We start from the raw sequence: 57671 nt of genomic DNA, 5'->3' as shown, positions 1-57671 counted from the left end.
TCGTGGCACTGTGACGGAGCAGATACTCGATGCCGGCGTCGCCTGACCTTGGCGTATGCCGGTGGTAGGCGGCCACCCCGGTAGGGTGGTCCGGTCAGATTCGGCGAGCAACCACGCAAGGACGAAATGCAGACACACGAGATCCGGAAGCGATTCCTGGACCACTTCGTGAAGGCGGGTCACACCGAGGTGCCGAGCGCCTCGGTGATCCTCGACGACCCCAACTTGCTCTTCGTCAACGCCGGCATGGTCCAGTTCGTCCCGTTCTTCTTGGGCCAGCGGACGCCGCCATACAACACGGCCACCAGCGTCCAGAAATGCATCCGCACGCCGGACATCGACGAGGTGGGCATCACCACCCGGCACAACACCTTCTTCCAAATGGCCGGGAACTTCTCCTTCGGCGACTACTTCAAGCGCGAGGCGATCCGACTCGCTTGGACGCTGCTGACCAACCCGGTGTCCGAGGGCGGATACGGCTTCGACCCGGAAAAACTTTGGGCCACGGTCTATCTCGATGACGACGAGGCCATCGCGCTCTGGCAAGAAGAGGCAGGGCTGCCGCTGGATCGGATCCAGCGCCGCGGCATGGCCGACAACTACTGGTCCATGGGCATCCCTGGACCCTGCGGGCCGTGCTCGGAGATCTACTACGACCGCGGCCCCGGATATGGCATCGAGGGTGGCCCGGAGGCCAACGAGGACCGCTACATCGAGATCTGGAATCTCGTGTTCATGCAGAACGAGCGGGGCGAAGGCACCTCGAAGGAAGACTTCGAGATCCTGGGTCCGCTGCCGCGTAAGAACATCGACACCGGCATGGGTGTCGAGCGCATCGCGTGCCTGCTGCAGGACGTCGACAACGTCTACGAAACCGATCTGGTGCGTCCGGTCATCGAGTGTGTCGCGGCGGTCGCCCCGCGCGGCTACGGCCAGGGCAGTCACGAGGACGATGTGCGCTACCGGGTCATCGCCGACCACAGCCGCACCGCCGCGATCATCATCGGCGACGGGGTCAGCCCCGGCAACGATGGCCGCGGATACGTGCTGCGTCGCTTGCTGCGCCGAATCGTGCGCTCCACCAAGCTTCTTGGTGTCGAGCAGCCCATGATGGGCGAAATCATGGTGGTTGTTCGTGACGCCATGGGTCCGTCGTACCCGGAACTGGTCACCGATTTCGAAAGGATCAGCCGCATCGCGGTGGCCGAAGAGGTCGCGTTCAACCGCACCCTGGTCTCCGGTTCGAAGCTCTTCGAAGATGCCGCCGAGAAGACGAAAATGGCTGGAAAAGACAGCCTTTCGGGTGTTGATGCCTTTGCCTTGCACGACACCTACGGCTTCCCGATTGAGCTCACCCTCGAAATGGCCGCCGAGGCGGGGCTTTCGGTGGACGAGAACGGCTTCCGGGATCTGATGAACGAGCAGCGGCAGCGGGCCAAGGCCGACGCCGCCGCCCGCAAGCACGCCCACGCCGACCTGTCGGTGTACCGCGAGCTCGTCGACGCCGGACCCACCGAGTTCACCGGTTTCGACGAAATGGATTCCCAAGCAACCATTTTGGGCATCTTCGTGGACGGGGCACGGGTTCCGGTCGCCGCGGCGGGTGTCGAGGCCGAGATCGTACTGGACCGCACCCCGCTCTACGCGGAATCGGGCGGCCAGATCGCAGACATTGGATCCATTCGCGGTGACGGGGCCAATGCGACATCGCAGGCCAAGGTTGCCGATGTCCAGAAGATCGCCAAAACCCTTTTCGTGCACAAGGTCACGGTGGAATCGGGCGAGTTCGTCGAGGGCGACCAGGTGGTGGCCTCGGTGGATCCGCGCTGGCGTCACGGCGCCACCCAAGGACATTCGGGTACGCACCTGGTGCACGCGGCGCTGCGACAGGTGCTGGGGCCCAACGCTGTTCAGGCCGGATCGCTGAACCGTCCCGGATACCTGCGTTTTGACTTCAGCTGGCAGGGTGCGCTGTCGGACCAGCAGCGCCAGGAGGTCGAGGACGTCGCCAACAAGGCGGTCGAGGCCAACTACACCGTCAATACCTCGGTCACCGATCTGGACAAGGCCAAGTCCATGGGTGCGATGGCGCTGTTCGGCGAGAACTATGGCGATCGGGTACGCGTCGTCGAGATCGGCGGACCGTTCTCCTTGGAACTATGCGGCGGCACCCATGTGGCGCACTCCTCGCAGATCGGTCCCGTGACGCTGTTGGGTGAGTCTTCGGTGGGCTCCGGGGTTCGCCGTGTCGAGGCCTACGTTGGGCTGGACGCGTTCCGCTACCTGTCCAAGGAACGCGCGCTGATGGCGGCGCTCTCGTCAAACCTGAAGGTGCCCTCCGAGGAGGTTCCCGGCCGGGTCGCCAACATCGTTGAGCGCCTCAAGGCGGCCGAAAAGGAGTTGGAACAAACGCGTTTGGCCTCGGTGAAGGCATCCATCGCCACCCTGGTCGACAACGCCGAGCGGATCGGCGCCGCGACGGTTGTTGCGCACCGGCTGCCCGATGGCACCGGTGCGGGGGACCTGCGCAGCCTGATCGGAGACATCCGCGGCCGTTTGGGCAGCGATCCGGCCGTCGTCGCGTTGATTGCCGCCGGTGACGGCTCGGTGCCCTTCGTGGTGTCGGTCAACCAGGCCGCCCAGGACGCAGGACTGCGTGCCAACGACTTGGTGGGCGCGATCGGGGCAGTAGTGGACGGGCGCGGCGGTGGCAAGCCAGATATGGCGCAGGGATCGGGTAAGAATCCCGCCGGAATCGACGCGGCGCTGCAGGCGCTGCGTGAACAGATCCGCCAGGCCTGAACCGAGTGCCTGAATCCGTGGATGACCCGCTTGCGGGAAGACCGACAACCCCAGCTCCCACCCCGGATCGTCCTGGCCCCGACGACCCGGGCCGAGGCCGTCGTCTCGGCGTGGACGTAGGCACCGTCAGAATTGGAGTCGCGGCGAGTGACCCCGACGGAATTCTCGCCACCCCGGTCGAGACCGTTGCGCGGGATACCAAGGAAAACAGTGATTTTCGCCGCATCACCGAACTGGTCGACGAGCTGAGCGTGGTTGAGGTTGTGGTCGGCCTGCCGCGCAACTTGCGCGAGGGCACCGGGGCGTCGGCACGGGACGCGGCAGGGTTCGCACGCGAGCTGGCCGAACGGATTGCGCCGGTGCCGGTGCGCTTAGTAGACGAGCGTTTCACTACCACTACCGCCCAGCGCTCCCTGCGTGAGGCAGGAGTACGGTCTCGTCAGCAGCGCGGCATCATCGACCAGGCGGCGGCGGTCGCCATTCTGCAGGATTGGCTCGAGCAGCGACGCCGGTACAGCGATCGGCCAGCAGATAGCAGTGAGGGGAACGCGCGTTGAGGGACCGCGAGGACTGGGCGGACCACGACGACGACTGGGCAGACGGCCGCCGGGCCGCGCCGGTCGCGGTTGGCCCACGGCCCCAGATGACGCGGCGTGAGCGTGCCCGGCAGCGAGCCCAGGCCCGGCGCCGGCGCAACGCGGGACTTGCCGGACTGGCGCTGGTCGTCATCATCACGGTCGCAGCCGTCGTCGGCGGAGCCAAGTTGTGGGACAGCTTGTTCGGCGCGGACGCGCCCACCACGGACTACTCGGGAGCCGGGCTCAAGGACTTTGTGTTCGAGGTACACCCCGGCGACACCACCAAGGTCATCGGGCAGCGCCTGAAAGAAGAGGGTGTGGTGGCCACCCCGAGTGCGTTCACCGACGCCGCGCAGGGCAATGCGGCCATCGCCGCCATCCAGCCCGGCTTCTACAAGCTGCGCACCAAGATTCCCGGGAAGGACGCCGTCGCACGTCTGGCCGAGCAGGAGAGCCGGGTGGGTCTGTTGGTAATCCCGGAGGGACGACAGCTTGACGACGTTGCAGCGGTGGGCAATGGCGCGGTCACCGAGGGCATCTTCACCCTCATCGCGCGTGCCTCGTGTGTGGACCTCGACGGGGACAAACACTGTGTGGCTGCCTCCGATTTGCGACAGGCCGCCACCACGGCGTCGCAGTCGGAGCTGGCCGTGCCCGAGTGGGCGTCCAACGGAGTCAACGCCGTGCGGGACGATCACCGTCGTATCGAAGGACTGATCGCCGCCGGTCGCTGGGACTTCAATCCGATGGCCGAACCCGAGCAGATTCTGGCCTCGCTGATCCGCGAGAGCGACGCGCAGTACCGGCAGCTGGGGCTGTTGGACGCCGACGCGGCAGGGCTATCGCCCTACGAGGTGGTGGTGGTGGCATCACTGCTGCAGCGAGAGGCGAAGCCACGCGATTTCGCGAAGGTGGCCCGTGTGGTCTACAACCGGCTTGCGGTGCACCAAAAGTTGGAATTCGACTCCACGGTGAACTATCCGTTGGATCGTCAGGAAATTGCGACCACCGACGACGATCGCGGACGCAAGACGCTCTGGAACACCTATGTGTCGCAGGGGCTTCCGGCCACTCCGATCTGCTCGCCCAGCCCGGAGGCGCTTCGGGCGGCCGAGCATCCAGAGCCGGGGGACTGGCTGTACTTCGTCACCATCGACGCGGAGGGCACCACCTTGTTCACCGCCGACTACAACGAGCATCTGGCCAACATCGAGCTAGCCAAGAAGAACGGCATCCTGGACAGTGCGCGATGAGCCTCTTGGGCGAAGAGCGTGAACGCGGCTGACGTGCGTCGAGCCGCGGTGCTGGGATCGCCCATCGGGCATTCTCGGTCTCCCGACCTGCACCTGGCGGCCTACCGCGCGCTCGGCCTGACCGGCTGGACCTACGAGCGGATCGAATGCACCGCCGAGCAGCTGCCCGGTGTGGTCGGCGGCGCGGGACCGGACTGGGTGGGTTTCTCGGTGACCATGCCCGGAAAGTTCGCAGCCCTGGAGGTCGCGTCGAGCGCCACCGACCGGGCCCGGTCGATCGGCGCCGCCAACACGCTGGTGCGTACCGATGACGGTTGGCGCGCCGACAACACCGACGTCGACGGGGTCTCCGGGGCCCTGGGCGCCGCCGGGATCGATCCTGCGGGACAACCCGCGGTCATCGTGGGCGCCGGGGGCACCGCGCGGCCCGCGATCGTGGCACTGGCCGCCATGGGCGTGCAGTCCCTGACCGTGATCGCCCGTGATGCGGGCCGGGCGCGGGGTGCCCTTGAGCTCGCCGAGCGAGCAGGTCTGCCTGCCCAGGTAATGGGCTTCGATGATGCTCACCTGGCTGCTGTGTGTGAGGCGTCCGCAGTGTTGGTGAGCACCGTGCCCACAGAGGCGGCAACGCCCTTCGTCTCGGCCTTAGCGACAGCGCCCGCGATTCTCGATGTGATCTATCACCCCTGGCCGACGGCTCTTGCCCGCGCGGCAGCCGACCGCCGAGCCATCGTGGTCGGTGGGCTCGAGATGCTGCTGAATCAGGCATTTACGCAGGTGGAGCTGTTTACCGGTCAGCCCGCGCCGCGCGAGGCGATGGCCACCGCCCTGCACCGAGCGTGAAGCTGTTGCGGTAAATCGGGCGAAATCGCGCAATAACTTCACTCTCGGCGATTCCATCTCACCTGCAGCGATGAAATTTCTGGGACATTCGGTCCCATCAGCCCTTGCATGGGATGAAGAGTCCCATTAAATTGGAGGTACCTGAGGAGGAAGCAATGCCGCTATTCACCGTTCCCAAGTCGAGTGCTTTTGACGACGAGTACTTGATGACGCTCCGCACTCTCTCGGAAGGGTCGGTGCGCCTGCACTTCGACCCGTTCGAGGACATCGACTGGAATGCTCCGGACTATCAGATCGACCGCAATGACCCCCGTTGGGTGCTGGACCCCCAGCTCGACACCCTCGGCGGAACTGCGTGGTACCAGAACCAGCCGCTGGAGCGTCAGATCGAGATCGGGCGCTGGCGCCAGGCCAACGCCATCAAGGTCGGGCTCGCCTTCGAGAGCATCCTGATCCGCGGCATGATGCAGTACCTCATGAAGCTGCCGAACGGCTCGCCGGAGTTCCGTTACTGCCTCCATGAGATGACCGAAGAGTGCAACCACATCCAGATGTTCCAGGAGCTCGTCAACCGCATCGGTGACGACGTACCCGGCATGCGCAAGTGGTTCCGCCGCGTCTCGCCGATGATCGGCGTGCTGGGCGGTTGGGCCCATGTGGTTCTCTTCATCGGCATCCTCGGTGGCGAGGAGCCGATCGATCACTACCAGAAGTCGTTGATCCGCAACGACGTCCAATTGCCCCCCGCGGTCAAGCGCGTCATGCAGATCCACGTCGCCGAAGAAGCCCGGCACATTTCCTTCGCGGGCGAGTTCCTGCGGGTGCACGTGCCGCTGCTGAGCAAGCGTAAGAAGGCCATCTGCACCGTCCTGTTCCCGCTCGCCATGCGCTGGCTGGCAGGGGAGATCATGACCCCGCCGAAGTCGTTCGCGGCCGAATTCGACATCCCGCGTGAGGTTTTCAAGGAAGCCTTCTGGCGCGGCGAGCACGCCCGACAGACGTTGTCCGGCTACTTCGGTGACATGCGCAAGCTCACCGAGGACATCGGCATGCGGCCGTGGTGGGTGCGCCCGCTGTGGAAGCTGCTGCACATCGACGGCCGGCCGTCGCGGTACCGCAGCGAGCCCGACCGTTCGCACACGGGCACACCGCTAGCGGTTGGCGCCTGACAGTTCCGCGATCGCGGCCATCAGCTCGGTCTGCGGGTCCAGGGATACGCCCAACGAACGAGCGGCCCCGTCCAGCACGTACCAGACGTAATTCGCGAGATCGTCGACGATCTCGGTGCGGCTGCGCACGGGTTCGGTATCGCGCAGCCATCGGGAGAGCGTGCCCTCGACCATCGTCACCACCGCGTAGGTGACAGATTCGAAGGGGCTGTAGTCGATTCCGAGTAGTTCGGTGATCGGTATAAGGACGCCCCGGACGCGTTGTTCCATACGGACCTTCACGGTGCTGACGGCATCGACGGCCGGATCCTCGTCGGTTGTACCGGAACCCATGAATTTGTACCGATGCGGGTAGTCGGTCATCCAATCCAGCACCGCCCGAATGGTTCTGGCGGCAATGTCGTTGATGGAACCCCTGGTGACGTCGAGCTGCGATGAGATCGTCGTATCGAAGTCCTCCATCAGATACGAGCGGATCCGGCGATCCAGGTCTTCACGTCCCTCGAACTGCCGATACACCACGGACTTGGCCAGCCCGGCTCGCTTGGCAATTAACTGCACGGGAATCTCGGTGCCGGGCGGCGTCTCGTCGAGCAGCGCGACGGCGGACTCCACGATGCGGATCTGCCGGGCCGAGTTATGCCGTTCCCAGCGCGCCTCATGACCAGTCAGTGAGCGCTCTCGGGCATTGGTATCTGGCACCCGGCGATTCTATCGAGCCGTTTCCGGCTTGGACGCCACACAGAAGATCCGGCGGAATCCGAATGGTGTCACCGCGCCAGAGGCCGGGTAGGCCTGATGCAGCAGCGCGGCGTATTCCTGCTCGAACTCGGCGAATTCGTCGGCGGAGAGCGCCGAGATCACCGGTCGTAGACCGGTGCCATGCACCCAACGCAGCACAGGATCGTCACCGGCGAGCAGGTGCACGTACGTCGTTTCCCAGGCATCCGGAACAAGGCCGGCGGAAATCGCCAGGCGCGCATAATCTTCAGCTGAGTCCGTGCTCTCGGTACCGCGCAGCACGCCGCCCAGCCGTGACGCCCACCGCGGGGATTCGGCGACCTGACGCATCAACGTGTGTGACGGCGCGCCGAAGTTTCCCGGCACCTGGAAGGCCAGCCATCCGCCGGGATTGAGCTGCTGTGCCCATGTGGCGATCAGCTCGCGGTGCTGCGGAAGCCATTGCAGTGCGGCGTTTGTGAACATCACGTCCACTCCGTCTGCCCGGAAGTCCGCGATATCGCCTTGCTCGAGACGAAGATTGGCCGGCAGGTTCTCCGGGGCAGTGGCGAGCAGCTCGGCGGACGAATCGAGTCCGAGCACCGAGGCGTTCGGCCACCGGCGCGCCAATTCGGCGGTCAAGATTCCACTGGCGCAACCCAAGTCGACAACGGTTCGTGGCGCGGGCGCCGGGATGCGGGAGAGCAGCTCAAAAAACGGGCGACTGCGCTCATCACCGAATCGGCTGTACTCCTGTGGGCTCCACACGGTTCTGTTCGTCGTCACTCCACCGAATGTAGCCGCGCGGCGCTACATTCCCCACATGAATTACGGGGTGGGGGCCGCGGTGCTGTGCTGGATGGCGGCATTGTCGTATTTCGACATCAGGTATCGCCGATTGCCGAATTGGCTGACCCTGGCGGCCGCGGTGGTGGTTGTCGTGGTGGCGGTGGTCGGTCGCGATCTGCCAATGGCGGAGGGCGCGATGGCGCTGACCGCGCTGTATCTGATCGCACACCTAATCTCGCCACAGGCGATGGGGGCGGGGGATGTCAAGCTGGCTTTCGGTCTCGGCGGGCTGTCCGGGGCGTTCGGATTGGACGCGTGGTTTATCGCGGCAATCGGTGCGCCGCTGCTGACCGGCCTGGTCGGGCTGGTGGTCATGGCCTTCGGGCGCCGAGGGACATCGGTGCCACACGGGCCGTCGATGTGCCTGGCCACGGCGGTCGCGGTGGGGTTGTCCACGGCATCGTCGTTCTGACCGATTGCCGTTGCGCGAAGCGGCATTTTATGGCCCCCGTCGCGGGCAGATAGCGTCGGATTCATGGAGTGGAATTTTCGGTCGGCTGAAGAACTCGCGGTGGCGTTGCGTGCCGGTGAGGTGACATCGGTGGAACTGACTGACGAGGCGATTGCCTGTATCGAGCGGGACGACAAGGCGATCAACGCGATCTGCGTGCCGGACTTCGAGAATGCTCGCATTGCAGCAATTCGTGCCGACGAAGCGCGGGCCCGCGGCGAGGACCGGCCGCTGCTCGGAATTCCCGTGACGGTCAAGGAGTCCTTCAACATCGCCGGGCTGCCCACGACCTGGGGCATGCCGTTGCACAGGAACTACGTGCCGGCGGACGATGCGATACAGGTGTCACGGGTCAAGGCCGCCGGCGCCGTCGTGCTCGGCAAGACCAACGTGCCCCTCATGTTGCAGGATCTGCAGAGCTTCAACGAGATTTACGGCACCACCAACAACCCGTGGGATCACAGCAGAACGCCCGGCGGATCCTCCGGTGGTTCGGCCGCCGCCCTGGCGTCGGGATTCGGCGCGTTGTCCCTCGGCTCAGATATCGCGGGTTCGCTGCGCACGCCCGCACATTTCTGCGGTATCTATGCGCACAAGCCGACACTCGGACTGGTGGCGAACCGCGGCATGGTCCCGCCGCCCGCACCCGCATTGCCTGTCGATCGCGACCTTGCTGTCGCCGGTCCGATGGCGCGCACAGCCCGCGACCTTGCGCTCCTGCTGGATGTGATGGCAGGACCGGACCCGCTGACACTCGGTGTCGGGTACGACCTGGCGCTGCCGCGACCGCGCCACGAGCGGCTCGGGGACTTCCGCGTGCTGATCCTCGATGAGCATCCCCTCGTTCCGACGGGGTCCGCCGTGCGCGCTGCGGTGAGCCGAGTCGCCGACGCCCTCGTGGCCAGCGGTGCCCGCGTCGAGCGTCGCAGTCCGCTGCTGCCCGACCTGTCCGAGGCCGCGACGCTTTACGTCGAACTATTGACGTCGAGTCTTGCCGCAGGCTTTCCCGCGCAGAGGTACGAGCAGCTGCGGACTGACGCCGCCGAATTGAACTCAGCCGAATTAAACCCGGACGACCATGGTTTCGACGCGGCCTGGTTGCGCGGCCCAGTGTTCAGCCATCGGGACTGGATCGAGGCGAACAACCGTCGTGAATTGCACCGTCATGGCTGGCGGCGGCTCTTCGCCGAGTTCGATGTCGTGGTATCTCCGATCACGCCGACTCCGGCGTTCCCACATGACCATGTACCCAATCTCGGGGAACGATGCATCGATATCGACGGCCTCGACTACCCGTTCGCCAACCAGCTCGTCTGGGCAGGTCTGGCGACAATGCCTGGACTGCCTGCTACCGCCATACCAGTGGGCAGATCGCCCGAGGGCCTGCCAGTGGGAGTGCAGCTCATCGGTCCGATGTTTGAGGACCGGACTCCGCTACGGCTGGCAGAACTGCTTGAGCAGAAGATCGGCGGCTTCGAGCCGCCGTTGCAGGGCGCGAGGACAGCCATCTGACAGAGAAGGGTCCACTGTCCCGATCGATGTGGAGGACCCACCTGCCCTCATGGGACAATGACACACGTGTTGCGCTGGATCACGGCAGGTGAGTCGCATGGACGCGCGTTAATCGCGGTCTTGGAAGGCATGGTCGCCGGTGTCGAACTGACATCGGAGGACATCGGCAGGCAGTTGGCGCGTCGTCGCCTGGGCTACGGCCGCGGTGCCCGCATGGCCTTCGAGGCCGATCAGGTCACCATGCTGGGAGGAGTCCGGCACGGTTTGACCCTGGGCGGCCCGGTGGCCATCGAGATCGGCAACACCGAATGGCCCAAGTGGGAGACGGTGATGTCCCCGGATCCCGTCGACCCGGCCGAACTGGAGAACATCGCGCGCAATGCGCCGCTGACCCGGCCGCGGCCCGGCCACGCCGACTACGCCGGAATGCTCAAGTACGGATTCGATGATGCGCGCCCGGTACTCGAACGGGCCAGCGCTCGCGAAACCGCCGCCCGCGTCGCCGTCGGCACAATCGCGAAGGCATTCCTCAAGCAGGCGCTGGGCGTCGACGTCATCTCCCACGTCATCTCGATCGGCGACTCCGAGCCGTACGACGGGCCCGTTCCCGGCGCGGCGGACCTGGCCGCTATCGACGGCAGCCCGGTGCGGGCCTACGCGGAGTCCGCGGAGTCTTCCATGATCGGCGAGATCGAGGCCGCCAAGAAGGACGGCGACACCCTCGGTGGCGTGGTGGAAGTTGTGATTGCCGGCCTCCCGGTCGGCCTGGGCTCGTTCGTCAGCGGCCAGGACCGTCTGGACAGCCAGCTTGCCGCCGCCATCATGGGCATTCAGGCCATGAAGGGCGTCGAGATCGGCGACGGTTTCACCACCGCGCGCCGCCGCGGCAGCGCAGCCCACGACGAGATCTACCCCGGCCCGGATGGCATCTTGCGTTCCACCAATCGTGCCGGTGGTCTAGAGGGCGGCATGACCAATGGTCAGCCGCTGCGGGTGCGGGCGGCCATGAAGCCCATCTCCACCGTCCCGAGGGCGCTGGCGACCGTAGACATGTCTACCGGGGACGAGGCCGTCGCCATTCATCAGCGCTCCGATGTGTGCGCGGTCCCGGCGGCCGGCGTGGTCGCCGAGGCGATGGTTGCGCTGGTAGTGGCGCGCGCAGCGCTGGAAAAGTTCGGCGGCGATTCCCTCTCTGAAACGAAGACCAACGTTGGCGCGTACCTGGATGCGGTGGCGCAGCGGGAGCCACGAAGAGCGGCTAACACAGCGGGATGAGCCCCAAAGCCGTCCTCGTTGGGCTGCCTGGATCGGGTAAGTCCACCATCGGCCGTCGGTTGGCTAAGGCGTTGGACGTCAACGTCTACGACACCGATGCCGGCATCGAGACCGAGGCCGGGCGCAGCATCGCCGACATCTTCGCCACCGACGGCGAGCCGGAGTTCCGGCGTATCGAGGAATCGGTGATTCGGCAGGCACTGGATCAACACGACGGGGTGGTTTCGCTAGGCGGCGGCGCCGTGCTCACCCCGGGAGTTCGGGAAGCTCTTTCCGGACACACTGTCGTGTACCTGGAAATCAGTGCCGGGGAAGGGATCAGGCGCACCAGTGGCAGCGTGGTGCGTCCTCTGCTGGCCGGGCCGGACCGTGCCGAGAAGTATCACGCACTCATATCGCAGCGGGTGCCGCTGTATCGGGAGGTCGCCACCATCACGGTGAACACCGATCGTCGAAATCCGGGTGCGGTGGTGCGGATGATCGTCTCCCGCATGGAAGGCCCGGGGGACCCCGACCGATCGACTTCATCAAGGCGACGACGCCCTCGGCGGCGGCCCCGGTCTCGACGGCGTGCGTCGAGCGCCAATACCGCGACCCAAACATCAACCGACACTTCCGGAACCGCGACTAAGGAAAGAGCCGACAATGACTAGCCCCGAGCCGACGACGATTACCGTCGAGGTGAACCCGCCCTACCCGGTCATCGTCGGGACTGGCCTACTCGGGGAGCTGGTCGATGCGCTCAAGGGTAGTGACAAGGTGGCGATTCTGCATCAGCCCACCCTGGCCGTCACCGCCGAGGAGATCAGAAAAACTTTGGCCGACAACGGAATTGATGCGCACCGCGTGGAAATTCCGGACGCCGAGGACGGTAAGGACCTGGCCGTGCTGGGCTTCATCTGGGAGGTGCTGGGCCGCATAGGGATCGGGCGCAAGGACGCCGTTGTAAGCCTCGGGGGAGGGGCCGCCACCGATACCGCGGGCTTCGCGGCAGCCACCTGGCTGCGCGGGATCAAGGTGGTGCACGTGCCCACCACGCTGCTCGCCATGGTCGATGCCGCCGTTGGCGGGAAGACGGGTATCAACACCGAGGCTGGAAAGAACCTTGTCGGCGCCTTTCACCAGCCGGGGGCGGTGCTGGTGGACCTGGCGACCCTCGATTCGTTGCCGCGCAATGAGATCGTCGCCGGCATGGCAGAGGTAGTGAAGGCCGGATTCATCGCCGACCCCGTCATCCTTGAGCTCATCGAGGCCGATCCGCAGGCCGCGATCGATCCGTCCAAGCCGGTGCTGCGCGAGCTCGTCGAACGTTCCATCGCCGTGAAGGCCAAGGTGGTGGCGGCCGATGAGAAGGAGGCCGAGCTGCGCGAGATCCTCAACTACGGCCACACCCTGGGCCACGCCATCGAAAGGCGTGAACGGTACCGGTGGCGCCACGGCGCCGCGGTGTCGGTCGGTTTGGTGTTCGCCGCCGAATTAGGGCGTCTGGCAGGACGTTTGGACGACGAGACCGCCGATCGACACGCGCGAGTGTTGTCCGCGCTCGGGCTGCCTATCCACTATGACGCCGACGCGCTGGGACAGCTCGTCGAGAGTATGCAGGGCGATAAGAAGACCCGTTCGGGCATACTACGTTTCGTGGTGCTCGATGGGTTGGCCAAACCGGGGCGTCTGGAAGGCCCCGATCCGTCGCTGTTGGCCGCTGCGTATTCCGTGGTGGCGGCGCCAAGTCGGGGTGAAGGAGTAATGCTGTGACGATTCAGGTGCTCAACGGCCCCAACCTGGGTCGCCTCGGCAAGCGAGAGGCCGCCGTCTACGGCAGCGTCACTCACGAGGAGCTGGTCTCGCTCATCGAGGCCGAGGCAGCCTCATTGGGGGCGGATGTTCAGGTGCGTCAAACCGACAGCGAGGCTGAGCTGCTCGGCTGGATTCACGATGCTGCCGACGCCAAGGATCCGGTGATCCTCAACGCCGGCGCGTTCACCCACACCTCGGTGGCGTTGCGGGACGCGTGTGCCGAGCTGACCGCCGGGCTGATCGAGGTGCACATCTCGAATGTGTATGCACGCGAAGAGTTCCGGCACAAGTCCTACCTAAGTGCGCTGGCCACCGGAGTGATCGTCGGACTTGGCGTGCAGGGGTATCTGCTGGCCTTGCGTTACGTGGTCGGTGCCGTCGCCGGCTCGTCGTAGCTTTCGAATCGCGATGGCGCGTCCGGCCGCGAGAGCGAGCGTCGACGGGATGAAGAGCACAATCGCCAAAGTGAAAAGCGCCCACAAGATTTGGACGATCGGTCCGCTCATCTGGGTATGGAGATTGTAGGTGTAGATCAGCCAGGCCAGACCACCGCCGAACACGCCGGCCACGATTGTGCTTAGGCCCCATTGCGCTACGAGGTGGTGTTGTTGCCGGTGCGGGTCGGCATATCCGTCCGCGAAGCCCCATCCGATGCCCGCAAGAACGCAGGCGAAGAAAGTGATGGTGATGAGATCGCTCTGGTTATTGAAGTGGACGTCATACGACGACAACATGTCGAAGACAGTCAGGAGCGCGGTCCATGCCCCGAAGACTATTCCGCGCAGGAACCAGGCCACGGGCTATTTAACCGCTTCTTCTTCCTGAACCGCCTGGAACACATCAGTTTCCGGGCCATCTGATTCTCGCAGCGCGGCGTGCGCCTTCTCCTTGCGGTCCACCAGGAGCCGGCCGACAAAGACGCCGAACATGGCAGGTGCGAACACCAGCAGTGCGATGAATGCCGCGGTGGTGGTGAGCTCGGCCAGGATGCTTGCGGCATAGATTCCGTCGTTGAACAGGCTGATCAACCACACCACCAGGCCACTGACCACCCCGGCGAAGATGCCGGCCACCAACCACCACATGGCGAGGTCGTCCCTACGGTCCGGGTCGGGATTGCGCCGCGCGTCGCTGCGACCGTCGGTGAGGGCCCATCCGATTACTGCAGAGATGAACACGATCACCAGCACCACATTGATGGCGGTGACGTGGTTCTCCCACACGCTGATGGCCAGTCCCTGCACCACGCGGATCAGCACCATGAGGATGGCGAAGACGGCGCCGCGGGAGAGCCATTGCGTGGTCATAGAACGTGTTCCAGCTTCGGGCATGGACCCAGCGTATCGCGGTAGCGTCGATACCTGTGAAGAGTGATGAGCAGCTTGCGCGGAGAACCTCGGGTGCGGCCCACGTCCACATCGACCGCAGGGAACGCCTCCGCGAGGGGCTGCGCGTGGACGGGATAGATGCGCTTTTGGTCACCGATCTGATCAATATTCGCTACTTGACGGGTTTCACCGGGTCGGCCGCCGCGCTGTGGGTGGCCGCCGATGATGATCGCGCGGGCGAGGACGCCACCGTGCTGTGTACCGACGGCCGGTACCGCACCCAGGCCGCCGAGCAGGTGCCCGATCTGCGGGCACTGATCGACCGCAAGTACGGCGCGGCCTTGTTCGCGGGGGCTGGCGCGGGGCGGGCGGGGTTCGAAAGTCATGTGGTAACCGTCGACGGTTACGACAAGCTGGCCCAGGCGGCCGGTGATGTTGAGCTCGTGCGGGCACCGAACCGCGTGGAGAAGTTGCGCGAGGTCAAGGACGACAGCGAGTTATTTCTGCTCGAAAAGGCTTGTGCGGCAGCAGATACCGCATTGTCTGCGTTGATCGATACCGGCGGAATCCGGCCCGGGCGCACCGAGCGCGAGGTGGCGCGCGACCTGGAGAACCTCATGTGCGAGCACGGGGCCGACGGCCCCTCCTTCGAAACGATCGTCGCCGCCGGCGCGTCGTCGGCGATTCCGCACCACCGGCCCACCGACGCCGTGTTGACCGACGGCGACTTCGTCAAGATCGACTTCGGCGCGCTGGTCGGCGGGTACCACTCGGACATGACGCGGACGCTGGTGCTGGGCTCGGTCGCCGCATGGCAGCAGGAGATCTACGACCTGGTGCTGGCCGCGCAGGCGGCAGGCCGGAAGGCGCTGACACCCGGGGCGTCGCTGCAGGGCGTGGACGCGGCGGCCCGTGATGTCATTGCCGCTGCCGGATACGGCGAGAACTTCGGCCACGGCCTCGGGCACGGGGTTGGATTGCAGATCCACGAAGCACCGGGCATCGGCGCGACGGCCACCGGTACACTGCTTGCTGGCTCGGCGGTGACAGTCGAGCCAGGGGTCTACCTGCCTGACCGGGGCGGAGTCCGGATAGAGGACACGCTCGTGGTGCGGCCCGACAGGCCGGAGCTGTTGACCCGGTTCCCCAAGGAACTCACCGTCATTAACTGAGTAGTTACACAAGGAGACAGACGACTGTGGCTTCAACCGCCGACTTCAAGAACGGCCTGGTGCTCAACATCGATGGTCAGCTGTGGCAGATCACGGAGTTTCAGCACGTGAAGCCCGGTAAGGGACCGGCGTTCGTGCGCACCAAGATCAAGAATGTGCTGTCGGGCAAGGTCATCGACAAGACCTTCAACGCTGGGGTGAAGGTGGAAACCGCGACCGTCGATCGTCGCGACAACACCTACCTGTACCGCGATGGCGACTCGTTCGTCTTCATGGACAGTCAAGACTTCGAACAGCACCACCTGTCTCCGGAGCTGGTGGGGGGCGCGTCCGACTACCTGCTGGAGGGCATGATCGTCCAGGTCGCGTTCAACGAGGGCGCCGCGCTGTACATCGAACTCCCGGTGACCGTTGAGCTTGAGGTCACCCACACCGATCCCGGGCTGCAGGGTGACCGCTCAAGCGCCGGCACCAAGCCGGCCACGATGGAGACCGGCGCCGAGATCCAGGTTCCGCTGTTCATCAACACCGGCGATCGCCTCAAGGTCGATTCGCGTGACGGCAGCTACCTCGGCCGTGTGAATGGCTGATTCGGCTCGAGCGTCCAAGGGGGGGCGCCGCAAGGCCCGCAAGCGGGCCGTGGACCTGCTGTTCGAAGCCGAGGCGCGGGATATGACCGCCGCGGTCGTCGCCGACGAACGGCGCGCGCTGGCCCAGTCGAAGCCAGACGTGGAACCGTTGAATCCGTACACGGTGACGGTCGCGCACGGCGTGACCGAGCATGCCGCCCATATCGACGAGCTGATCTCGTCGCACCTACAGGGATGGACGCTGGCCAGGCTGCCCGCTGTGGACCGCGCCATCATGCGGGTCGCGGTGTGGGAGCTACTGCATGCCGAGGATGTACCCGAGGTGGTGGCCGTCGACGAGGCCGTCGAACTGGCCAAACAGCTCTCGACTGATGACTCGCCGGCATTCGTGAACGGAGTATTGGGTCAGCTCATGCTGGTGACTCCGCACATCCGCGGTACCTCGGCGCCCAGCTCCACGGAGTAGTTCAACCGATCCGGATCTCGAAGATTGGGATGACCCTGTCGGTCAAGGTCTCGTACTCGGCGAAGCCGGGGGCCCGCTGCTTGACGATCTCGAAGACGCGGTCTCGTTCGGCGCGGGGGAGTTCGACGGCAACGGCGCTCGCTTTCGGGTTGGCACCGATTTCCACCTCGACACTGGGGTTGGCCCGCACGTTTGCGACCCACGCCGGGTTCTGCGGTCGTCCTGCTGCGGATCCGACGATGTAGGCCCTGCCGTCGATATCGAAGTACGCCAAAGGATTCACGCGCTCTGCGCCCGACTTGGCTCCGGTGCTCGTCAGCAGCATCAGCGGAAACCCTTCGAACTGGCCGCCCACTTTGCCGCTATTGGCGCGGAACTCGGCGATATTGCTCTCGTTGAAGGACTGCTCCGTGCCCGATGATTCGGTCATCTTGTCTCGATTCTCTGGGGGACGTGTCGAGCCTAGTGAACGTCCATGAATCGTGGCAGAGCAACATGAACGACAAGAGGCTCAGTATCGTGGATGCAGCCCCAGATGCGGTATTGGCAGCGATCTGTCAGGATTAGCTGCATGGGAGCATGGGGTGCGGGCCCATTCGATAACGATGACGCGGCCGACTTCTTGGGAGATCTCAGGGAGAGCGACGATATTGAGTTGGAACTGGCCCGATGCTTACGAATGGCGACTGGCGCGTATGTGGAAGCTCCGGAAGGTTCGTGCGCGATTGCGGCGGCTGCGATAATTGCCCTCACCTGTTCGGATGCCGTGGATCACAGGGTGCGGGAGTGGTCGGACGTGGTAGCGGATATCGCCATTAAGCAAACACAGGCGCCAGCACTCGCGCGACTGGCATCTGCGGCGATCATGCGGGTGACCGCGGCGGACAGCGAGCTGGCCGCCCTGTGGGAGGACGGTGACGCGACCGAGTGGCGGGCTATCGCCTCCGGGGTGGAGTCTTCTCTGCGAGGCGTCGGGACGCAGAACTATCAAGATTGGGCCCCGTACCCCGGGCTGGCCGAAGCGGCGGCGATTGCCTTGCGTGATCCCGATGCGGCTCTCGACGAATTGAGGGCTGTGGTCAATCTGGCGGATGTTCGCGTCTTCACCCTTGATCGTGAACCCGGTGAAAATCCAGAGCGGCTCTGGCAGCAGGTGGCCCTGATCGAGGGGCGCCGGCTCATCCTGTGGCAGGGAGAAGACGAAACCGGACGATTCGATTCTGTGGAGTTCACTTCGACGATTCACGTCATCCCATTGTCGGCTGTCACGGAATACAAACTGCGGACCACATATCAGCGTGTGGGCGGCGTGCGTTCGCTGTTGTCTGTCGATTTTTGGCTCTTCACCGCGACGTCGGCAAAATCGCGTGCCGTCTCGATCTCTGAGACGAAATACGAGGTCGCCGAGTTCTACTTCGGCAAGTCGATAGTCGATGGCGGACTGGCACAGATGGAACGGCTGTTGCAGTTTGGTCGGGCGGTGGCACAACATGCATGACGATTGGGCGTCGCTCACACGTTTGGACAGCGCGATCGAGGCATTCACATCGCATTCCGCGGTGGCTCTGACGCAACTGGGACAGGTTGTCGACTTCGAACGGGTCAGCGCATTTGTGATGAGTCGGGGTATCGGCAGTATTCATGCGGGTCGCGATATGTACTGGTATGAAATCGTTTTAATCGAGGGCGATCGACTGATTCTCTGGCACGGTAAGGACGGTCACTGCCCGGGCTATGGGGGGAATGATTCGCACCCGCGATTGGTGGCAACGTTGCGCACCATCGCCCTGTCGGAGATCAGTGACCAGTCCTTGGTCACCGAGTACGACTTAGATGCCGACGGTGCCACGACACTGGCCGCGGTTGATCTGACGGTCGGGCTCTCGGCGACGTATCGCACCGTGAAGACCTCGTTGGAGGAATATCGGCACACTATTGACTATCTTCGGTTCGCCAAGGAATCGAGTCATGGTGTGGCGCAGATGAATCAGGTGATCGAATTCGCTCAGGCGTTATCCAGGGAGGCCCGCTGACATCCTGGGGGTATGGCCGAGAACCTGCAGGATATGTTCGAATCCTCTTATCGCGGTGAGGCGCCCGAGCAGATTGCAGGCGCACCGCGACTGACCTGCGTCGCGAGAAGGCACTCAGGTACGGATTCGGCTCAAATTCTGTACCTGAGTGCCTTCTCGCCGCGGCTCACAATGCCGCGTACACCGCCTGCGCGAACTGCACGTGCAGCAGCTGCAGCCGGACGGTCGCCATGCGTCCCAGCGCCGCCTTCGGGTCCAGCTCGGGCATGCGCCACTGCGGCAGGAACATCAGGATCGCTTCGGCCTTTGGGTCGGCGTGCCACCACGTGCCGAACGCTCCCGGCCAGCCGAAGGTGCCGGCGCCGCCCGGTCCGAAGAGTGCGGCGTCGTTTGGATCCATCACGACCGACAAGCCGAGGCCGAATCCGCGCCCGGTCCAGTACGGCAGGCCGAAGGATGGCAACTGCCGCTGGGCCGGCGTCAGCCGGTTGGTACGCAACGCGGCGGTGGATTCGGGGGAGAGGATCCGCACTCCGTCGGCCTCGCCACCGCCCAGGAGTGCGCGCGCAAAGGTCAGGTAATCGCGCGCGGTGCTGGCCAGAGAGCCGCCACCGCGGCACAGCGCGGGCGCGGAGGTGGGCATCGAGGTGAGATAGCCGCTGTCGGCCACCACGATTTGGTCATCATCTCCGAGACCGTAAAGGCGTGCCAGTCGGGTCGCCTTGTGCTCGGGAACGAAGAAGTCGGTGTCGGACATGCCCAACGGATCCAGGATTCGTTGACGCAGCAGCGTGTTCAGCGGCAGCCCGGCCGCGCGGGCGATGAGTAGGCCGAGCACATCGGTGGAATGGCCGTAGTGGAAGCGTTCTCCGGGCGGATACACCAGCGGCAGCGCGGCGATGGCCGCGATCCACGCGTCGGGATCACTGAATGCCGCGGTATGCAGCGGTCGGTAGGCCTTCGCTATGGGTCCGGTCGAGATGAAGTCGTAGGTCAGCCCGCTGCGGTGGGTCAACAGGTCCTCGACCGTAATGGCGCGCGGCGCCCGGAACGTGTCATCCAGTGAGCCGTCAGGGTCTCTGAGCACCTGCATCTGGGCGAACTCCGGCAGCCAGGCGGTGATCGGGTCGTTCAAGCGGATCGTGCCGTCGTCGACGAGGCTCATGGCCGCCGCGCTGATCACCGGTTTCGTCATGGATGCGATGCGAAAGATGGTGTTCTCGGCCATCCGTAGGCCCGCGTCGACATCGCGATGTCCCGTGGCGGCGAGGTGCCTGAGCTGCCCGCGTTGCCACACCAGCGTCACCGCTCCGGCGAGAATGCGGTCGTCGATCGCGGCACGGATCGGGTCGAGGGCTGAGTCAAAACTGGGGTCGAACATGTCGTCGGACTCGGGCATCTCTCCATCCTGTCAGTCAAAGCTGGCAGCTGCCCGGATGCTAAGCTCTCCCGCGGTAAGTGACATCCTTTAACGATCCGTCCAGTGAGGCGGAGAAGGAGGTCTCGCGTAAGCGTGAGCGCATCAGAAGGACGCGAACTGTTGTCCGCCGCAGATGTCGGCAGGACCGTCGCGCGTATCGCGCATCAAATCATCGAGAAGACCGCGCTTTCGGACTCTCCTGGTGAGTCCGATGCGCCTCCACGCGTCGTGTTGGTCGGTATTCCCACCCGCGGTGCGACCCTCGCCAAACGGCTGGCCGCGCACATCACCGAATTCTCCGGTGTCGAGGTGCCTGCCGGATTCCTGGACATCACTCTTTACCGTGACGACCTGCGCAACAAACCGCACCGCCCGCTCGAACGCACCTCCATTCCCGAGGGCGGGATCGACGGAGCCCTGGTGATCCTCGTTGACGACGTGTTGTTCTCCGGGCGCACCGTGCGCTCGGCGCTGGACGCCCTGCGCGACCTTGGCCGACCGCGGGCGGTGCAGCTCGCGGTCCTCGTTGACCGCGGGCACCGGGAGCTGCCGCTGCGCGCCGACTACGTCGGCAAGAACGTGCCGACCGCGCGTTCCGAAGACGTCAAGGTTCTGCTGGCCGAGCACGACGGGTGCGACGCGGTGGTCATCAAGGGGGTAGAGGCGTGAGGCACCTCCTTTCCGTCGCCGACCTCACCCGCGACGAGGCCACCGCCATCCTCGACGACGCCGACCGGTTCCTGCAGGCGCTAGCGGGGCGCGAAGTCAAGAAGTTACCCACGCTGCGCGGACGCACGATCATCACGATGTTTTACGAAAACTCCACGCGGACAAGGGTTTCCTTCGAGGTCGCGGGCAAATGGATGAGTGCTGACGTCATCAACGTCAGCGCCTCTGGCTCCTCGGTCTCTAAGGGAGAGTCGTTGCGAGACACCGCTCTCACCTTGCGCGCTATCGGGGCCGATGCGTTGATCATCCGTCACCCGGCCTCGGGGGTCGCCGCACAGTTGGCCCAGTGGACGGCCGAGGGTGACGGGGGGCCGGCCGTCATCAACGCCGGTGACGGTACTCACGAGCACCCCACCCAGGCCCTGCTCGACGCGTTGACGATTCGTCAGCGGCTCGGCGGGCTTGAGGGGCGCCGCGTCGTCATCGTGGGCGATATCCTGCACAGCCGGGTTGCGCGATCGAATGCCTTGCTGCTCAGTACCTTCGGCGCCGAGGTGGTGCTGGTAGCACCCCCGACGCTGCTGCCCGTCGGTGTCGAGACTTGGCCGGTGACGGTTACCCACGATTTGGATGCCGAGCTGCCGGGTGCCGATGCGGTCTTGATGCTGCGGGTGCAGGCCGAACGCATGACCGGCGGGTTCTTCCCGTCGGCACGTGAGTATTCGGTGCTGTACGGCATGTCCGCGGCACGGCAGCGGCTGCTTGCCGAGCATGCGGTGGTGCTGCATCCCGGTCCCATGCTGCGCGGTATGGAAATCGCATCCTCGGTCGCAGATTCCTCACAATCCGCTGTTCTGCAACAGGTATCGAATGGAGTACATATCCGTATGGCCGTGCTGTTCCACCTGCTGGTCGGTTCCTCCGATGGCTCAGAGGCGGTCACGGTATGAGCATCTTGATCAAGGGGGTGCGCCTGTACGGCGAGGGCGACCAGGTTGACGTCCTGGTCGAGGACGGGCAGATCACCCGCATCGAGGCCGGTATTGGGCCGGGCATTGAAACTGAGGTCGACACCGCCATTGAGGCGCCCGGCCAGATACTGCTGCCGGGATTCGTCGATCTGCACACGCACCTGCGCGAGCCCGGCCGTGAGGACACCGAGACCATCGACTCCGGCTCGGCGGCAGCAGCTTTGGGCGGATACACGGCCGTCTTCGCGATGGCCAACACCAACCCGGTGGCCGACAGCCCGGTGGTGACCGACCACGTGTGGCAGCGCGGACAGCAAGTGGGGCTGGTCGACGTGCATCCGGTGGGCGCCGTCACGGTGGGGCTGGAGGGCAAGCAGCTCACCGAGATGGCGATGATGGCACGCGGCGCCGGCCGGGTGCGGATGTTCTCCGACGACGGCAAATGCGTACACGACCCCCTAGTGATGCGGCGCGCGCTGGAATATGCCAAGGGGTTGGGTGTGCTCATCGCCCAGCATGCCGAGGAACCGCGGCTCACGGTTGGCGCGGTGGCTCATGAGGGCCCCCACGCGGCCCGGCTGGGCTTGACCGGATGGCCTCGTGCCGCCGAGGAATCCATCGTTGCGCGGGACGCGATCTTGTCCCGCGACACCGGAGCTCCGGTACACATCTGCCACGCCTCCACCGCGGGCACCGTCGAATTGCTCAAGTGGGCCAAGGCGCAGGGAATCGCCATCACCGCCGAGGTGACGCCGCACCACCTGCTGCTCGACGACGGCTTGCTTGAGTCCTATGACGGGGTTTTCCGGGTGAACCCGCCGTTGCGTGAGTCCTCCGACGCGGCGGCGCTGCGCCAGGCGCTTGCCGACGGAGTGATCGACTGTGTGGCAACCGATCACGCCCCACACGCCGACCATGAGAAGTGCTGCGAATTCGCGGCGGCCCGCCCTGGCATGCTCGGGCTGCAGACCGCACTGTCGGTGGTGGTGGAGACCATGGTGAAACCGGGGCTGCTCACCTGGCGCGATATCGCGCGAGTGATGAGCGAGCGGCCGGCGCAGATCGTTGGGCTCCCTGATCAGGGGCGACCGCTGGAGGTCGGCGAGCCCGCGAACCTGACCATCGTCGACCCCGAGGCCACCTGGACCGTCAGCGGCGACGGCCTGGCCAGCAAGTCGGCCAACACGCCCTTCGAATCGATGACATTGCCGGCCACCGTGACCGCCACACTGCTGCGCGGTCGCGTCACCGCACGGAACGGGAAGGTAAGCGAATGATGAGCCGCTTGCGCGAAGAAAATAAGCGAACGATGAGCCGCCTGCGCGAAGAGAATTCGTTATGAACCACGGGGACACCGTCGGTGCGCTCATCATGGCCGGCGCCTCACTGACCCTGACCGTACTGCTCGCCCGCTTGATGTGGCGTGGCTGGCGCGCACGCGTGCAGCGGCAGACCGACACCGTCGGCGAGCTTCCGGTCGTGCCCTCCGAACGCGGCGACATCGTCATCGGGCCTACCGAAGGGCTCTACGTCGGCAGTACCATCGCACCGGACTGGCAAGACCGCATTGCGGCGGGCGACCTGGGGTACCGCGCGAACGCCACCCTGACCCGTTACTCGCAGGGAATTCTGTTGGAGCGCAGCGGGACCGACGACATCTGGATCCCTGCAGATGTCATCACCGAGATCCGCACGGCCAAGGCGCTGGCGGGCAAGGTGCTCACCCATGACGGCATCCTCGCCATCCGATGGAAGTTGCCCTCCGGCACCGAGATCGACACCGGATTCTTAGCCCGGCCTCGTAGCGAATATCAAGAATGGAAGCAGGCTTCGTGACTGACAAAGCGGTGCTCGTCCTCGAAGACGGGCGAGTGTTCACCGGGAAACCATTCGGTGCAGTGGGGGAAACCCTTGGCGAGGCGGTCTTCTGCACGGCCATGTCCGGCTACCAGGAGACCCTGACCGACCCGAGTTATCACCGGCAGATCGTGGTCGCCACCGCGCCGCAGATCGGCAACACCGGTTGGAATGACGAGGATGACGAGAGCCGCGGCGGCAAGATCTGGGTTGCCGGGTACGCGGTGCGCGACCCCTCGAATCGGGTATCGAATTGGCGCTCCACCGGTTCCCTTGACGATGCCCTCACGCGGCAGCACATTGTCGGTATCGCGGGAATCGACACCCGCGCCGTGGTCCGTCACCTGCGCACCCGCGGGTCGATGAAGGCGGGCATCTTCAGTGGGACCGTCGCCGATGCGCCCACCGAATTCCTGCTGTCGCGTGTCAACGGCCAAGCCGCCATGCTGGGTGCCGATCTCGCCGGAGAGGTGAGCACCGACGACAGCTACATTGTGGAACCCGATGGCGCGCACCGATTCACGGTGGTGGCGCTGGACCTGGGCATCAAGACCAACACCCCGCGCAACTTCGCGTCACGCGGCGTCCGGGTGCAGGTGGTGCCTTCGTCGATCAGTCCCGACGAGCTGCTGGCACTCGCGCCCGACGGGGTCTTCCTGTCCAATGGCCCCGGGGATCCGGCCACCGCGGACCACGTGGTCGCGGTCACCCAAGCGGCGCTGGAGCGGCGAATCCCGTTGTTCGGCATCTGCTTCGGCAACCAGCTACTGGGCCGGGCGCTGGGGCGGTCCACCTACAAGATGGCCTTCGGGCATCGCGGTATCAACGTCCCGGTCATTGACCATTCGACCGGGCGGGTGGCCATCACCGCGCAGAACCACGGTTTTGCGTTGGAGGGCGAGGCGGGCGAGCAGTTCGATACGCCGTTTGGTCGGGCCGAGGTAAGCCACACCTGCGCCAACGACGGTGTGGTGGAGGGGATCCGGTTGCTCGACGGGTCGGCCTTCTCGGTGCAATACCACCCCGAGGCGGCGGCCGGGCCACATGACGCCGAGTACCTCTTTGACCAGTTCGTCACCGCACTTGAGAATCGGGGTAATCGCTGATGCCACGTCGCACAGACCTGAACCACATCCTGGTCATTGGTTCCGGACCCATCGTCATCGGCCAGGCCTGCGAGTTCGACTACTCGGGCACCCAGGCCTGCCGTGTGCTTCGCGCCGAGGGCCTGCAGGTCAGCCTCGTCAACTCGAACCCCGCGACGATCATGACCGACCCGGAGTACGCCGACAACACCTACGTCGAGCCGATCACCGCCGAGTTCGTTGAGAAAGTAATTGCCGCACAGGCGGAAAAGGGCAACAAGATCGATGCCCTGCTGCCGACGCTGGGCGGTCAGACCGCGCTGAACACCGCGGTCGCGCTCTTCGAGAACGGTGCGCTGGACCGCTACGGCGTGGAGCTCATCGGAGCCAATTTCGAGGCCATCCAGCGCGGTGAGGACCGGCAGCGCTTCAAGGACATCGTCGCCAAAGTCGGGGGAGAGTCGGCGAAGTCCCGCGTCTGTTTCACCATGGACGAGGTCCGCGACACGGTCGCGGACCTGGGATTACCGGTCGTGGTGCGCCCCTCCTTCACGATGGGCGGGCTGGGCTCGGGCATGGCTTACACCCCCGCCGAGGTCGAGCGCATAGCAGGCGAAGGGCTGTCTGCCTCGCCGTCGGCCAACGTGCTCATCGAGGAATCCATATACGGCTGGAAGGAATTCGAGCTCGAGCTGATGCGCGACAGCCGCGATAACGTGGTGGTCGTCTGCTCGATCGAGAACGTCGACCCGATGGGCGTGCACACCGGCGACTCGGTGACCGTCGCCCCGGCAATGACGCTGACCGACCGCGAGTACCAGAAGATGCGTGACCTCGGTATCGCGATCCTGCGTGAGGTCGGTGTGGACACCGGTGGCTGCAATATTCAGTTCGCCATCGACCCGCGTGACGGACGCCTCATCGTCATCGAGATGAACCCGCGCGTGTCGCGCTCAAGTGCGTTGGCGTCCAAGGCAACCGGATTCCCGATCGCCAAGATCGCGGCGAAACTGGCCATCGGCTACACCCTCGATGAGATAGTCAACGACATCACCAAGGAGACCCCGGCCTGTTTCGAGCCGACCCTGGACTACGTGGTGGTGAAGGCACCGCGGTTCGCCTTCGAGAAGTTCCCGGGCGCCGACACCACGTTGACCACCACCATGAAATCGGTGGGTGAGGCCATGTCCCTGGGCCGCAACTTCGCCGAAGCTCTTGGCAAGGTGATGCGGTCGTTGGAGACCTCCGCGGCCGGCTTCTGGACCGATGACACGGGTCCCATCGAGGACCTGGGTGCGTTCCTACGGGAGCTGCGGGTGCCGCGTGACGGCCGTCTCTACGGCATCCAGCGCGCGCTGGCCGCCGGTGCCACCGTTGAGCAGCTGGCCGAAATCACGGGTGTCGATCCATGGTTCGTGGAGGAAATCGCCCAGATTCACCACCTCGGCACCGAGCTACGCGAGGCACCGATCCTCGACGAGGAACTCCTTCGCCGCGCCAAGCACTACGGCCTCTCGGACCGTCAGATCGCCGCACTTCGGCCGGAACTGGCGGGAGAGAACGGGGTCCGCTCACTACGGCACCGGATGGGCATCCGTCCGGTGTACAAGACAGTCGATACCTGTGCCGCCGAGTTCGAGGCGAAGACCCCGTACCACTACTCCAGCTACGAGCTGGATCCGGCGGCGGAATCGGAAGTGGCCCCGCAAACGCAGCGACCCAAGGTGCTCATCCTTGGCTCGGGTCCCAACCGTATCGGTCAGGGCATCGAATTCGACTACAGCTGCGTTCATGCGGCAACCACGTTGTCGGAGGCCGGATTCGAGACCATCATGGTCAACTGCAACCCGGAAACGGTGTCCACCGACTATGACACCGCAGACCGCCTGTACTTCGAACCGCTGACCTTCGAGGATGTGCTCGAGGTGTACCACGCCGAAAGCGAGTCCGGCCGGGGTGGACCGGGGGTGGTCGGCGTGATCGTGCAGCTCGGTGGACAGACTCCGCTCGGCCTGGCGAAGCGTTTGGCCGATGCGGGAGTACCGGTGGTGGGCACCAGTCCGGCGGCCATCGATCGTGCCGAGGACCGCGGAATGTTCGGCGACCTGCTGGTCTCGGCGGGGTTACCGGCGCCACGTTTCGGTACCGCAACAACTTTCGAGCAGGCTAGGGCGATCGCCGCCGACATTGGCTATCCGGTGCTGGTGCGCCCCTCCTATGTGTTGGGCGGCCGGGGCATGGAGATCGTCTACGACGAGGAAACCCTGCACGGCTACATCACCCGCGCCACCCAGCTCTCGCCCGAACACCCGGTGCTGGTGGACCGCTTCCTGGAAGATGCCATCGAGATTGACGTCGACGCGCTGTGCGACGGCACCGAGGTGTACCTCGGCGGGGTCATGGAACACATCGAGGAAGCCGGTATCCACTCCGGTGACTCGGCGTGTGCGCTGCCGCCGGTCACCCTGGGCCGCAGCGATATCGAAAAGGTGCGGCAGGCCACCGAGGCCATCGCGCACGGAATCGGCGTGGTCGGCCTGCTCAACGTGCAGTACGCACTCAAGGACGACGTGTTGTACGTCCTGGAGGCCAACCCCCGTGCGAGCCGTACGGTGCCGTTCGTCTCCAAGGCCACGGCGGTGCCGCTGGCCAAGGCGTGCGCTCGGATCATGTTGGGCGCCACCATCGCCGGCCTGCGGGAGGAGGGGCTGCTGCTTGGCGAGGGTGACGGAGCCACCTCGCCGTCCGGAGCCCCCGTCGCGGTCAAGGAGGCCGTGCTGCCGTTCCATCGGTTCCGCAAGGCCGATGGCAGCGGCGTGGACTCCCTACTCGGACCGGAGATGAAGTCGACCGGCGAGGTCATGGGCATCGACGCCGATTTCGGGAGTGCCTTCGCCAAGAGTCAGACTGCCGCCTACGGGTCGCTGCCCAAGGAGGGCACCATCTTCGTCTCGGTGGCCAACCGGGACAAGCGCTCGCTGGTGTTCCCGGTCAAGCGATTGGCGGATCTCGGATTCAAGGTGCTGGCCACCGAAGGTACAGCGGAAATGCTGCGCCGCAATGGAATACCGTGCGAAGAGGTGCGCAAGCACTACCAGAGCGTAGGGGACGGGCGGCCCGCGCAATCGGCGGTAGACGTCATCAAGTCCGGCGAGGTCGCGATGGTAATCAATACCCCGTACGGAAACTCGGGCCCGCGCGTCGACGGTTACGAAATCCGTTCTGCCGCGGTGTCGATGAACATCCCGTGCATCACGACGGTGCAGGGCGCCTCGGCTGCCGTGCAGGGCATCGAGGCCGGTATCCGCGGCGATATCGGGGTGCAGTCGCTGCAGGAACTCCACGCGGGATTGCGATGAACCGCGTGCGTGAAGAGCGTTGGCTGCGGTGACGTTCGGGGCACGGCTGCAGGCCGCCACCGCCTCCCGGGGTCCGCTGTGTGTGGGCATTGATCCGCATCCGGAGCTGCTGCGCTCGTGGGGGTTCGAGGCGGACGCATCGGGTCTTGGCAGATTCGCCGACATCTGCGTCCAAGCGTTCGGCGATGTGGCGATTGTCAAACCACAAGTGGCGTTCTTTGAAACCTACGGTGCGGCAGGGTATTCGGCTCTCGAGCGAACCATCGGTGGATTGGGCGAGGCGGGCGTGCTGGTGCTCGCCGACGCCAAGCGCGGAGATATCGGATCAACCATGGCGGCGTATGCGCAGGCGTGGGTGGGGGATTCGCCGTTGAGCTCGGATGCGGTGACCGCGTCGCCGTATCTTGGATTCGGATCGCTGTCTCCGCTGCTGGATCTCGCGCGGGAGCGCGAGCGCGGCGTGTTCGTCCTTGCGGCGACGTCCAATCCTGAAGCGCCACCGGTGCAGCGAGCGCTCGCCGAGGGTTCGACTGTCGCGCAGGCGATGGTGGACCAGGTGGCCGCGCTCAATGCCGAGGAGGCCGGTCCCGGATCGGTGGGTGTGGTCGTCGGGGTGACCGTCACCGACCCGCCGGATCTGTCCTCAATCGGTGGTCCCGTGCTGGTCCCCGGGCTCGGCGCCCAGGGGGGTAGGCCCGAGGACCTGCGCGGTTTGGGTGGAGCGCCCGGGCGGCTGTTGCTGCCAGCGGTCTCGCGTGAGGTGCTCGGTGCCGGTCCGGGTGTGGCGGCGCTGCGGGCGGCGGTCGACCGGTTACGCGATAGCGTCGCTTACCTGTTGGCAGAATAGGCAGATCGCCGATCGACGCTAAAGTCCGGCGCAATCGGCGACGATTTCGACTGATCCACCGGAGCGGTCATCGACACCCGTGACGCGGTAGACGGTGCCCTCCTTGACCACCTTCATCCGCCATGACGTGTGCGATGGTCCATCGCCGCGGAAATCGCGTGAGTGTCCTGCCCCTTCGAGCCTGCCGTGCGATACCGCGAGCGTCGACCGGTTGATGATCACAGAGAACGAGGGATGGCGGCCAGCGGTGGTCGGGGAACTGCTGGCGGCGATCGTGAAGTACGAATTCGGTCCGCCGTCGTAGGCGCAGTAGGGGATGGTGTCACGCAGATCGACCCGCACTCCGTCGAGTGTGGCGGCCACCGCCACCGGTTGCGCGTATCGATCGGTTCGAACAGGCGAGCCGGGTGCGCATGACACGTTCGCGGTGAATGCATGCGGCACTGTGTCCCATCCACGCTGAGAGACGCGGAAGACCTGGCCGGAGACCGTGTAGTCCGAACCGGTCTGTACCAACGTTACCGGAGTGGTTGGCGCCGAATTCATTTCGGAATTATCGGTGATCACCGAAACGTCCGCTCGTCCGTCGTGAATTCGCAGCCGAAGTGTATTGGTGCTGGTGCCAAGAGGATTGGTGGCACCGGCCTCGATTCCCGATTTGTCATCGCGCGCGCAGGAGGTGACGGTGTTCTCGAGATTCAGGGGTGCGCCGTCAAGGGTGGCACCGATGCGAATCGGTTGGATCAGGGTGGTACTGACGGGAACCGGGCTTGGCCGCAAGGACGCGGGTTGCGCCGGCTGACTCGCCTGAGTACTGGATATCTGGGCGGGAGGCGTGGGCTCACAGCCGGCGATGAGCAGTGCCGCGCCGAGTGCGGTACTTGCTCGGATCATCGCGATTCGTGTTGGCACAGATCCCCCTCCGGATTAGTTGACTCGCGATGTTACGGCGCCGGGCCGCCCATTCACGAGGTAATTCGGGCCGAAATCCCCGTGAGATGGTGGCTGGACCTGGGGGCTTGGGCTCAAGATCCGTGCGACCGCCAACGGTATGAGCGAGGCCACCACGACCCACCGCCCTATGGGTGTGAAACCACCCCACGCGGGATTGATGACGTAAATCCGGGTGTAGACCAGCGTCAGTATCGCGCTGGCCAGCACCAGAACGCCGACGGCGATATCGCGACCCGTGCTCATCGGGGGCACCGGTCGGTCCCACCACGGCAATGGTCGGCGCTCGGCAGCGCGCAGCGGCACGAAGAAGACCGCCACGACGGCGCAGACGAGGGTCAGACGCAGCACATTCCCGGGCCAGTACCAGGCGTCGTGGGGGCTCAGGAGTCCGATGCGAAGGGTGAGGTAGACCCCGTACGACAACAGGAAAGTGGCCACCCAGTGCCACAGGTAGATCGTCATGCTGCCGCTGTTGCACAGTTCGAGAAATCTCCACGTCCGGACGCCCCGTGCCCAACGGTTGATGGCGGGCGCGCAGGCGATCACCAGCAGGCATTCGGCAATTGCGCTCGCAGCCAGTAACAACGTCGGCGGCATGTTGGCGATCAGCCCCGACGGATAGGGCCCCAGAATGGCCAGCGCCACCGTGGCGGCCAGCGCGACTGCGGCGCCCATCAGGGCGACCCGGCGGGGGACGAGCGTGCGCTGGTACCCGATGCCCAGCGCGGCCGGGACCAACCACATAAAGATCATGTTGATCCAGCCGGTCCTCACCCACGAGTCGGTGAGGACGCTGATGGTGTCCACCAGCGCGGTTACCAGGCACATTGACGCAACGAACCAGCTCAACCGGCGCCCGGAGCGGATACGAGCCAGCCACGGAATGAACGCCAGGGTCAGCAGATAGGCCCCTACGTACCAGAGCAGCTCAATATGCCGCATTTCGAGATACAGGAGCTGTCTGGAGTTGCCCATGGTGATACGCAGCAAGGTGGTCACCAGCGCGACGAAGGCCAGGAAGTAGAACACCGGGCGAAAGAGTCGCGTGGCGCGGCTCATCAGGAATTGCCCCCAGCTGCGACCGGACTCCCAGGAATGAAGATTTGCTGCTGCGCCGGCGAAGAAAAACAGCGGCATTAGGGGGATCAGCCAAAACAGCCAGTGCACGTTGTAATTTGCCGACATGGCAGGTTTGCCCCTGACGAGGGTGGGGCTACCTGCGAGGACGTGGTAGGCCACCACCGTGGCCAACGACACGAGCCGCACAGCGTCTAACACCCGATCACGCTCACGTGATGGGTGCGCGTACTCACCCATGTCTCGCACCCTACCCAGCAACTGACATGCCTTGCTAACCAACTTCACCGATACCTGGTCGAGGGCGCCTTCACCTGCGTCTCTGTGATTGGACGCGAACGAGGTGCGACACGCGCAACGCGAGATTCACACGAGATTTTCAGTTTGCCCCCACGGCAATCACGGTTTGCTTCTCTCCGGTTCAGGTATAGGAACTGCGAGAATAGTCAAATCCGATTGAAAAGTATTGCGCAAGAATCTATTTCGTTGGCCATCTGGATTGATATCGACGCATTCGGCCAGGATGTGATGGTTGCTCGACATCATCGCCTGCGGCGCCTCTAGCAGGCGATTTTCTCCGACAAGTGGGGGGTGGGGTTCACATATGTCGGTTGGCGTGGGTACGGTCGCTGTCGCTGGCTGGTTGTGTTTCCAGCCGACCGAGAAATCGACATGTTTCGTATGAGACGGAGGAATCGTGGCCCTTCCACAGTTGACTGACGAGCAGCGCGCAGCCGCGTTGGCGAAGGCGGCTGCCGCCCGCCGCATCCGCGCCGAGCTCAAGGAGAAGCTGAAGAAAGGTGGCACCAATCTCAAGCAGGTGCTCAAGGATGCCGAGACCGATGAGGTCCTGGGCAAGATGAAGGTTTCCGCACTGCTCGAAGCCCTGCCCAAGGTGGGCAAGGTCAAGGCGCAGGAGATCATGACCGAGCTGGAGATCGCCCCGACCCGCCGTCTGCGTGGTCTCGGCGACCGTCAGCGCAAGGCGCTGTTGGAGCGTTTCGACTTCACCTCGTAGGTGACCAACGCATTGAGGGGCCGGGTAGTAGTCCTATCCGGCCCCTCAGCCGTCGGTAAGTCCACCGTGGTGCGGCGACTCCGCGATGACGTGGACGGCCTGTTCTTCAGCGTCTCAGCCACCACCCGGGCCCCCCGGCCCGGCGAGGTGGACGGTGTCGACTACCACTTCGTCACTACCGAAGAGTTTCAGCGGCTCATCGATACCGCAGCACTGCTGGAATGGGCCGATATCCACGGTGGATTGCAGCGGTCGGGAACTCCCGCCACGCCGGTTCGCGAGGCCATGGAAGCCGGTCGCCCCACCCTGATCGAGGTCGACTTGGCCGGCGCCCGGGCCATCAAGGCCGCTCTTCCGCAGGCACTGACCGTCTTCCTGTCCCCGCCTAGCTGGGACGCGTTGGTGGCGCGCCTCACTGGTCGCGGCACCGAATCGGAGGCCGTTATTGCCCGACGGTTGGAAACAGCCGAGGTGGAAATGGCGGCTCAAACAGACTTCGATGTCGTCGTCGTCAATGACCAGTTGGAAAATGCCTGCGCACAGTTGGTATCGTTATTGGTCGGACGTTAACCGGCTGCGACCGGTACAGCATTGCGAAACCTTCGCCGCCGTCTTCAGCGCCACATACCTATCCAGGAGATTTCTTAGTGAGCACCTCCCAGACCGACGTCATCGTTGAACCGGGCACCGAAAGCTACGACGCTGCGCTCGACACGCCGCTGGGTATCACCAACCCGCCGATCGATGAGCTGTTGGCGCGGGCATCGAGCAAGTACGCGCTGGTGATCTACGCAGCCAAGCGTGCCCGCCAGATCAACGACTACTACAACCAGCTCGGCGACGGCATCCTCGAGTACGTGGGACCGCTGGTCGAGCCGGGTCTGCAGGAGAAGCCGCTGTCGATCGCGATGCGCGAGATCCACGGCGATCTGCTCGAGCACACCGAAGGCGAGTAGAAGCCCGAGTCCGTCATGGCCGTCGCATCGGATCAGAAGCGCGTCATCGTCGGAGTGGGCGGAGGAATAGCCGCCTACAAGGCCTGCACCGTGGTGCGGCAGCTCGCCGAGGCCGGACATAGCGTCCGGGTCATCCCCACCGAATCGGCATTGCAGTTTGTGGGCGCCGCGACGTTCGAGGCGCTCTCGGGCGAGCCCGCCCGGACCGGAGTGTTCGACGATGTCCCCGCGGTCCCGCACGTGCGGCTGGGCCAGGATGCGGACCTTGTGGTTGTGGCGCCGGCCACCGCAGACTTGCTGGCCCGTGCCGCCGCCGGGCGCGCCGATGACCTGCTGACCGCGACGCTGTTGACCGCGCGTTGTCCGGTCCTCTTCGCCCCCGCGATGCACACGGAAATGTGGCTGCACCCGGCTACCCAGCACAATGTGGCGACATTACGGAGCCGTGGCGCTGTTGTCTTAGAGCCCGCCTCCGGCCGCCTCACCGGTGCCGACACCGGCCCAGGACGACTACCCGAGGCCGAGGAAATCACCACCCTGGCTCAGCTGCTCCTGGCGCGCGCCGACGCGCTGCCGCACGATTTGGCCGGGGTGCGCGTCCTGGTGACCGCCGGCGGTACCCGTGAGCCCCTGGATCCGGTGCGTTTCATCGGGAACCGCAGCTCCGGTAAGCAGGGATACGCGATCGCCCGGGTGGCCGCGCAGCGCGGCGCGGAAGTCACGCTCATCGCCGCTCATACCGTCGGCCTCCCCGACCCGGCCGGCGTCGAGGTGGTGCACATCAGCTCCGCGGCGCAGCTGCAGGACGCGGTCACCAAACACGCACCGGCCGCGGAAGCGCTCATCATGGCGGCCGCCGTGGCCGATTTCCGTCCGGCGCACGTTGCGACCAACAAGATCAAAAAGAGTCACACCGCTAACGGTGAAAACCCCGTTGACGCACCCATCGAATTGCTGCGCAATGCCGACGTGCTGGCAGGCGTGGTGCGTGCCCGCACCGATGGACAGCTGCCCAAGATGCGGGCCATCGTCGGGTTCGCCGCCGAAACCGGTGATGCCAATGGCGATGTGCTCTTCCATGCGCGCGCCAAGCTGCAGCGCAAGGGCTGTGATCTGTTGGTAGTCAACGCCGTTGGCGAGGGGCGTGCCTTCGAGGTGGACAGCAATGACGGTTGGCTGCTGTCGGCTCAAAGCGGCGGCGAGGTCGCTGAGGTTGTCCTGGAGCACGGCACCAAAGTTCTGATGGCAAGCCGTATTGTGGATGCGGTCGCCGAGCTTTGTCAGTGAGCCTGACAAGCGGGTATGGCATCGGTCTTGGCCGTCGGCCATAATGTTTAGGTATCGAAACGATCCGAAATAGATCTGAAAGGGGCTGCGCTGTGAGCTCAGCTGGACGGCTATTCACCAGTGAATCGGTGACCGAGGGGCACCCGGACAAGATCTGTGATGCCATCAGCGATTCGATTCTCGACGCGCTGCTCGCACAGGACCCTAAGTCCCGGGTCGCGGTGGAGACGCTAGTGACCACCGGCCAGGTACATGTCGCCGGTGAGGTCACCACCTCCGCGTACGCCGACATCCCCAAAATCGTGCGTGATCGTGTGCTGGAGATCGGCTACGACTCGTCCTCCAAGGGTTTCGACGGGCATTCCTGCGGTGTGAACATCGCCATCGGCGCCCAGTCGCCCGATATCGCGCAGGGCGTCGACACCGCCCACGAGGCGCGTGTCGAGGGCGCCGCCGATCCGCTGGATGCCCAGGGCGCCGGCGATCAGGGTTTGATGTTCGGGTACGCCATCAATGACACTCCCGAGCTGATGCCGCTGCCCATCGCGTTGGCGCACCGGCTGGCACGCCGTCTGACCGAGGTCCGCAAGGAAGGCCTGTTGCCGTACCTGCGTCCGGACGGTAAGACCCAGGTCACCATCGAGTACGACGGATACAAGGCCGTGCGGCTCGACACGGTGGTGCTCTCTACGCAGCACGCCGCCGATATCGACCTGGACAACCTGCTGACCCCGGATATCCGCGAGAAGGTCGTCAATACCGTTCTCGACGAGCTGGGCCAGGACTCGCTGGATATCTCTGACTACCGGCTGCTGGTCAACCCGACGGGCAAGTTCGTGTTGGGTGGCCCGATGGGTGACGCCGGCCTGACCGGTCGCAAGATCATCGTCGACACTTACGGCGGCTGGGCCCGTCATGGCGGTGGCGCGTTCTCCGGCAAGGATCCGTCAAAGGTGGACCGCAGCGCCGCGTATGCGATGCGATGGGTGGCCAAGAACGTGGTGGCCGCAGGTTTGGCCGACCGCGTTGAGGTACAGATCGCCTACGCGATCGGCAAGGCGGCGCCGGTGGGCCTGTTCGTGGACACCTTTGGCACGAATACGGTCGATCAGGTCAAGATTGAGAAGGCCATCGACGAGGTGTTCGACCTGCGCCCGGGTGCCATCATCCGCGACCTGGATCTGTTGCGGCCGATCTACGCACAGACCGCCGCCTACGGCCACTTCGGGCGTACCGACATCGACCTGCCGTGGGAGCGCACCGATCGGGTGGACGCCCTCAAGGCCGCCATCTAGTCACTGCTGTCCAAAATGCCGAGTGTGAGCGCTACTGCTCACACTCGGCATTTTTGTCGCACTGGCGCTCACACTCGGCGACCGCTGGGACGTGCGTCAGATGACGCCGGGGATTAGTGCTTTTCGATTTGTCGGGTAGTCGGTGAACTTCTCTCGATACCAGCGATGGGTGGCCAGGGCGCGCGGGATCAGATTGCCCGCGGTGATCAGCAGGATGACGACACCGGGCAGGGCCCACGTCAATAGGGCGAAACCCGACCAGGCGATGAGCTCGCCGAGGTACGCCGGGCTGGTGACGAATCGAAACCCGCCGCCAAAGGGGATGCGGTACTCGGCGGCACCGGGGTCCTTTCTGTCCCGCAAGTTCCGCACGATCGACTCGGAGCTGAGCAGCAGCGCGAACCCGCACAGGTAGAGGGCCAGGCCCATCAGAAATCGCGGGTCTCGCAGCCACGCAGTGCTGTACTGCCCGAAGAAATCGTGACTGAACAGGGTCCCGTTGAGATATCCGTGCATCGATGTCACCAGCATGCCCATCACGACAACCGACACGTTGAAGGAGCTGCGCTTGCCGGGCATCTGGCGGATGGCAAGCGGGAAGAACCAGCCGCGGTTGGCGTAGTGCAGCAGCCAAATCCCGGCGAGAACCAGCGATGTCGGTTCGAAGCGGGTCGGGCCGCTCAGGTAGCAGACCAGAAACACCACGGTCGCGGGAATCTCCATCAGCCACCAACCGAGCTTGGGATTCAGATTGAGTCCGAGCTTCGTCGTCGAGAAGCGACCGTATGAACTCTGCGCGAAGAGACTGCCGATAATCACGAAGGCGGCGAAGCCGAAGGCCGCGGTGAGCACGCTGTCGTAGACGGTATTACCGGTGTACCAGTGCATCGCAGAACTGTAACGTGTTCTACCGCGCCCGGGCGAGAGTCCGGCGCAGGTGGTCAGGGCGGTTCGGCTGTTGGGTTGATTGGCGCGCGCGCGGAGCGCGGTGCGCATAGAGTCTGTCAATGACGGTCATCAGAGCCGCACTGACGCAAGCGACTTGGGCTGGCGACAAGGAATCCATGCTCGCCAAGCACGAGGGTTTTGTCGTCGAGGCGGCGTCCCGGGGCGCACAGGTGATCTGCTTCCAGGAGCTGTTCTACGGACCCTACTTCGGCATCGTTCAGGACAAGAAGTACTACGGCTACGCCGAATCCGTGCCCGGCCCGGTCACCGACCGATTCGCGGCGCTCGCCAGAGAACATCGCATGGTCATGGTGCTACCGGTGTACGAGGAGGAGCGGCCGGGCGTTCTCTACAACACCGCGGCGGTCATCGATGCCGACGGCACTTACCTGGGCAAGTACCGCAAGCATCACATACCGCACCTCGACCGGTTCTGGGAAAAGTTCTACTTCAGGCCCGGCAATCTCGGGTATCCGGTGTTCGACACGGCGGTCGGCAAGATCGGCGTCTACATCTGTTACGACCGGCATTTCCCCGAGGGTTGGCGCAATTACGGGCTCGCGGGAGCAGAGTTGGTCTTCAATCCTTCGGCCACCAAACCCGGTCTGTCCAACAGGCTTTGGGAATTGGAGCAGCCCGCGGCGGCGGCGGCCAACCAGTATTTCGTCGGGGCCAACAACAGGGTAGGCACGGAGAGCGACGAATTCGGCGACCAGGCCGTGACGTTCTACGGCAGCTCCTACTTCGTCGACCCGCGAGGCAACTATGTCGGCGAGATCGCCTCCGAGAGCAACGAAGAGATCGTGATACGGGACCTCGACCTGTCGGTGGTTCGCGAAGTGCGGGGCGACTGGCAGTTCTACCGGGACCGCAGGCCCGATACCTACGGCTCGATCGTCGAACCGTAGGAGCTGTCGATGGCGACGACACTTATTCGAGGCGGCACCGTGGTCACGGCGACCGGGCGCGGCGACGCAGATGTCCTGGTCGAGGGCGAGAAGATCGCGGCGGTGCTGCTACCCGACAGCACGCTGCTAGGAGTAGATCTGCCCAACGCCGTCGACACGGTGATCGAGGCCGCGGGCAAGTACGTCATCCCGGGCGGCATCGACGCGCACACTCACATGTCAATGCCCTTCGGCGGCACGACCGCGTCTGACGACTTCGAGACCGGGACGCGCGCCGCCGCCTGGGGCGGCACCACCACCATCATCGATTTCGCGGTGCAGAAATTTGGTGAGCAGCTGCAGGATTCACTGCAGACGTGGCATGAAATGGCGGCGGGTCAGTGTGCGGTCGACTACTCCTTCCATCAGATTGTGGGAGATGTCAACGATGCCTCGCTGGCGGCGCTGCGCAGTCTGGCCGATGAGGGCATCACTAGCTACAAGATGTTCATGGCATACCCAGGGGTCTTTTACAGCGACGACGCACAGATACTGCGGGCCATGCAGGTGGGCGCCGATACCGGGCTGATGACCATGATGCATGCCGAAAATGGCCCTGCCATTGATGTTTTGGTGTCTCAGCTGCTGGCGGCGGGTAAGACGGAGCCCTATTACCACGGCATTGCCCGAGCCTGGCAGCTGGAGGAGGAGGCCACCCACCGCGCCATCATGCTGTCCAACCTGACGGGTGCGCCGCTGTACATCGTGCACGTCTCGGCGAAACAGGCTGTCGCACAGTTGGCCGCCGCCCGTGACGCCGGCCAGAACGTGTACGGGGAGACCTGTCCGCAATATCTGTACCTGTCCCTTGAGGACAACCTGGGTGCGCCCGGCTTCGAGGGGGCCAAGTGGGTCTGTTCGACACCGCTGCGGTCCAAGCGCGAACAGCACCAGGATGAGATGTGGCGCGCTTTGCGTACCAACGACATCCAGATGGTGTCGACCGACCACTGCCCGTTCTGTATGAAGGGGCAGAAGGACATGGGCATCGGCGATTTCTCCAAGATTCCCAACGGGATCGGCACGATCGAGCATCGGATGGACCTGCTGTACCAGGGGGTCGTGGACGGCCACATCACCGTTGAGCGATGGGTCGAGATCACCTCGACGACTCCGGCCCGCATGTTCGGCCTATACGGGCGCAAGGGAGTGATCGCCCCCGGGGCCGATGCGGACATCGTCATCTATAACCCCCACGGGCACACCTCGATCGGGTTAGGCAAGACCCATCACATGAACATGGACCACTCGGCATGGGAGGGATACGAGATCGACGGACACGTCGATACCGTGCTCTCCCGCGGAAAGGTGATCGTCGACGGCGACGAGTATCTCGGCAGTAAGGGTGATGGCGCGTTCCTGCGCCGTGGTCTGTGTCAATACCTCATCTGAGGCTGGTCGATAGAGAGGGTCCCCGATGGATTTCGGAGTCGTCCTGCAATGTGACCCACCCGCGGCGCGCACCGTGCAGCTGGCGAAACTCGCCGAGGCCCATGGTTTCGGCCATGTATGGACCTTCGATTCACACCTACTGTGGCAGGAACCCTACGTGCTCTACAGCCAAATCCTGCACGAGACGACACGAATTGTCGTGGGGCCCATGGTCACCAATCCGGCGACACGGGACTGGACCGTCACGGCGTCGCTGTACGCGACCCTGAACGATATGTACGGCAACCGCACCATCTGCGGCATCGGCAGGGGCGATTCGGCGGTCCGGGTGACCGGCGGGGCGCCGACGACCCTCTCGGCGCTGCGCGAATCCATTCACGTCATCAGAGAGCTCGCGAACTCGCGACCTGTCGAATACCACGGTGCCACTGTGCAATTCCCTTGGAGTCGAGGCTCCAGGCTGGAGGTATGGGTAGCGGCGTACGGTCCTAAGGCTCTCGCCCTGGCCGGTGAGGTCGCCGACGGGTTCATCTTGCAGCTCGCCGATATCGACATCGCGCGCTGGATGATCGGTGCGGTGCGAGATGCGGCCGTAGCCGCCGGACGCGATCCCGCAGAGGTGCGGATCTGTGTGGCCGCACCCATGTATGTGGGGTCGGACTGGGCTCATATGCGCGACCAATGCCGGTGGTTCGGCGGGATGGTGGGCAATCATGTCGCCGATATCGTGGCTAGGTATGGCACCAGTGGTCAAGTGCCGCAATCCCTTACCGACTACATCGACGGACGCCAGGGATATGACTACAACCAGCACGGCCGGGCAGGGAACACGCACGCGGAGTTCGTGAGCGATGACATCGTGGATCGGTTCTGCGTGCTGGGTGCGGTCGAGGATCACATCGCGAAGCTGTCGGAATTGAAGGCGCTGGGGGTGGATCAATTCGCGGGATATCTGCAGCACGACAACAAGGAGGAGACGCTGCAGGTCTACGGGGAAGCGGTGATTCCCGCACTGTCGCAACACATCACGGCGAAGAGCGGCTAGCGGTGGTAGATGCGATGAACCCGGCCGTGGTGTCGGGCAGATTGAGCAACAAGGACCTGGCGCCTACCACGGAGGCGCAGGCCACCTGGCGCACCTGGGACCTCTTCTGTCTCTGGATGACGTCGGCGCACAGTCTCGGCAGTTACGGACTCGCAGTCGGGATGCTGGCATTGGGCCTGACCGGCTGGCAGACCATGCTCGCATTGTTCACCGGGGTTCTACTGCTCTGGTTCGGGAGCAACCTCATCGGTATCGCCGGACAGCGGCTGGGAGTGCCCTTCCCGGTATTCGCGCGGGCCACATTTGGGGTGTTCGGTGCCAACGTCCCGGCACTGTTGCGTGGGTTGGTCGCGATCTTCTGGTACGGAATCCAAACCTATCTGGCGTCAACGGCGGTCGTCGTGCTGCTGCTGCGACTGGATCCGGGATTGCGCCCGTGGACCGAACCGACCTTCCTGGGCCTGCATGCCCTGGGATGGGGCGCATTCCTCGCGTTGTGGACCATCCAGCTGCTGATCCTCAACTACGGCATGGAGATCGTGCGCAGGGCATCCGATATCGCAGGCCCGGTTGTCTGGATCGGGATGATCGCTTTGGCGATCTGGATGCTGGCCAGTGTGGGGTGGAGCATCGACTTCGGCGCTCGCGTGGGGGCCCCGCTGACGCCGGGCGCCACGGTGCTGGCATTCACGGGGGTGGCGTTCTTGATGGTCGCCTTCATGGCCGGCCCTCTGGTCAATTACGCGGACTTCGCGCGCTTCGCGCCGAGCAGGCAGACGATCCTGCGCGGAAACGCATTGGGCATCCCACTCAACGAGACCGCCTTCGTGGTGATTTCGATCGTCATATCGCTCGCCGCGCTGAAGAAGTACGGCAGCGCGATGACGGATCCGGTGAAGCTTGTCGCTGATATTGATTCCGATGCCATCGTGATAGTCGCGGCGATCCTCTTCGCCGTCGCCACCGTGGGCATCAATGTGGTGCTCAACTTCGTGTCCCCGTCCTACGACATCTCCAACGTCGCGCCGAAGTACATCTCATTTCGCACCGGAGGCATCATCACCGCGGTCCTGTCGGTCATGGTGCTGCCCTGGAAGATCTGGGGGAACGAGGCCGCCATCGTGTACTTCCTCGGTGGGGTGGGAGCGCTGATGGGGCCGGTGTTCGGGATCCTCATCGTGGACTATTACCTGCTGCGGCGCCAGCGCACACACATGCCCGACTTGTACTCCGAATCCACTGACGGTGCCTACTACTACAGCCGCGGGTTCAACCCGGCGGCACTGATCGCGCTGGGTCTCTCCGGGGCGGTGGCGGTTGCCATCGCGCTCGTTCCCCGGGCGCAGAGCATGACCGCGCTGTCGTGGCCGGTCGGGGCTCTGCTGGGCGGCACATTCATGTACGTGCTGAGTCCGCGCCTGCGCGGGGCTAGTTGTGTAGAGCCTTCTTGAGCGCTGCCAGCGAGCGGTCGCGCTCCTCGGTGGCTGCGGGCACGATATCCGCGTAGCCGAGATAGCCGTGGATCATCGTCGGTGCATTGTGCAGTTCCACCGGCACGCCGGCGCCTCGCAGCAGCTCTGCGTAGACGGCACCATCATCGCGCAGCGGATCGAACTGTGCCGTGCCGATGAACGCTGGGGCCAGCCCCTCGAAGCTCTCGGCGCGGGCCGGAACCAGCGTCGGACCCGCGGTCGCGGGATTGGTGTCCCCGAGATACCACCGACTCAGTCCCGCGACGGCCTTGACGTCGAGCACCGGCGCCTCGGCGTTCTCGACCATCGACGGCAGTGTCGTATCGAAGGTGGTGGCCGGGTACCACAGCAGCTGGAAGGCCAGCGGAATGCCATTATCGCGAGCCAGCAGAGCCAAGACCGCCGACAGGTTGCCGCCCGCCGAATCGCCGCCCACGGCAAGGCGGCTCGGGTCGCCACCTATCTCGGCGGCATGCTCATGGACCCACTGCAGGGCGGCCCAGCAGTCTTCGACGGCGGCAGGGTAGGGATGTTCCGGTGCCAGCCGATAGTCCACAGACACCACCACGGCGTCTGCCTGAACCGCCGCGGCGCGGCCGACCGCGTCGTGAGTATCCAGGTCGCCGATCACCCAGCCGCCTCCGTGGATCAGCACGAACACCGGGTGCACCCCGTCGGTGGACGGTGAGTAGATGCGCACCGGTATCTCGCCGGCGGGTCCCGGGATGGTGCGGTCCTCGACCTTGGCCACCTCGATCCACGGCGGGCGTGCGGTGGCAATCGCCCGATAGGCGTCCCGCGAAGCCTGTGGCCCGTCCGGCGAAACGAGCTGAATGGGAACAGCTTCCAGGATCTTCAGGATGATCGGGTCGATGCCGGTTTCGATGGCGGTCATGACGTCACTGTATCGGGTGCTGACCTGCGCGTCGGGCACGTCTGCTAGAACGACCAGGTGACTGCGACGCGGGTGGTGGCCGAGCATGAGCCGGTGGCACGGGTGCTGCCGCTGCTCACCGTGCCCCATCTGGATCGTGAGTTCGACTACCTCGTGTCTGCGGAGCAATCCGATGACGCCCAGCCCGGAGTGCGTGTACGGGTGCGATTCCACGGTCGGCTGGTGGATGCGATCCTGCTGGAACGGCGCTCGGAGAGCGATCACCCGGGCAAGCTTGGATGGCTGGACCGAGTCGTGTCTCCCACGCGGGTCTTGACGCCGGATGTGCGCAGATTAGTTGACGCCGTGGCCGCCCGTTACGCGGGAACCAGGGTGGACGTGCTGCGGTTGGCTCTTCCGCCCCGTCATGCGCGCGCGGAGCGTGAAACGCGTCAGGCGGCCGATGGCGTCGAAGTCCCGGCGCCCGACGCCACGGGCTGGGCGCGATATCAGCGCGGCGAACGTTTCCTGGAGGCCCTCTCGCAGGGGCGGGCCGCGCGTGCGGTGTGGCAGGCGTTGTCCGGCGAGGACTGGACGACCCGCTTGGCCGAGGCCGCGGTGGCGACCGCCGGCACCGGCAGGGGAGTGCTCGCCGTCGTTCCGGACCAGCGCGATATCGATGTGCTGGCCGCAGAGTTCGTGAAACACCTAGGTACGGAGCGTGTTATCGCACTGTCGGCGGAGCTCGGTCCTGCCGAGCGGTACCGACGGTGGCTGGCGATCCTGCGCGGCGAGGCGACCGTAGTGATCGGTACCAGGGCCGCCGTGTTCGCGCCGGTAGCCGATTTGGGGCTAGTGATGGTGTGGGACGACGGCGATGACAACCTCGCCGAACCGCGCTCCCCGTATCCGCACGCCCGTGAGGTCGCGATGCTGCGCGCCCATCAGCTGCGCTGCGCCGCGGTAATCGGCGGATACGCGCGTACCGCCGAGGCGCAGGCCCTCGTCGAGAGTGGCTGGGCCCATGACCTGGTTGCGGCCCGCTCGGTGGTGCGTAAGGCTGCCGCGCGGATCAGTGCTCTCGATGACAGCGGATATGCGCAAGAACGTGATCCGGCAGCGCGATCGGCGCGCATCCCCATCGTTGCCTTAACCGCGGCCCGGGATGCCTTGAAGCGTGGGCACTCGGTCCTGGTGCAGGTGCCCCGCCGGGGATACGTGCCGGCATTGGCCTGCACAAAATGTCGGACGGTGGCGCGGTGTCGACACTGCACCGGCCCGCTGGCATTGGAAGGCCCAGGCGGGACCTCGAATCTCTTGAGCCCCAGTTGTCGCTGGTGCGGTCGCGTCGACGCGGACCTGCGCTGCTCCCGGTGCGGGTCCAATGCGGTGCGCGCGGTGGTGGTGGGCGCCCGTCGGACGGCCGAGGAGCTGGGCCGAGCGCTACCCGGGTTTCCGGTGGTGACTTCCGGGGGCGGCGAGGTGCGCTCGGTCGTGTCCGGACCGCCCACATTGGTGGTGTGTACGCCGGGAGCGGAACCCTTGACGCCCAATGGATATGGTGCAGCGGTGCTGTTGGACGCCTGGGCGCTACTCGGCCGTCAGGACCTGCGTGCCGCGGAGGACACCCTCCGGAAGTGGATGGCGGCCGCGTCATTGGTTCGCGGGCGGGACGAGGGCGGATCGGTCGTTGTCGTCGCCGACGCCGCGCTGCCCACGGTGCAGGCTCTCATCCGCTGGGATCCGGTGGGGCACGCCGCCACCGAACTGGCCGCGCGGGCGGAGGTCGGGCTGCCTCCTCAGGTACACATCGCGGCCATCGATGGGCCCGCCCTGGCGGTGAGCGCCCTCGTCGACGCCGCGGACCTCCCGGCGGGTGCCGAGTTGTTGGGCCCTGTCGACCTGCCGGTCGGAGCGCGCCGCCCGGCCGGGATACCCGATGGTGTGGACGTGGTGCGCATGCTTGTCCGGGTAGAGCGCTCGGCGGGGCTGGAGATGGCCGCGGCTTTGCGCCGGGGCGTGGCGACGTTGAGCGCCCGTCGTGACTCCGAACCCGTCAGGGTTCAGATCGACCCGCTGCACGTGGGTTGATCCGGCGAATTTCAACTATTTGCGGTGGCAAAACGCGGCACGCTGGCGATGCCCGTTGCAAAGGACTCCACGATGTAGCCGACGAGCTCCTCGCGGGTGATGTTGCGAGTACTGCTCCACCAATTAATCACCATGAGGACGCCACCGGTCGCCAGACGCGACCAGATGGGTGCTATCTGCTTCATCCGATCGTCCGGAACCATGGCGCGCAGGTGTTCTTCGGTTACTTCCGCTAGGAGATCGAAAATCCCGTGGTCCAGGCGCTCCTTGGCGGTCAGATCGCGATCCAGCGCGATGTAGAGATCAGGCTCTGCGGTGATCCAATCGATGACCAAGTTGGCGAATGCTCGCAGCTGATCGCGTGGTTTACCCACCATGCCCTCTTGCCAAGACCCGGTGATCACGCGGTCGGCATGGCGCCGGCTCAATGCGCGCAGCAGATCTGCCTTGGTGGGAAATACCGCGTAGCACGCGGACCGGGCGAACCCGGCCTCCCTCGCCACGTCCGCGATCGAGACTGTTCCCCCGCTCGTACGGATCGCGCGCTCGGCGGCGTCGAGCAGGGTTTCTGCCCGCAATTTTCGATCATAGGGCGCGCCACTCGGCCGGCCTCGTCCTCTGGTAGCCATCGTGATCATGGTATCGGAGGTATCCAGACTTGGTTTCGCTATCCTCGGCGAACCCTGGTGCCCGACCGGCCGTGCCCCGATGCTGCCGGGATTCGAGGTAAGCGGCACCCTCTTCCTAGACTGGATCGGTGCGCATAGTGTTCGCCGGTACACCGGCCCCGGCGGTGCCGTCCCTGCGAAGGTTGTTGGCATCCCGTCATGAGGTGGTTGCGGTGGTGACGCGGCCCGACGCCCGGGCGGGGAGAGGGCGAGTGTCGGCCGCCTCGCCGGTGGCCGAGCTCGCTCGTGAACAGGGTCTGCCGGTGCTCACGCCGGCGCGCCCCAATGAACCCGAATTCATCGGCGAACTCGCGGAACTGGCTCCCGAGTGCTGTGCTGTGGTCGCCTATGGAGCCCTGTTGAAACCCGAGCTGCTCGCGGTGCCCAGGCACGGCTGGGTGAACTTGCACTTTTCGCTGCTGCCCACGTGGCGCGGCGCCGCTCCGGTGCAGGCGTCCATTGCCGCCGGTGACGAATTCACGGGCGCCACAACATTTCTCATCGAACCCGCATTGGACACTGGCCCCGTTTACGGTGTGGTCACCGAGCGAATCGGTGCCGATGATACGGCCGGCGCGTTGTTGGGCCGGCTCGCTGAATCCGGTGCGAGCCTCCTTGAGTCGACAATGGACGGAATCGAGGACGGCGCCTTGGTGGCCGTGCGGCAGGGGGCCGACGGGGTGAGCACCGCCCCGAAGATCTCCGTCGAGCAGGCACGAATCAGCTGGGAGCTTCCCGCCCACGTGATCGATCGCCATGTTCGGGCCATGACCCCCGAGCCGGGCGCCTGGACCACCATCGGCGATACGCGGGTGAAGGTCGGGCCGGTGCGTCTCGACGTTGAGGAGCACGGTGACGTGCTGCCGCCGGGAGCTGTCGCGGTGCGCAAGCGTGACGTATTGGTTGGCACCGGCACCACGGCGATTGCGCTGGGCGAGGTCCAGCCGCAAGGTAAGAAGCAGATGAATGCGGTGGATTGGGCTCGCGGGGCCCGGCTGGACACGGAGGTATATGCACGATGACCACACGTCAACCCCGTCAGCCACACGGACGGCCCGGCCAAAACTCACGTCCGCGTCAGGGCGCCGATTCTCGCCCGAATGAACGCCCGCGGCAGCGGCTCGACCCCGCACGTCAGGCCGCGCTCGACGTGCTGCGCGCCGTGGCGCGTCAGGACGCATACGCCAATCTGGCGCTGCCCGCGCTGTTGCGTGAACGCGGCATCTCCGGGCGCGATGCCGCCTTCGCTACCGAGCTCACCTACGGAACGTGCAGGGCCAGCGGTCTTCTCGATGCGGTCATCGCGTCGGCCGCCGGACGTTCGATTGATCAGGTGGACGAGGGGCTGCGCGACCCGCTGCGGTTGGGTGCCTATCAACTGTTGCGGACCCGCGTCGAACCACATGCCGCGCTGTCGACCACGGTGGATGCCGTGGCTGTCGAATTCGAGCAGGGCAGAGCGGGTTTCGTGAATGCGGTGCTGCGAACCATCTCGCGTCGCGACGAGCAGGAGTGGGTGGAGGAGTTGGCTCCGCCGGAGTCGGACCGCATCGGGCGGCTTGCCTTTGCGACCGCTCACCCGCGGTGGATCGCGCAGTCGTTCTCCGATGCGCTGGGCCCGGCAGGCTCAGAGCTGGCCGAGGTGCTCGCCAGCGACGACGAGCGCCCGATCGTTCATCTCGCCGCACGTCCGGGCCGCATCGATGCCGCAACACTGGCAGAGGAGGTGGATGGCACCGTCGGGCGCTACTCGCCTTATGCGGTGTATCTATCCGGCGGGAACCCGGGCCGGCTGGAGTCTGTGCGCGACGGCCTGGCGCAGGTGCAGGACGAGGGCAGCCAGCTGGTCGCACGGGCGATGGCGCTGGCGCCGTTGGATGGCACCGATACCCAATGGCTCGATCTGTGCGCCGGTCCGGGCGGCAAGACCGCCATGTTGGGGGCCCTCGCCGCCGAGCGCGGTGCCCATGTCACGGGCATCGAGATCGCCCCGCATCGCGCGGAGTTGGTATCCACCGCCACCAAGGGCTTGCCGGTGACGGTGCTCACCGTGGACGGGCGTGAGAGCGGGCTACCCGCCGCCTCCTTCGATCGCGTGCTCGTCGACGCACCATGCACCGGGCTGGGCGCGCTGCGCCGCCGCCCCGAGGCGCGGTGGCGCCGTCAACCGAGCGACATCCCGGAACTGGTCAAGCTGCAGCGCGAATTGCTTTCCAGTGCCATCGAATTGACTCGACCGGGTGGAATCGTCGTGTACAGCACCTGTTCGCCGCACCTGGCCGAAACGGTGGGAGTGGTGGCCGATGCGGTGCGGCGACACCCGGTGACCGCCGAGGATGCTCGAGCGTTGTTCCCCGGCGTGGACCGGCTCGGTGACGTCGACGCGGTGCAATTGTGGCCGCACCGGCACGGCACCGATGCGATGTTCCTTGCCCTCCTGCGTAAACACGCATGAAGCCGCACATAAACTGAAGGGCATGTCGCATCGCGCCCCCATGATTGCCCCGTCGATCCTCTCTGCCGATTTCGCGCGTCTCGCCGAGGAGATGGCGGCCGTGGGGGGAGCCGACTGGTTGCATGTGGACGTCATGGACGGGCATTTCGTGCCGAACCTGACGCTGGGTCTGCCCGTCGTCGACAGTCTGCTAGCCGCCACCGACATCCCCGTCGACTGCCATCTGATGATCGACAATCCGGATCGGTGGGCACCTGGCTACGCGGAAGCCGGTGCGCACAACGTGACCTTCCACGCCGAGGCCACCGAAAATCCCGTCGCCGTCGCCCGCGACATCCGCGCCGCCGGTGCCAAGGCCGGGCTCAGCATCAAGCCGGGCACGCCGTTGGATCCATATCTAGAGGTACTCAAGGACTTTGACACGCTGTTGGTGATGTCGGTCGAACCCGGATTCGGCGGACAGTCGTTCATCGCTGGCGTTTTAGACAAGGTGCGCGCGGTCCGCAAGCTAGTCGATTCCGGTGAGTTGACTGTGCTCGTGGAGATCGACGGCGGCATCAACGCAGACACCATCGAGCAGGCCGCCGAGGCGGGTGTCGACTGTTTCGTTGCGGGGTCGGCGGTTTACGGCGCACAGGACCCGGACGCCGCGGTACGTGCGCTGCGTGAGCAAGCAGCCAGGGCAGCAGCACATTTGGCGCTCTGACATGACCGACTCGACGGGCCGTATTGGCTTGCACGCCGCCATGGAGGTGGCGATCCGTGCCGCCGAAGCGGTCAAGGGCAGCACCTATCCGAATCCGCCCGTTGGTGCGGTGATTCTGGACGCGTCGGGAGCGGTCGTGGGTCTGGGCGGGACACGTCCGCCCGGGCAGGAACACGCCGAGGTGGTGGCGCTAGCGCAGGCCGGCGACGCGGCCGCGGGTGGTACCGCTGTAGTCACCCTGGAGCCGTGTAATCACCAGGGGAGAACCGGGCCATGTGTCGATGCACTTGCCGCGGCGGGTGTTTCGCGCGTGGTCTACGCAGTTGCCGATCCCAATCCCCAGGCGGCTGGGGGAGCGGCGCGGCTGCGCTCCCTCGGTATCGAGGTCATCGGCGGCATCGGTGCCGAGCAGGTGAGCGTGGGACCGTTGCGGGAGTGGCTGCACAAACAGCGGACCGGACGCCCCCATGTCACGTGGAAATACGGTGCGAGCGTCGACGGCCGCAGCGCCGCGAATGATGGCACCAGCCAATGGATCACCAGCGAGCTCTCCCGGGCCGACGTACATCGGCGCAGAGCCTTCGCCGATGCGGTACTGGTGGGCACCGGCACGGTATTCGCGGATGATCCGCAGCTCACCGCGCGCAGCTCCGATAACGTGCTGTTACCGCATCAGCCCCTGCGGGTCGTCGTTGGTATGCGCGAAGTCTCTTCGGACGCAAAGGTTTTGAACGACGACTCGCACACCATGGTGATCCGTACTCACGACCCGGCCGAGGTGATCGCGGCCCTGGGGGACCGCACCGACATCATCCTAGAAGGCGGGCCGACGCTGGCCGGAGCCTTCTTGCGCGCGGGCTTGGTAGACCGGATCCTGGCCTACCTCGCACCGATGTTGTTGGGTGGCAACGTCCCCGCCGTGGAGGACGTGGGCGTCACCACCCTGTCACGTGCGCTGCGCTGGGAGTACGACCAGATCGAACGCATCGGCCCGGACGTACTACTGAGTCTGGTCCCTCGACTTCCGGTGTGAACCGACGAATATTGCGATGACCGCGCCGATCACACAGACGATCGCCGTGATTGCGAACATCTCGCTGTACATCTCGCTGTAGGCGGTGATACTCCGGTTCAGGAGTTGCTGTTGCAGTACAAGGAGATTCGGCTTCCCCTCCGGCTTGGGTTCCTTGGCGGCCAGTGCGTCGAAATTCTGGTAGAAGCGGTGAATGCCCCAGCCGCCCAGTGCTGCCATACCGATCAGCATGCCGGTCATCCGGGCCACCACCACGAGTGCCGAGGCGATGCCATGTTGCACGGCGGGTACCACACGTAGTGCGGCGGAGGACAGCGGACCGATGACCAGGCCGAGCCCGATGCCGGCCACTACCAAGTCCACATCCAGCCGGGGCAGTGTGAAGAACCCGAAGTTGTGCACGGCTGCCAGTACGTCCACCGGCCAGCCAGAGATCAGGTAGTACCCAAACGCGGCGATGAGCATGCCGACCACTGCGATGATCCGGTCGCCGAATCGGGTCGCGAGCCAGCCGCCGACCACCGCGCCGATGGGCAGTGCGACGAGGAACCTGGACAACAGGAACACCGCGTCGGCCTTGTCCATCTGCAGCACGCCCTGGCCCAGCAGCTCAATGTTGACAAGCGTCACCATCAGGGCGGCTCCGGCCGCCAGGGACGCCGCCAACGCCGCGAAGAACGGGCCGAACCGAACGCCCTCGGGTTTGATCAACCGAGTCCTGGCCCGCGATTCCCACAGGACGAACGCCAGGAAGGCAACCGCGGACGCGGTGAGTATCGGCAGGCCCCACTCGGGTAGCGCGGACTCCTTGGGGTTCGGGCTGTACAAACCCACGACCAACAAGCCCAGAGCAAGCGCCAGAAGGGCACCCCCGACAACGTCCACCTTCGGACGGTTCGGGTCGTGCTGATGTGCAGGAACGCTGAACTGAACCAGCACGATGGCGATGATCGCGAGCGGCACGTTGACCCAGAAGATACTCGTCCACGTGCCGAATAGCCATACACAGAGCACGCCGTACAGCGGCCCCAGCACGCTGCCCAGCTCTTGAGCGGCACCGATCCCGCCCAGCACCGTCGCGCGGTTGCGTTGCGACCACAGATCGGCACCGAGAGCGAGCGTGACCGGCAGCAACGCGCCGCTGGCAACACCCTGGATCACCCGGCCGGTGACCAGCATTGTGAGATCGGTGGACATCGCGGTGACGACAGAACCGATCGCGAAACCCACGAGCGCCAGTTGCAGGATCCGGCGCCTGCCAAATCGGTCGGAGGCCTGACCCAGCAGTGGCATGGCGGCGATGTAGCCCAGTAGGTACCCGGTGACAATCGGAGTGACCTGCTGAATGTTGTTCAGCGCGATGCCGACAGTGGTCATGATGTCGGTGATGACGCTGACTACGACGTAGGTGTCGAGGGCACCCAACAGCACCGCCAGGCTTCCGGCGCCGATTGCGATGCTGCGATGCCGCAGCGGGAGGCTGGTTTCCTGGGCGGTATCGGTCACGCGGCGGGCTTGTCTACTGTGACCGGCTTGCCCCAATCAGACAACGACATCTCGATCGTGTTGCCCGGAGACGTATCGACACTGATCTTGGTCAGCGCGTGATTGCCATCTTTCGCGATCCACGCCTTGGCCGGAATATCTGAGGTGAGCTTGGAGCCCGCGAAGGTGTTGATGGCGTCCTTGTTCATCGTTCCGCTCACGAGAACCGAAGCGACTCCGTCGACGGTCTCGGTCTTCTCGGACTTGGCATCCTTAATGTTCGACAGCAAGTTGGCCAGGCCTTTGTTCGGATCCAGAATGATCCCGATGTCGTAGACATCCTTGACGGGTCCCATCGTCGTGTAGGCGCTGCCGAGCTGTGCGAACAGCTCGCCGTCGACCACGACGAACGGCAGCTCCAGTCCGCCGGTTTTCGCGGTGCCCTTTGCGGCCACTGCCGGTGTGGTGGTCAGATCGCCAGTGAGCTCGGAGAGCTTGAGGGTTGGCTTGTCGCCCGTGACCTTGAGCACGATATGTGTGCTCGTCTGGGTCTTGGTGGTGGCGGCCGACTCGCTCAGAAGTGTGGCGGCTTCCGGCAGATTGGTGTTGGTCTCTTCGGACTTGGAGCAGCCGGCCAGTGCGATGGAGGCGACTGCGAGGGGGATAAGGGCGAGGCGGATGCGGTTGCGCATGCGTCCGATCGTAGAGGCTCTGGCAGACGGCTGGGAGGCTCGCGACACGGCGGTGTTGCTGGCGATCAAATTGACACCTCAGCAGTCCGGCGCCATGCTCATTTGCAGGGCGGGCTAGTCAACCGAGGGCGGGTTGTGGTGAAAAACGTGAGCAGAGCTCTGGCATGCAGTGTGGCCGCGGTCGCTGCGGCTGCCGGTGTTCTGGTTGCTTCACCTGCGCTTTCCGCTGCCGATCCGGCCACCGAAACTCCCACCAAGATCGTCGCTTACCCGGGCATGTCGATTGTTCAAGGGGACAGTCGTTGCACCCTTGGCTACGTCGACCCGGCATCTCGTATCGGCCTTACGGCTGGTCATTGCAATGCCACCGGATCAGTAACCGACCTCGGCGGAAACCGCATCGGTGAGGTGCTGTTGATGAGTCGCAACATGCCAACCGGCGGGTCGATCGGCCCCGGCGACTTCGTCTCGGACTACGAGGGCATCACCTTCGCGGCCGGCGTGGAACTGAGCAGCACCATGCCCAACGGGTTGCAGCTGCGGATGGCTCAGAACGCCGGACCCGAGCAGGGACTGCCGGTCTGTTTGATGGGTTCAGTGTCCGGGGAAACCTGCGGCAAGGTCGACGCGGTCAACAACGGTTGGTTCACCATGGCCGATGTCGCTGGGCAACACGGAGATTCGGGTGGGCCGGTGTACACCATCACCCAGCCCGGCCAGGCGTTGTTGGTCGGTATTTACTCGTTGCGCTGGGGAGGCAAGCCCGCGGCCATGTCGTGGTCGGCGATCTCGGCGCAGATGCAGTCGCAGTTGGAAACGCAGATTCCGGCCGCCGGCCCCGGTAACGGTGGCCCCGAGCTGCCCGCTGCACCTGTCGCATCGCCCGCCCCTGCGCCTGCCGCGCCTCCCGCAGCGTCCTAACGTCCGCTGGCCCTTTTCATAGGGCGCAGTGCACTTTCCATTCTGGTACTGTGGCGCCGTTCTGGGGCTATAAAACAATTTGCTGAGGCCTCAGTAATTGCACAATGTCAACCATTGTGATCACGCTGAATTATGGAAGGCCGATGTGAAGCGCTTTGTCATTGCACTCGCCGTATTCGCGACAGTCGTAGGCGGTGTCGCATGCTCTGCCGGCAATGATGGCGGAGGAAACATCGTGCGTATTGGCACTAGCGAGGCGGGGAAAGAGTCCTGGGACGTCTTCGTCGACGAGGCGCGCAAAGCGGGAATCACGCTCGTCACTACCAACTTCACGGACTTCAGCCAGCCTAACGTGGCCCTTACTCAGAAGCAGATCGATGTGAATTTATTTCAGCATCTGCGTTTCCTGGCTGAATACAACGTCGCCGATAATGCAACGCTTGTACCTGTTGGCGCCACCTACATCGTGCCGCTGGGGCTGTACTCGCAGAAATACAAGGCGATCGCGGATATCCCGCAAGGTGGACAGATCGCCATCCCCAACGACCCGCCGAATCAGGCGCGCGCTCTGTTCGTATTGAAGGCTGCCGGTCTCATCGCTCTCACGGGCGGACGCAGGACACCGAGCACCGCCGACATCGACAAAGGTGCCTCCAGGGTCACCGTCACGTTGGTGGACGCGGCTCAGACAGCGTTGTCCCTCACCTCGATCGACGGTGCCGTCATCAACAACACCTATTTGGCGCAATCGAATATTGATCCGAAAAGTGCGCTCTACTCCGATGATCCGGCCAGTGCGGCCGCGGAGCCGTACATCAATGTCCTTGTCGCGCGCGCCGAGGAGAAGGACAACCCCACGTACCAAAGACTCATCGAGGTGTTCCATTCCCGGGCGGTCACCGACGCATATGCCAAGGAAAGTAAGGGGACTCAGCGCACGGTGAACAAGAGCGGCGCGGATTGCGCGGCGATTTTGGCGAGGATTCAAGACCAGATTCGTGCCGAGAAGTGACCGAGCCGCTGATCCAGTTCGAACGCGTCACCAAGACCTTCCGGTTAGGCAAGAAGACCATCACCGCGGTCGACGAGGTGTCGCTCGATATCGCCGCCGGTGAAGTCTTCGCGATGATCGGCTACTCGGGTGCGGGTAAGAGCACGCTGGTTCGACTCATCAACGGGTTGGAGCGGCCCACCTCGGGGCGCATCGTGGTGGACGGTGCTGAGGTGAATGCGTTGGGGGAAAGCGAATTACGGCGTCTCCGTACCGATGTCGGTATGATCTTTCAGCAGTTCAATCTGTTCGGGTCTCGTACCGTGGCGGGTAACATCGCCTATCCGCTGCGGGTGGCCGGATGGCCGGCCGCGAAGCGCAACGCGCGGGTGGCCGAGCTATTGGACTTCGTCGGGTTGGCCGACAAGGCGACGAGCTATCCCGATCAGCTCTCCGGCGGGCAGAAACAACGCGTCGGCATTGCTCGGGCGTTGGCCACTTCACCGTCGATTCTGTTGGCCGATGAGGCCACCAGTGCCCTGGACCCGGACACCACCGCCGATGTGCTGCAACTGCTTCGTGCCGTCAACGACGAGTTCGGGGTCACCATCGTCGTGATCACCCACGAAATGGATGTGGTGCGTACCGTCGCCGATCGTGTCGCGGTGCTCGCCGAGGGCAGGGTCGTCGAGGTCGGAAGCGTGTTCGACGTGTTCTCCGCGCCGCAAAGCGAGGCCGGTAAGCGATTCGTCGGCACGGTGCTGCAGAACGTCCCCGGCACCGCGGACATTGCCCGAATTATTCAGCAGCACAAGGGAAGTATCGTTTCGGTCGAGATCGGCGCGGGTGTGCAGATCGGCCCCGCGCTGGCGCACGCCACCGAACTGGGGGTCCGCTTCGAGGTGGTGTACGGCGGCATTGCGACCCTGCAATCGCGCGCTTTCGGAAACCTCACGCTCGCACTCGACGGGCCCGATGGACACGTGACGCAGATTGTCTCCGACTTGTCCGCGGTGACGACTGTTCACCGGGTGGCGCGATGACAACGAACTGGGACCGTCTCCGCCCGCAGCTGTTCGAGGCCTTCGGCGACACCGTGTACATGGTGACGCTCACGCTGCTGGCGGGTGGTGTGATCGGTCTGGGACTGGGAATGCTGTTGTACACCACTAGATCTGGTGGGCTCCTGCAGAGCCGGGTGTTTCACACGCTGCTGAACATCGTGGTGAACATTGTTCGACCCATCCCGTTCGTGGTGCTGATCGCCGCGCTCGGGCCGATCACCCTAGGGGTCGTGGGGACCACGATCGGCACCAACGCGGTGGTGTTCGTGATGGTCGTCGCGGCGTCCTTCGCGATCGCCCGCATCGTCGAACAGAACCTGGTGACCATCGACCCAGGCGTTATTGAGGCTGCGCGCGCCGTCGGTGCTGGCCCACTGCGCATTGTCGTGACGCTACTAGTACCAGAAGCCTTGGGGCCGTTGATTCTCGGCTACACATTCGTACTGATCGGCATCGTCGACATGTCTGCCATGGCGGGCTTGGTCGGCGGTGGCGGCCTCGGCGATTTCGCGATTGTGCAGGGATACCAGCGCTTCAATTGGCAGGTGACCATCGTGTCGACAGTCATCATCATCGTGCTGGTACAGGCGGCTCAGTTCGCCGGAAACTATCTGGCGCGCAAGGCGCTTCGGAGATAGCGGCTAGGCCCCAGGTGCAGGCGGGGCCGGTACCTGGGGAGGCGGTGGCGGCGACATGGTGGGCTCCGGACCCCAGTGCTCGGGTGCGGGGCCCTGTGAGTCGGAGTCGAGGCCCGGAATCCGAGTGCCGGGGGGCGGGGCCGTGTCGGGGAGTGGCTGGCTCAGCTCATCCTTCGGACGCCTACCCAACAACCCGCCCTTGAGCTGGCCGTCCTGGTAGTCACTCCAAAGCCGGTGCAGGTAATCGCCTCCGCTGATATCCGCGTTCTCTTCACCGGGTTGGACGCCGCGCATCTCACCCTTGCCTGGTTCTGCGGGCTTGAGGTTCTGCGGTAGCAGGTACTGGTTGTTCAGGGCGTTGGTGCCGGGAGTGACGACCGGGGCATTGCTTCCCGGGGCCGCTGGTGTTGCGTTCTGGCCGATCAGATTCGCGTTGCCCACGATTTGCATGTTCTGCGGGAGACCACCGGGACCCTGTTCGGTTCCGGTCAGGGCGAGCGGGTTGCCGATCTGCGAGGGCGGCGGGGGAGCCGGAGGCCCCGGCGGAAGCGGAGCGGCAGCGGGGGCCGGCGCACCGGGCTCCACGGGCTCGGGTTCGGCGGCTGCGGTGGCCGCGGAGCCGAGAAGCACACCCGCGGCAAGAGCCGCAGCCACCCCGATCTGCATGATGGACGGACGATCGGGGTTCTGCATGGCTGCGCCTCTTCCGTAGGTGTACTCAGTCAGACTGTCGGGACTAGACGGTCTTCGTCACGCCGTAGTAGCCGACGATATCGTCGTTGTCCTTGGACGAGCTAGTCAGCACCGCGTACGAGCGGAGGAACGACTGGCCGATGCAGCCGTCGATCTTGATGTGCACGTCCTTGAGAGTGATACGCACCTCGCTGCCCTTGTACTTCTTCTTGTCCACGGAGACGTTGATGACCTCACCGGGCTGCGGGTGCACCTCGATCTGGCCCTGAATGGGCATGCTGATGTTGCCGAGGCCGCTCTGACCGATCGAAGAGGAAAGGCCAATCGATCCGTTGAGCTTGACGGTGTTCAGCGAGATGCCGCAACCGATCTGGTAGCCCGCCTCCAGGGTGCCGCCCGACAGCTTGCCGCCGCCGCCCTTGGCGGTGCCGGTGAAGGTGCCGCCGGACAGATACTCGCGCGAGGACAACGCGGTAGTGAGCGGAGGGATCGCCAGCTGTGTCTCGTCCTTGGCGCCCACCGTCAGCACCCATCCGTCAGGTGTCTTGACCACGCTGGGCTCCTCGGAGCCGACGACGCCGTTGTCCGGCGGCGGGCCGGGAACGCCATCGACCGGTGGCGGCGGGGCGTCCGCAGCAGCGGGGGCGGGGGGCGGTCCGGGCTCCGGGTCAGCCAGTGCCAGCGGGGCCGTCGCCGCGAGGGCGCAGGCGGCGGTCAGAGTGGCAAGAGTTTTGAACATGGTGGTGACGCCTCTCGGGGTCTGGTTAGAGGTGAACGCAGAGTCGGGCTGGGTGAGATCCATCGTCGTCAGACGGCCTTGGTGACACCCATGTAGGTGACCACGTCATCGGTGTTGTCGGTCGAGCTGGTGAATGTCGCGTATGACCGGATGAAGGACTGGCCGACGCAACCGTCGATCTTGATGCGGAATCCGGTGATGGTGGTCCGAGTAGTGGTGCCCTCGAAGGCCTTCTTGTTCACCGGAACGATGGTCACGGTGCCCGGCTTCAGGCCGACCTTGATCTGACCGGTGATCGAGCCACCGATGCTCGGGATTCCCGTGGGGCTGATCTGTGGCGTCACGCCGACACCGCCCATGAGCTCCACCGGGCCGCCGGTGATGCCGCAACCGATCTGGTAACCCGACTCCAGCGTGCCACCCGCGAGCTTCGTCTTACCGGATCCCTTGACCGCACCGATGAAGGTGCCACCCACCAGATATTCACGCGAGGACAGCGCGGTGGTCAGCGGGGCGACCGGCAGCTGCGACTCGTCCTTCGCGGCGACCGCAAGGATCCAGCCGTCGGGAGTCTGGAGCGTCCCCGGCTCGGCCGAGGCGACCGCACCATTGTCGACGGGCGGGGGAGGCGGCGCATCGGCGACCGGCTGCACGGGGGCCGGATCATCTCCGGGTTCGGCCAGGGCGAGGGGCGCCGTTGCGGCGAGCGCGCAGACAGCAGTCAGGGTGACAAGACTTTTCAGCATGGTGCGGTGGCGCCTCTCGATTGGTGGTAATGGCTGTGCGGAAGCTGTCCCTGCGAATGTTGGGGGTGCTGTGTTGCGAGATGGTTAATGGACGGACAACAGTTATCGCCCAATGTCTATCCATTTCGTACGTCGGTACACACCGTTCCAACCGCGGTGATTCGAATCCCGAAATGCCTCCTGCCTCGGCGATTGTGACGAATCCCACTGGTGTTTTTACTTCACCGTCAACATAATTTGGGCCTACCCGGTAGGGGTATCCAGCACACTTTTCAACGGTCCGTCGAAATTCATCCGGTACGTCAGTTGTTCAGCGACGGTTCATATTCATGACAATTCCGCACTTCACTATCAGGTGTCGGTGCCGTCACGACGCGACGTCGTACGGAAATGCGGGTACGGTCACGGCCGGACCCGCACCAGGAGAAGCTGGAGAGG

At 64.8% G+C, this 57671-nt stretch carries 56 protein-coding genes and 1 pseudogene; 42 read left to right on the top strand and 15 right to left on the bottom strand.

Annotated elements, in window-relative coordinates; all coding sequences use genetic code 11:
• Positions 1 to 126: 126 nt before the first annotated feature.
• From alaS to FZI91_RS18595, 5 genes are all read left to right on the top strand, one after another.
• Positions 127 to 2802: an alanine--tRNA ligase gene (gene alaS, locus FZI91_RS18615; protein WP_155940580.1), complete on the top strand. Its 2676-nt coding sequence runs from the start codon at positions 127 to 129 to the stop codon at positions 2800 to 2802.
• A gap of 17 nt (positions 2803 to 2819) precedes the next feature.
• A complete protein-coding gene (ruvX, locus tag FZI91_RS18610) occupies positions 2820 to 3359 on the top strand; it encodes a Holliday junction resolvase RuvX (RefSeq protein WP_162526302.1) in 540 nt (179 codons plus the stop codon).
• On the top strand, positions 3356 to 4633 hold the full coding sequence (mltG, locus tag FZI91_RS18605) for an endolytic transglycosylase MltG (RefSeq protein WP_155940578.1): 1278 nt from the start codon (positions 3356 to 3358) through the stop codon (positions 4631 to 4633). The genes ruvX and mltG overlap by 4 nt, the downstream gene beginning before the upstream one ends.
• A gap of 18 nt (positions 4634 to 4651) precedes the next feature.
• Positions 4652 to 5476, top strand: a complete 825-nt coding sequence (locus FZI91_RS18600; protein ID WP_162526301.1) for a shikimate dehydrogenase — start codon at positions 4652 to 4654, stop codon at positions 5474 to 5476.
• Between the two features lie 155 nt (positions 5477 to 5631).
• Complete coding sequence (locus tag FZI91_RS18595) at positions 5632 to 6645, top strand: diiron oxygenase (RefSeq protein WP_155940577.1); 1014 nt, start codon at positions 5632 to 5634, stop codon at positions 6643 to 6645.
• Here the strand turns inward: FZI91_RS18595 and FZI91_RS18590 are convergent.
• A complete protein-coding gene (locus FZI91_RS18590) occupies positions 6628 to 7347 on the bottom strand; it encodes a TetR/AcrR family transcriptional regulator (RefSeq protein ID WP_162526300.1) in 720 nt (239 codons plus the stop codon). The two genes, FZI91_RS18595 and FZI91_RS18590, sit on opposite strands and share 18 nt — an antisense overlap.
• A 9-nt stretch (positions 7348 to 7356) precedes the next feature.
• On the bottom strand, positions 7357 to 8151 hold the full coding sequence (locus FZI91_RS18585; protein ID WP_162526299.1) for a methyltransferase domain-containing protein: 795 nt from the start codon (positions 8149 to 8151) through the stop codon (positions 7357 to 7359).
• Between the two features lie 37 nt (positions 8152 to 8188).
• Between FZI91_RS18585 and FZI91_RS18580 the strand changes: the two genes are divergently transcribed.
• The 6 genes from FZI91_RS18580 (at position 8189) to aroQ (ending at position 13644) form a co-directional block, all read left to right on the top strand.
• Positions 8189 to 8626, top strand: a complete 438-nt coding sequence (locus FZI91_RS18580) for an A24 family peptidase (protein ID WP_155940576.1) — start codon at positions 8189 to 8191, stop codon at positions 8624 to 8626.
• 63 nt (positions 8627 to 8689) lie between these two features.
• Positions 8690 to 10177: an amidase gene (locus tag FZI91_RS18575; protein WP_155940575.1), complete on the top strand. Its 1488-nt coding sequence runs from the start codon at positions 8690 to 8692 to the stop codon at positions 10175 to 10177.
• A 66-nt stretch (positions 10178 to 10243) separates the two neighbouring features.
• Positions 10244 to 11452, top strand: coding sequence for a chorismate synthase (gene aroC, locus FZI91_RS18570; RefSeq protein ID WP_162526298.1), 1209 nt, complete (start codon positions 10244 to 10246; stop codon positions 11450 to 11452).
• Positions 11449 to 12105 (top strand): shikimate kinase, encoded by a 657-nt coding sequence (locus FZI91_RS18565; protein ID WP_155940573.1) that lies wholly within the window; start codon positions 11449 to 11451, stop codon positions 12103 to 12105. The genes aroC and FZI91_RS18565 overlap by 4 nt, the downstream gene beginning before the upstream one ends.
• A complete protein-coding gene (gene aroB / locus FZI91_RS18560; protein ID WP_155940572.1) occupies positions 12098 to 13207 on the top strand; it encodes a 3-dehydroquinate synthase in 1110 nt (369 codons plus the stop codon). Before FZI91_RS18565 ends, aroB begins: the two co-directional genes overlap by 8 nt.
• A complete protein-coding gene (gene aroQ, locus FZI91_RS18555; protein WP_162526297.1) occupies positions 13204 to 13644 on the top strand; it encodes a type II 3-dehydroquinate dehydratase in 441 nt (146 codons plus the stop codon). The genes aroB and aroQ overlap by 4 nt, the downstream gene beginning before the upstream one ends.
• Before the next feature lie 405 nt (positions 13645 to 14049).
• Here the strand turns inward: aroQ and FZI91_RS18550 are convergent, their stop codons facing one another.
• Positions 14050 to 14580: a B-4DMT family transporter gene (locus FZI91_RS18550; protein WP_203448840.1), complete on the bottom strand. Its 531-nt coding sequence runs from the start codon at positions 14578 to 14580 to the stop codon at positions 14050 to 14052.
• 32 nt (positions 14581 to 14612) lie between these two features.
• On the opposite strand from FZI91_RS18550, the gene FZI91_RS18545 reads away from it, so the two are divergent.
• The 3 genes from FZI91_RS18545 to nusB are packed head-to-tail and all read left to right on the top strand — an operon-like array spanning position 14613 to position 16805.
• A complete protein-coding gene (locus tag FZI91_RS18545) occupies positions 14613 to 15749 on the top strand; it encodes a Xaa-Pro peptidase family protein (RefSeq protein ID WP_162526296.1) in 1137 nt (378 codons plus the stop codon).
• Positions 15750 to 15775: 26 nt separating this feature from the next.
• Positions 15776 to 16339, top strand: coding sequence for an elongation factor P (efp, locus tag FZI91_RS18540; RefSeq protein WP_162526295.1), 564 nt, complete (start codon positions 15776 to 15778; stop codon positions 16337 to 16339).
• Complete coding sequence (gene nusB / locus FZI91_RS18535; RefSeq protein ID WP_155940570.1) at positions 16332 to 16805, top strand: transcription antitermination factor NusB; 474 nt, start codon at positions 16332 to 16334, stop codon at positions 16803 to 16805. Before efp ends, nusB begins: the two co-directional genes overlap by 8 nt.
• Before the next feature lies 1 nt (position 16806).
• Here nusB and FZI91_RS18530 read toward each other — a convergent pair whose 3' ends face one another.
• The gene (locus FZI91_RS18530) at positions 16807 to 17235 is read right to left on the bottom strand and encodes a nitroreductase family deazaflavin-dependent oxidoreductase (RefSeq protein WP_155940569.1); all 429 of its coding nucleotides are present in this window, start codon (positions 17233 to 17235) and stop codon (positions 16807 to 16809) included.
• 141 nt (positions 17236 to 17376) lie between these two features.
• On the opposite strand from FZI91_RS18530, the gene FZI91_RS18525 reads away from it, so the two are divergent.
• From FZI91_RS18525 to FZI91_RS24360, 3 genes and pseudogenes are all read left to right on the top strand, one after another.
• Complete coding sequence (locus tag FZI91_RS18525; protein WP_162526294.1) at positions 17377 to 18303, top strand: DUF4259 domain-containing protein; 927 nt, start codon at positions 17377 to 17379, stop codon at positions 18301 to 18303.
• A complete protein-coding gene (locus FZI91_RS18520) occupies positions 18296 to 18838 on the top strand; it encodes a hypothetical protein (protein WP_166548262.1) in 543 nt (180 codons plus the stop codon). The genes FZI91_RS18525 and FZI91_RS18520 overlap by 8 nt, the downstream gene beginning before the upstream one ends.
• Before the next feature lie 12 nt (positions 18839 to 18850).
• A pseudogene (locus FZI91_RS24360) lies at positions 18851 to 18925 on the top strand (class I SAM-dependent methyltransferase); the annotation flags it as partial.
• A gap of 79 nt (positions 18926 to 19004) precedes the next feature.
• Here FZI91_RS24360 and FZI91_RS18515 read toward each other — a convergent pair.
• A complete protein-coding gene (locus FZI91_RS18515) occupies positions 19005 to 20219 on the bottom strand; it encodes a serine hydrolase (RefSeq protein WP_155940813.1) in 1215 nt (404 codons plus the stop codon).
• 132 nt (positions 20220 to 20351) lie between these two features.
• On the opposite strand from FZI91_RS18515, the gene pyrR reads away from it, so the two are divergent.
• The 7 genes from pyrR (at position 20352) to pyrF (ending at position 29046) form a co-directional block, all read left to right on the top strand.
• Positions 20352 to 20927: a bifunctional pyr operon transcriptional regulator/uracil phosphoribosyltransferase PyrR gene (gene pyrR, locus FZI91_RS18510; RefSeq protein WP_162526293.1), complete on the top strand. Its 576-nt coding sequence runs from the start codon at positions 20352 to 20354 to the stop codon at positions 20925 to 20927.
• On the top strand, positions 20924 to 21877 hold the full coding sequence (locus FZI91_RS18505) for an aspartate carbamoyltransferase catalytic subunit (RefSeq protein ID WP_162526292.1): 954 nt from the start codon (positions 20924 to 20926) through the stop codon (positions 21875 to 21877). Before pyrR ends, FZI91_RS18505 begins: the two co-directional genes overlap by 4 nt.
• A complete protein-coding gene (locus tag FZI91_RS18500) occupies positions 21874 to 23175 on the top strand; it encodes a dihydroorotase (RefSeq protein WP_155940566.1) in 1302 nt (433 codons plus the stop codon). Before FZI91_RS18505 ends, FZI91_RS18500 begins: the two co-directional genes overlap by 4 nt.
• Before the next feature lie 61 nt (positions 23176 to 23236).
• The gene (locus FZI91_RS18495) at positions 23237 to 23734 is read left to right on the top strand and encodes a transporter (RefSeq protein WP_155940565.1); all 498 of its coding nucleotides are present in this window, start codon (positions 23237 to 23239) and stop codon (positions 23732 to 23734) included.
• Complete coding sequence (carA, locus tag FZI91_RS18490; RefSeq protein ID WP_155940564.1) at positions 23716 to 24861, top strand: glutamine-hydrolyzing carbamoyl-phosphate synthase small subunit; 1146 nt, start codon at positions 23716 to 23718, stop codon at positions 24859 to 24861. The genes FZI91_RS18495 and carA overlap by 19 nt, the downstream gene beginning before the upstream one ends.
• On the top strand, positions 24861 to 28199 hold the full coding sequence (gene carB, locus FZI91_RS18485; protein ID WP_155940563.1) for a carbamoyl-phosphate synthase large subunit: 3339 nt from the start codon (positions 24861 to 24863) through the stop codon (positions 28197 to 28199). The genes carA and carB overlap by 1 nt, the downstream gene beginning before the upstream one ends.
• Positions 28200 to 28218: 19 nt before the next feature.
• Positions 28219 to 29046, top strand: coding sequence for an orotidine-5'-phosphate decarboxylase (gene pyrF, locus FZI91_RS18480; protein WP_155940562.1), 828 nt, complete (start codon positions 28219 to 28221; stop codon positions 29044 to 29046).
• 18 nt (positions 29047 to 29064) lie between these two features.
• Here the strand turns inward: pyrF and FZI91_RS18475 are convergent, their stop codons facing one another.
• Both FZI91_RS18475 and FZI91_RS18470 read right to left on the bottom strand, forming a co-directional pair.
• Positions 29065 to 29958 carry a hypothetical protein gene (locus FZI91_RS18475; RefSeq protein WP_155940561.1) on the bottom strand — a complete coding sequence of 298 codons (894 nt, stop codon included), beginning with the start codon at positions 29956 to 29958 and terminating at the stop codon, positions 29065 to 29067.
• A gap of 15 nt (positions 29959 to 29973) precedes the next feature.
• A complete protein-coding gene (locus FZI91_RS18470) occupies positions 29974 to 31317 on the bottom strand; it encodes an acyltransferase (protein ID WP_155940560.1) in 1344 nt (447 codons plus the stop codon).
• A gap of 457 nt (positions 31318 to 31774) precedes the next feature.
• On the opposite strand from FZI91_RS18470, the gene mihF reads away from it, so the two are divergent.
• From mihF to metK, 5 genes are all read left to right on the top strand, one after another.
• Positions 31775 to 32095 (top strand): integration host factor, actinobacterial type, encoded by a 321-nt coding sequence (gene mihF / locus FZI91_RS18465; RefSeq protein ID WP_162526291.1) that lies wholly within the window; start codon positions 31775 to 31777, stop codon positions 32093 to 32095.
• Positions 32096 to 32665: a guanylate kinase gene (gene gmk, locus FZI91_RS18460; RefSeq protein ID WP_162526290.1), complete on the top strand. Its 570-nt coding sequence runs from the start codon at positions 32096 to 32098 to the stop codon at positions 32663 to 32665. It begins immediately after the preceding gene.
• A gap of 77 nt (positions 32666 to 32742) precedes the next feature.
• Complete coding sequence (gene rpoZ, locus FZI91_RS18455; protein WP_375234372.1) at positions 32743 to 33051, top strand: DNA-directed RNA polymerase subunit omega; 309 nt, start codon at positions 32743 to 32745, stop codon at positions 33049 to 33051.
• Between the two features lie 15 nt (positions 33052 to 33066).
• Entirely contained in the window at positions 33067 to 34338 is a 1272-nt protein-coding gene (coaBC, locus tag FZI91_RS18450; protein WP_155940559.1) for a bifunctional phosphopantothenoylcysteine decarboxylase/phosphopantothenate--cysteine ligase CoaBC, read from the top strand.
• A 92-nt stretch (positions 34339 to 34430) separates the two neighbouring features.
• Complete coding sequence (metK, locus tag FZI91_RS18445) at positions 34431 to 35633, top strand: methionine adenosyltransferase (RefSeq protein ID WP_162526289.1); 1203 nt, start codon at positions 34431 to 34433, stop codon at positions 35631 to 35633.
• Positions 35634 to 35729: 96 nt separating this feature from the next.
• On the opposite strand, the gene FZI91_RS18440 is transcribed toward metK, so the two are convergent.
• Complete coding sequence (locus FZI91_RS18440) at positions 35730 to 36521, bottom strand: 3-oxo-5-alpha-steroid 4-dehydrogenase (RefSeq protein WP_155940558.1); 792 nt, start codon at positions 36519 to 36521, stop codon at positions 35730 to 35732.
• Between the two features lie 119 nt (positions 36522 to 36640).
• Between FZI91_RS18440 and FZI91_RS18435 the strand changes: the two genes are divergently transcribed.
• Genes FZI91_RS18435 through FZI91_RS18420 form a run of 4 tightly spaced genes read left to right on the top strand, consistent with a single transcriptional unit; the run spans position 36641 to position 41416 of the window.
• Positions 36641 to 37489: a nitrilase-related carbon-nitrogen hydrolase gene (locus FZI91_RS18435; protein ID WP_155940557.1), complete on the top strand. Its 849-nt coding sequence runs from the start codon at positions 36641 to 36643 to the stop codon at positions 37487 to 37489.
• 9 nt (positions 37490 to 37498) lie between these two features.
• The gene (gene hydA, locus FZI91_RS18430) at positions 37499 to 38920 is read left to right on the top strand and encodes a dihydropyrimidinase (protein WP_155940556.1); all 1422 of its coding nucleotides are present in this window, start codon (positions 37499 to 37501) and stop codon (positions 38918 to 38920) included.
• Positions 38921 to 38945: 25 nt separating this feature from the next.
• Positions 38946 to 39965 carry a TIGR03842 family LLM class F420-dependent oxidoreductase gene (locus tag FZI91_RS18425; RefSeq protein WP_155940555.1) on the top strand — a complete coding sequence of 340 codons (1020 nt, stop codon included), beginning with the start codon at positions 38946 to 38948 and terminating at the stop codon, positions 39963 to 39965.
• A 14-nt stretch (positions 39966 to 39979) separates the two neighbouring features.
• Entirely contained in the window at positions 39980 to 41416 is a 1437-nt protein-coding gene (locus tag FZI91_RS18420; RefSeq protein ID WP_155940809.1) for an NCS1 family nucleobase:cation symporter-1, read from the top strand.
• On the opposite strand, the gene FZI91_RS18415 is transcribed toward FZI91_RS18420, so the two are convergent.
• Positions 41394 to 42332, bottom strand: coding sequence for an alpha/beta hydrolase (locus FZI91_RS18415; RefSeq protein ID WP_155940554.1), 939 nt, complete (start codon positions 42330 to 42332; stop codon positions 41394 to 41396). The two genes, FZI91_RS18420 and FZI91_RS18415, sit on opposite strands and share 23 nt — an antisense overlap.
• A gap of 57 nt (positions 42333 to 42389) precedes the next feature.
• Between FZI91_RS18415 and FZI91_RS18410 the strand changes: the two genes are divergently transcribed.
• Positions 42390 to 44402, top strand: a complete 2013-nt coding sequence (locus FZI91_RS18410) for a primosomal protein N' (RefSeq protein WP_166548263.1) — start codon at positions 42390 to 42392, stop codon at positions 44400 to 44402.
• 11 nt (positions 44403 to 44413) lie between these two features.
• Here the strand turns inward: FZI91_RS18410 and FZI91_RS18405 are convergent, their stop codons facing one another.
• Complete coding sequence (locus FZI91_RS18405) at positions 44414 to 44980, bottom strand: TetR/AcrR family transcriptional regulator (RefSeq protein ID WP_162526288.1); 567 nt, start codon at positions 44978 to 44980, stop codon at positions 44414 to 44416.
• 179 nt (positions 44981 to 45159) lie between these two features.
• On the opposite strand from FZI91_RS18405, the gene fmt reads away from it, so the two are divergent.
• Genes fmt through ribD form a run of 4 tightly spaced genes read left to right on the top strand, consistent with a single transcriptional unit; the run spans position 45160 to position 49264 of the window.
• Positions 45160 to 46092 (top strand): methionyl-tRNA formyltransferase, encoded by a 933-nt coding sequence (gene fmt / locus FZI91_RS18400; RefSeq protein WP_162526287.1) that lies wholly within the window; start codon positions 45160 to 45162, stop codon positions 46090 to 46092.
• Positions 46089 to 47525, top strand: coding sequence for an RsmB/NOP family class I SAM-dependent RNA methyltransferase (locus FZI91_RS18395; RefSeq protein WP_155940552.1), 1437 nt, complete (start codon positions 46089 to 46091; stop codon positions 47523 to 47525). Before fmt ends, FZI91_RS18395 begins: the two co-directional genes overlap by 4 nt.
• A 40-nt stretch (positions 47526 to 47565) precedes the next feature.
• Positions 47566 to 48231: a ribulose-phosphate 3-epimerase gene (gene rpe, locus FZI91_RS18390; protein ID WP_162526335.1), complete on the top strand. Its 666-nt coding sequence runs from the start codon at positions 47566 to 47568 to the stop codon at positions 48229 to 48231.
• Position 48232: 1 nt separating this feature from the next.
• Entirely contained in the window at positions 48233 to 49264 is a 1032-nt protein-coding gene (ribD, locus tag FZI91_RS18385) for a bifunctional diaminohydroxyphosphoribosylaminopyrimidine deaminase/5-amino-6-(5-phosphoribosylamino)uracil reductase RibD (protein WP_155940550.1), read from the top strand.
• Here ribD and FZI91_RS18380 read toward each other — a convergent pair.
• Positions 49232 to 50770, bottom strand: a complete 1539-nt coding sequence (locus FZI91_RS18380; protein WP_162526286.1) for an MFS transporter — start codon at positions 50768 to 50770, stop codon at positions 49232 to 49234. The genes ribD and FZI91_RS18380 overlap by 33 nt on opposite strands.
• Positions 50767 to 51441, bottom strand: a complete 675-nt coding sequence (locus tag FZI91_RS18375) for an LppX_LprAFG lipoprotein (protein WP_155940548.1) — start codon at positions 51439 to 51441, stop codon at positions 50767 to 50769. The genes FZI91_RS18380 and FZI91_RS18375 overlap by 4 nt, the downstream gene beginning before the upstream one ends.
• A gap of 171 nt (positions 51442 to 51612) precedes the next feature.
• Here FZI91_RS18375 and FZI91_RS18370 point away from each other — a divergent pair, with 171 nt between their 5' ends.
• The 4 genes from FZI91_RS18370 to FZI91_RS18355 all read left to right on the top strand — a co-directional run bounded on the left by FZI91_RS18370 (position 51613) and on the right by FZI91_RS18355 (position 55055).
• The gene (locus tag FZI91_RS18370; RefSeq protein WP_162526334.1) at positions 51613 to 52362 is read left to right on the top strand and encodes a hypothetical protein; all 750 of its coding nucleotides are present in this window, start codon (positions 51613 to 51615) and stop codon (positions 52360 to 52362) included.
• Between the two features lie 145 nt (positions 52363 to 52507).
• Positions 52508 to 53374 carry a MetQ/NlpA family ABC transporter substrate-binding protein gene (locus tag FZI91_RS18365; RefSeq protein ID WP_162526285.1) on the top strand — a complete coding sequence of 289 codons (867 nt, stop codon included), beginning with the start codon at positions 52508 to 52510 and terminating at the stop codon, positions 53372 to 53374.
• Positions 53371 to 54396, top strand: a complete 1026-nt coding sequence (locus FZI91_RS18360; RefSeq protein ID WP_162526284.1) for a methionine ABC transporter ATP-binding protein — start codon at positions 53371 to 53373, stop codon at positions 54394 to 54396. The genes FZI91_RS18365 and FZI91_RS18360 overlap by 4 nt, the downstream gene beginning before the upstream one ends.
• Positions 54393 to 55055 carry a methionine ABC transporter permease gene (locus FZI91_RS18355; protein WP_155940545.1) on the top strand — a complete coding sequence of 221 codons (663 nt, stop codon included), beginning with the start codon at positions 54393 to 54395 and terminating at the stop codon, positions 55053 to 55055. Before FZI91_RS18360 ends, FZI91_RS18355 begins: the two co-directional genes overlap by 4 nt.
• A 3-nt stretch (positions 55056 to 55058) precedes the next feature.
• Here the strand turns inward: FZI91_RS18355 and FZI91_RS18350 are convergent, their stop codons facing one another.
• From FZI91_RS18350 to FZI91_RS18340, 3 genes are all read right to left on the bottom strand, one after another.
• Entirely contained in the window at positions 55059 to 55748 is a 690-nt protein-coding gene (locus FZI91_RS18350; protein ID WP_155940544.1) for a hypothetical protein, read from the bottom strand.
• 43 nt (positions 55749 to 55791) lie between these two features.
• A complete protein-coding gene (locus FZI91_RS18345; RefSeq protein ID WP_155940805.1) occupies positions 55792 to 56487 on the bottom strand; it encodes an MspA family porin in 696 nt (231 codons plus the stop codon).
• Positions 56488 to 56555: 68 nt separating this feature from the next.
• Positions 56556 to 57233 carry an MspA family porin gene (locus tag FZI91_RS18340; RefSeq protein WP_155940543.1) on the bottom strand — a complete coding sequence of 226 codons (678 nt, stop codon included), beginning with the start codon at positions 57231 to 57233 and terminating at the stop codon, positions 56556 to 56558.
• Between the last annotated feature and the right edge of the window lie 438 nt (positions 57234 to 57671).

This window comes from Mycobacteroides sp. CBMA 271, from assembly GCF_009729205.1.
GTDB lineage: Bacteria > Actinomycetota > Actinomycetes > Mycobacteriales > Mycobacteriaceae > Mycobacterium.
The sequence above is the reverse complement of the archived record's forward strand: the minus strand, read 5'-3'. Positions and strand labels throughout refer to the sequence as shown.

Bases quoted from the DNA above. Each gene is read 5' to 3' on its own strand.
- alaS (WP_155940580.1), top strand. From the start codon at position 127: ATGCAGACACACGAGATCCGGAAGCGATTCCTGGACCACTTCGTGAAG.
- FZI91_RS18595 (WP_155940577.1), top strand. From the start codon at position 5,632: ATGCCGCTATTCACCGTTCCCAAGTCGAGTGCTTTTGACGACGAGTAC.
- FZI91_RS18580 (WP_155940576.1), top strand. From the start codon at position 8,189: ATGAATTACGGGGTGGGGGCCGCGGTGCTGTGCTGGATGGCGGCATTG.
- FZI91_RS18575 (WP_155940575.1), top strand. From the start codon at position 8,690: ATGGAGTGGAATTTTCGGTCGGCTGAAGAACTCGCGGTGGCGTTGCGT.
- FZI91_RS18565 (WP_155940573.1), top strand. From the start codon at position 11,449: ATGAGCCCCAAAGCCGTCCTCGTTGGGCTGCCTGGATCGGGTAAGTCC.
- aroB (WP_155940572.1), top strand. From the start codon at position 12,098: ATGACTAGCCCCGAGCCGACGACGATTACCGTCGAGGTGAACCCGCCC.
- FZI91_RS18550 (WP_203448840.1), bottom strand. From the start codon at position 14,580: ATGCCCGAAGCTGGAACACGTTCTATGACCACGCAATGGCTCTCCCGC.
- nusB (WP_155940570.1), top strand. From the start codon at position 16,332: ATGGCTGATTCGGCTCGAGCGTCCAAGGGGGGGCGCCGCAAGGCCCGC.
- FZI91_RS18530 (WP_155940569.1), bottom strand. From the start codon at position 17,235: ATGACCGAATCATCGGGCACGGAGCAGTCCTTCAACGAGAGCAATATC.
- FZI91_RS18525 (WP_162526294.1), top strand. From the start codon at position 17,377: ATGGGAGCATGGGGTGCGGGCCCATTCGATAACGATGACGCGGCCGAC.
- FZI91_RS18520 (WP_166548262.1), top strand. From the start codon at position 18,296: ATGCATGACGATTGGGCGTCGCTCACACGTTTGGACAGCGCGATCGAG.
- FZI91_RS18515 (WP_155940813.1), bottom strand. From the start codon at position 20,219: ATGTTCGACCCCAGTTTTGACTCAGCCCTCGACCCGATCCGTGCCGCG.
- FZI91_RS18500 (WP_155940566.1), top strand. From the start codon at position 21,874: ATGAGCATCTTGATCAAGGGGGTGCGCCTGTACGGCGAGGGCGACCAG.
- FZI91_RS18495 (WP_155940565.1), top strand. From the start codon at position 23,237: ATGAACCACGGGGACACCGTCGGTGCGCTCATCATGGCCGGCGCCTCA.
- carA (WP_155940564.1), top strand. From the start codon at position 23,716: ATGGAAGCAGGCTTCGTGACTGACAAAGCGGTGCTCGTCCTCGAAGAC.
- carB (WP_155940563.1), top strand. From the start codon at position 24,861: ATGCCACGTCGCACAGACCTGAACCACATCCTGGTCATTGGTTCCGGA.
- FZI91_RS18470 (WP_155940560.1), bottom strand. From the start codon at position 31,317: ATGGGTGAGTACGCGCACCCATCACGTGAGCGTGATCGGGTGTTAGAC.
- coaBC (WP_155940559.1), top strand. From the start codon at position 33,067: ATGGCCGTCGCATCGGATCAGAAGCGCGTCATCGTCGGAGTGGGCGGA.
- FZI91_RS18440 (WP_155940558.1), bottom strand. From the start codon at position 36,521: ATGCACTGGTACACCGGTAATACCGTCTACGACAGCGTGCTCACCGCG.
- FZI91_RS18435 (WP_155940557.1), top strand. From the start codon at position 36,641: ATGACGGTCATCAGAGCCGCACTGACGCAAGCGACTTGGGCTGGCGAC.
- hydA (WP_155940556.1), top strand. From the start codon at position 37,499: ATGGCGACGACACTTATTCGAGGCGGCACCGTGGTCACGGCGACCGGG.
- FZI91_RS18425 (WP_155940555.1), top strand. From the start codon at position 38,946: ATGGATTTCGGAGTCGTCCTGCAATGTGACCCACCCGCGGCGCGCACC.
- FZI91_RS18420 (WP_155940809.1), top strand. From the start codon at position 39,980: ATGAACCCGGCCGTGGTGTCGGGCAGATTGAGCAACAAGGACCTGGCG.
- FZI91_RS18415 (WP_155940554.1), bottom strand. From the start codon at position 42,332: ATGACCGCCATCGAAACCGGCATCGACCCGATCATCCTGAAGATCCTG.
- FZI91_RS18395 (WP_155940552.1), top strand. From the start codon at position 46,089: ATGACCACACGTCAACCCCGTCAGCCACACGGACGGCCCGGCCAAAAC.
- rpe (WP_162526335.1), top strand. From the start codon at position 47,566: ATGATTGCCCCGTCGATCCTCTCTGCCGATTTCGCGCGTCTCGCCGAG.
- ribD (WP_155940550.1), top strand. From the start codon at position 48,233: ATGACCGACTCGACGGGCCGTATTGGCTTGCACGCCGCCATGGAGGTG.
- FZI91_RS18375 (WP_155940548.1), bottom strand. From the start codon at position 51,441: ATGCGCAACCGCATCCGCCTCGCCCTTATCCCCCTCGCAGTCGCCTCC.
- FZI91_RS18355 (WP_155940545.1), top strand. From the start codon at position 54,393: ATGACAACGAACTGGGACCGTCTCCGCCCGCAGCTGTTCGAGGCCTTC.
- FZI91_RS18350 (WP_155940544.1), bottom strand. From the start codon at position 55,748: ATGCAGAACCCCGATCGTCCGTCCATCATGCAGATCGGGGTGGCTGCG.
- FZI91_RS18345 (WP_155940805.1), bottom strand. From the start codon at position 56,487: ATGTTCAAAACTCTTGCCACTCTGACCGCCGCCTGCGCCCTCGCGGCG.
- FZI91_RS18340 (WP_155940543.1), bottom strand. From the start codon at position 57,233: ATGCTGAAAAGTCTTGTCACCCTGACTGCTGTCTGCGCGCTCGCCGCA.